This window comes from Streptomyces sp. AC550_RSS872 (assembly GCF_019049285.1).
Taxonomy (GTDB): domain Bacteria; phylum Actinomycetota; class Actinomycetes; order Streptomycetales; family Streptomycetaceae; genus Streptomyces.
In genome coordinates this window covers 55079-110077 of record NZ_JAGMUL010000152.1, presented here as the reverse complement: position 1 = coordinate 110077, position 54999 = coordinate 55079, and the positions used below count along the sequence as shown (strand labels likewise).

The 54999-nt window shown below is 71.6% G+C and carries 55 protein-coding genes and 3 pseudogenes (2 of these 58 only partly in view); 27 read left to right on the top strand and 31 right to left on the bottom strand.

Features of this window, described 5'->3' with window-relative positions:
- Window positions 1-336: pseudogene (locus KUM44_RS37860) on the top strand (lysophospholipid acyltransferase family protein) (its annotated part extends 255 nt beyond the left edge of the window); the annotation flags it as partial.
- Window positions 337-588: 252 nt separating this feature from the next.
- On the opposite strand, the gene KUM44_RS46300 reads toward KUM44_RS37860, so the two are convergent.
- Together KUM44_RS46300 and KUM44_RS37855 are read right to left on the bottom strand one after the other, a co-directional pair.
- Window positions 589-1326: a hypothetical protein gene (locus KUM44_RS46300; protein WP_254390695.1), complete on the bottom strand. Its 738-nt coding sequence runs from the start codon at window positions 1324-1326 to the stop codon at window positions 589-591.
- A 177-nt stretch (window positions 1327-1503) separates the two neighbouring features.
- Window positions 1504-3840 carry an excinuclease ABC subunit UvrA gene (locus KUM44_RS37855; RefSeq protein WP_217214295.1) on the bottom strand — a complete coding sequence of 779 codons (2337 nt, stop codon included), beginning with the start codon at window positions 3838-3840 and terminating at the stop codon, window positions 1504-1506.
- 168 nt (window positions 3841-4008) lie between these two features.
- Here KUM44_RS37855 and KUM44_RS37850 point away from each other — a divergent pair, with 168 nt between their 5' ends.
- Window positions 4009-5325, top strand: a complete 1317-nt coding sequence (locus KUM44_RS37850; protein ID WP_217214294.1) for a phytase — start codon at window positions 4009-4011, stop codon at window positions 5323-5325.
- Between the two features lie 24 nt (window positions 5326-5349).
- On the opposite strand, the gene KUM44_RS37845 is transcribed toward KUM44_RS37850, so the two are convergent.
- The 7 genes from KUM44_RS37845 to KUM44_RS37815 all read right to left on the bottom strand — a co-directional run bounded on the left by KUM44_RS37845 (window position 5350) and on the right by KUM44_RS37815 (window position 11072).
- Window positions 5350-6348: an LLM class flavin-dependent oxidoreductase gene (locus KUM44_RS37845; RefSeq protein WP_217214293.1), complete on the bottom strand. Its 999-nt coding sequence runs from the start codon at window positions 6346-6348 to the stop codon at window positions 5350-5352.
- A 52-nt stretch (window positions 6349-6400) separates the two neighbouring features.
- On the bottom strand, window positions 6401-7585 hold the full coding sequence (locus KUM44_RS37840; protein ID WP_217214292.1) for a GTP-binding protein: 1185 nt from the start codon (window positions 7583-7585) through the stop codon (window positions 6401-6403).
- Between the two features lie 6 nt (window positions 7586-7591).
- Window positions 7592-7762 (bottom strand): 50S ribosomal protein L32, encoded by a 171-nt coding sequence (rpmF, locus tag KUM44_RS37835; RefSeq protein WP_062716000.1) that lies wholly within the window; start codon window positions 7760-7762, stop codon window positions 7592-7594.
- Window positions 7763-7846: 84 nt separating this feature from the next.
- Window positions 7847-8254 (bottom strand): (2Fe-2S) ferredoxin domain-containing protein, encoded by a 408-nt coding sequence (locus KUM44_RS37830; protein WP_217214291.1) that lies wholly within the window; start codon window positions 8252-8254, stop codon window positions 7847-7849.
- Window positions 8255-8268: 14 nt separating this feature from the next.
- Window positions 8269-9891, bottom strand: coding sequence for a cation acetate symporter (locus KUM44_RS37825; RefSeq protein WP_217214290.1), 1623 nt, complete (start codon window positions 9889-9891; stop codon window positions 8269-8271).
- Complete coding sequence (locus tag KUM44_RS37820; RefSeq protein ID WP_217214289.1) at window positions 9885-10334, bottom strand: DUF485 domain-containing protein; 450 nt, start codon at window positions 10332-10334, stop codon at window positions 9885-9887. Before KUM44_RS37820 ends, KUM44_RS37825 begins: the two co-directional genes overlap by 7 nt.
- A 210-nt stretch (window positions 10335-10544) precedes the next feature.
- Window positions 10545-11072, bottom strand: coding sequence for a hypothetical protein (locus KUM44_RS37815; protein WP_254390693.1), 528 nt, complete (start codon window positions 11070-11072; stop codon window positions 10545-10547).
- 16 nt (window positions 11073-11088) lie between these two features.
- Here KUM44_RS37815 and KUM44_RS37810 point away from each other — a divergent pair, with 16 nt between their 5' ends.
- Window positions 11089-11580: a hypothetical protein gene (locus KUM44_RS37810; RefSeq protein ID WP_217214288.1), complete on the top strand. Its 492-nt coding sequence runs from the start codon at window positions 11089-11091 to the stop codon at window positions 11578-11580.
- Window positions 11581-11596: 16 nt separating this feature from the next.
- On the opposite strand, the gene KUM44_RS37805 is transcribed toward KUM44_RS37810, so the two are convergent.
- From KUM44_RS37805 to egtA, 5 genes are all read right to left on the bottom strand, one after another.
- The gene (locus KUM44_RS37805; protein WP_030052884.1) at window positions 11597-11812 is read right to left on the bottom strand and encodes a dodecin; all 216 of its coding nucleotides are present in this window, start codon (window positions 11810-11812) and stop codon (window positions 11597-11599) included.
- Window positions 11813-11878: 66 nt separating this feature from the next.
- Window positions 11879-12841, bottom strand: coding sequence for an L-histidine N(alpha)-methyltransferase (egtD, locus tag KUM44_RS37800; RefSeq protein WP_217214287.1), 963 nt, complete (start codon window positions 12839-12841; stop codon window positions 11879-11881).
- Window positions 12838-13635 (bottom strand): ergothioneine biosynthesis protein EgtC, encoded by a 798-nt coding sequence (gene egtC / locus KUM44_RS37795; RefSeq protein WP_217214286.1) that lies wholly within the window; start codon window positions 13633-13635, stop codon window positions 12838-12840. Before egtC ends, egtD begins: the two co-directional genes overlap by 4 nt.
- Entirely contained in the window at window positions 13635-14954 is a 1320-nt protein-coding gene (gene egtB, locus KUM44_RS37790) for an ergothioneine biosynthesis protein EgtB (protein WP_217214285.1), read from the bottom strand. Before egtB ends, egtC begins: the two co-directional genes overlap by 1 nt.
- Window positions 14951-16255 carry an ergothioneine biosynthesis glutamate--cysteine ligase EgtA gene (gene egtA / locus KUM44_RS37785; protein ID WP_217214284.1) on the bottom strand — a complete coding sequence of 435 codons (1305 nt, stop codon included), beginning with the start codon at window positions 16253-16255 and terminating at the stop codon, window positions 14951-14953. Before egtA ends, egtB begins: the two co-directional genes overlap by 4 nt.
- Window positions 16256-16552: 297 nt before the next feature.
- Between egtA and KUM44_RS37780 the strand changes: the two genes are divergently transcribed.
- Window positions 16553-17392 (top strand): TIGR02452 family protein, encoded by an 840-nt coding sequence (locus KUM44_RS37780; RefSeq protein WP_217214283.1) that lies wholly within the window; start codon window positions 16553-16555, stop codon window positions 17390-17392.
- Here KUM44_RS37780 and KUM44_RS37775 read toward each other — a convergent pair.
- Window positions 17377-17823, bottom strand: coding sequence for a type II toxin-antitoxin system PemK/MazF family toxin (locus tag KUM44_RS37775; RefSeq protein WP_217214282.1), 447 nt, complete (start codon window positions 17821-17823; stop codon window positions 17377-17379). The genes KUM44_RS37780 and KUM44_RS37775 overlap by 16 nt on opposite strands.
- Window positions 17824-17947: 124 nt before the next feature.
- On the bottom strand, window positions 17948-19372 hold the full coding sequence (locus tag KUM44_RS37770) for an amidase (RefSeq protein ID WP_217214281.1): 1425 nt from the start codon (window positions 19370-19372) through the stop codon (window positions 17948-17950).
- Window positions 19373-19539: 167 nt separating this feature from the next.
- Here KUM44_RS37770 and KUM44_RS37765 point away from each other — a divergent pair, with 167 nt between their 5' ends.
- The 4 genes from KUM44_RS37765 to KUM44_RS37750 all read left to right on the top strand — a co-directional run bounded on the left by KUM44_RS37765 (window position 19540) and on the right by KUM44_RS37750 (window position 24557).
- A complete protein-coding gene (locus KUM44_RS37765) occupies window positions 19540-19785 on the top strand; it encodes an AbfB domain-containing protein (RefSeq protein WP_308402816.1) in 246 nt (81 codons plus the stop codon).
- A 159-nt stretch (window positions 19786-19944) separates the two neighbouring features.
- Window positions 19945-21561: a CdaR family transcriptional regulator gene (locus tag KUM44_RS37760; protein ID WP_254390692.1), complete on the top strand. Its 1617-nt coding sequence runs from the start codon at window positions 19945-19947 to the stop codon at window positions 21559-21561.
- A 226-nt stretch (window positions 21562-21787) separates the two neighbouring features.
- A complete protein-coding gene (locus KUM44_RS37755) occupies window positions 21788-23248 on the top strand; it encodes an amino acid permease (protein ID WP_217214279.1) in 1461 nt (486 codons plus the stop codon).
- A gap of 400 nt (window positions 23249-23648) precedes the next feature.
- The gene (locus KUM44_RS37750) at window positions 23649-24557 is read left to right on the top strand and encodes a sigma-70 family RNA polymerase sigma factor (protein WP_217214278.1); all 909 of its coding nucleotides are present in this window, start codon (window positions 23649-23651) and stop codon (window positions 24555-24557) included.
- On the opposite strand, the gene KUM44_RS37745 is transcribed toward KUM44_RS37750, so the two are convergent.
- Window positions 24548-25423 (bottom strand): RNA polymerase subunit sigma, encoded by an 876-nt coding sequence (locus tag KUM44_RS37745; RefSeq protein WP_217214277.1) that lies wholly within the window; start codon window positions 25421-25423, stop codon window positions 24548-24550. The genes KUM44_RS37750 and KUM44_RS37745 overlap by 10 nt on opposite strands.
- A 267-nt stretch (window positions 25424-25690) precedes the next feature.
- Here KUM44_RS37745 and KUM44_RS37740 point away from each other — a divergent pair.
- The 3 genes and pseudogenes from KUM44_RS37740 to KUM44_RS37730 form a co-directional block, all read left to right on the top strand.
- A pseudogene (locus tag KUM44_RS37740) lies at window positions 25691-25855 on the top strand (sigma factor); the annotation flags it as partial.
- Between the two features lie 40 nt (window positions 25856-25895).
- Window positions 25896-26045 carry a hypothetical protein gene (locus KUM44_RS37735; RefSeq protein ID WP_217214358.1) on the top strand — a complete coding sequence of 50 codons (150 nt, stop codon included), beginning with the start codon at window positions 25896-25898 and terminating at the stop codon, window positions 26043-26045.
- On the top strand, window positions 26042-26422 hold the full coding sequence (locus KUM44_RS37730) for a hypothetical protein (protein WP_217214353.1): 381 nt from the start codon (window positions 26042-26044) through the stop codon (window positions 26420-26422). Before KUM44_RS37735 ends, KUM44_RS37730 begins: the two co-directional genes overlap by 4 nt.
- A gap of 50 nt (window positions 26423-26472) precedes the next feature.
- Here the strand turns inward: KUM44_RS37730 and KUM44_RS37725 are convergent, their stop codons facing one another.
- Window positions 26473-29148, bottom strand: coding sequence for an ATP/GTP-binding protein (locus tag KUM44_RS37725; protein WP_217214352.1), 2676 nt, complete (start codon window positions 29146-29148; stop codon window positions 26473-26475).
- Between the two features lie 828 nt (window positions 29149-29976).
- Here KUM44_RS37725 and KUM44_RS37720 point away from each other — a divergent pair.
- Window positions 29977-30426: a hypothetical protein gene (locus tag KUM44_RS37720; protein ID WP_217214276.1), complete on the top strand. Its 450-nt coding sequence runs from the start codon at window positions 29977-29979 to the stop codon at window positions 30424-30426.
- A 104-nt stretch (window positions 30427-30530) separates the two neighbouring features.
- A complete protein-coding gene (locus KUM44_RS37715; RefSeq protein ID WP_217214275.1) occupies window positions 30531-30809 on the top strand; it encodes a hypothetical protein in 279 nt (92 codons plus the stop codon).
- Here KUM44_RS37715 and KUM44_RS46295 read toward each other — a convergent pair.
- Both KUM44_RS46295 and KUM44_RS37710 read right to left on the bottom strand, forming a co-directional pair.
- Window positions 30773-31102 (bottom strand): hypothetical protein, encoded by a 330-nt coding sequence (locus KUM44_RS46295; protein ID WP_254390691.1) that lies wholly within the window; start codon window positions 31100-31102, stop codon window positions 30773-30775. The genes KUM44_RS37715 and KUM44_RS46295 overlap by 37 nt on opposite strands.
- Entirely contained in the window at window positions 31099-32352 is a 1254-nt protein-coding gene (locus KUM44_RS37710) for a zeta toxin family protein (RefSeq protein WP_254390690.1), read from the bottom strand. The genes KUM44_RS46295 and KUM44_RS37710 overlap by 4 nt, the downstream gene beginning before the upstream one ends.
- A 29-nt stretch (window positions 32353-32381) precedes the next feature.
- On the opposite strand from KUM44_RS37710, the gene KUM44_RS37705 reads away from it, so the two are divergent.
- Window positions 32382-32783 (top strand): sigma factor-like helix-turn-helix DNA-binding protein, encoded by a 402-nt coding sequence (locus KUM44_RS37705; protein WP_254390689.1) that lies wholly within the window; start codon window positions 32382-32384, stop codon window positions 32781-32783.
- A gap of 54 nt (window positions 32784-32837) precedes the next feature.
- Here the strand turns inward: KUM44_RS37705 and KUM44_RS37700 are convergent, their stop codons facing one another.
- From KUM44_RS37700 to KUM44_RS37685, 4 genes and pseudogenes are all read right to left on the bottom strand, one after another.
- Window positions 32838-33581, bottom strand: a complete 744-nt coding sequence (locus tag KUM44_RS37700; RefSeq protein WP_217214273.1) for an SDR family oxidoreductase — start codon at window positions 33579-33581, stop codon at window positions 32838-32840.
- Between the two features lie 125 nt (window positions 33582-33706).
- The gene (locus KUM44_RS37695; RefSeq protein WP_217214351.1) at window positions 33707-35407 is read right to left on the bottom strand and encodes an FAD-binding protein; all 1701 of its coding nucleotides are present in this window, start codon (window positions 35405-35407) and stop codon (window positions 33707-33709) included.
- A gap of 277 nt (window positions 35408-35684) precedes the next feature.
- Window positions 35685-35949, bottom strand: a pseudogene (locus KUM44_RS37690) (peroxiredoxin); the annotation flags it as partial.
- Window positions 35950-36043: 94 nt separating this feature from the next.
- Window positions 36044-36940 (bottom strand): RNA polymerase sigma-70 factor, encoded by an 897-nt coding sequence (locus KUM44_RS37685; RefSeq protein WP_217214272.1) that lies wholly within the window; start codon window positions 36938-36940, stop codon window positions 36044-36046.
- A 159-nt stretch (window positions 36941-37099) separates the two neighbouring features.
- Between KUM44_RS37685 and KUM44_RS37680 the strand changes: the two genes are divergently transcribed.
- Entirely contained in the window at window positions 37100-38011 is a 912-nt protein-coding gene (locus KUM44_RS37680; RefSeq protein ID WP_217214271.1) for a UTP--glucose-1-phosphate uridylyltransferase, read from the top strand.
- A 66-nt stretch (window positions 38012-38077) separates the two neighbouring features.
- On the opposite strand, the gene KUM44_RS37675 is transcribed toward KUM44_RS37680, so the two are convergent.
- The 5 genes from KUM44_RS37675 to KUM44_RS37655 are packed head-to-tail and all read right to left on the bottom strand — an operon-like array spanning window position 38078 to window position 42131.
- Window positions 38078-39025 carry a hypothetical protein gene (locus KUM44_RS37675; RefSeq protein WP_217214270.1) on the bottom strand — a complete coding sequence of 316 codons (948 nt, stop codon included), beginning with the start codon at window positions 39023-39025 and terminating at the stop codon, window positions 38078-38080.
- The gene (locus tag KUM44_RS37670) at window positions 39022-39504 is read right to left on the bottom strand and encodes a hypothetical protein (protein WP_217214269.1); all 483 of its coding nucleotides are present in this window, start codon (window positions 39502-39504) and stop codon (window positions 39022-39024) included. The genes KUM44_RS37675 and KUM44_RS37670 overlap by 4 nt, the downstream gene beginning before the upstream one ends.
- Window positions 39505-39507: 3 nt before the next feature.
- The gene (locus tag KUM44_RS37665) at window positions 39508-40734 is read right to left on the bottom strand and encodes a macrolide family glycosyltransferase (RefSeq protein ID WP_217214268.1); all 1227 of its coding nucleotides are present in this window, start codon (window positions 40732-40734) and stop codon (window positions 39508-39510) included.
- A complete protein-coding gene (locus KUM44_RS37660; protein WP_217214267.1) occupies window positions 40731-41642 on the bottom strand; it encodes a patatin-like phospholipase family protein in 912 nt (303 codons plus the stop codon). The genes KUM44_RS37665 and KUM44_RS37660 overlap by 4 nt, the downstream gene beginning before the upstream one ends.
- 15 nt (window positions 41643-41657) lie before the next feature.
- The gene (locus KUM44_RS37655; RefSeq protein WP_217214266.1) at window positions 41658-42131 is read right to left on the bottom strand and encodes a carboxymuconolactone decarboxylase family protein; all 474 of its coding nucleotides are present in this window, start codon (window positions 42129-42131) and stop codon (window positions 41658-41660) included.
- 338 nt (window positions 42132-42469) lie between these two features.
- On the opposite strand from KUM44_RS37655, the gene KUM44_RS37650 reads away from it, so the two are divergent.
- Genes KUM44_RS37650 through KUM44_RS37630 form a run of 5 tightly spaced genes read left to right on the top strand, consistent with a single transcriptional unit; the run spans window position 42470 to window position 46331 of the window.
- Entirely contained in the window at window positions 42470-42655 is a 186-nt protein-coding gene (locus KUM44_RS37650) for a hypothetical protein (protein ID WP_217214265.1), read from the top strand.
- Window positions 42656-42677: 22 nt separating this feature from the next.
- The gene (locus tag KUM44_RS37645) at window positions 42678-43388 is read left to right on the top strand and encodes a hypothetical protein (RefSeq protein ID WP_217214264.1); all 711 of its coding nucleotides are present in this window, start codon (window positions 42678-42680) and stop codon (window positions 43386-43388) included.
- Window positions 43385-44329, top strand: a complete 945-nt coding sequence (locus KUM44_RS37640; RefSeq protein ID WP_217214263.1) for a hypothetical protein — start codon at window positions 43385-43387, stop codon at window positions 44327-44329. The genes KUM44_RS37645 and KUM44_RS37640 overlap by 4 nt, the downstream gene beginning before the upstream one ends.
- The gene (locus KUM44_RS37635) at window positions 44326-45246 is read left to right on the top strand and encodes a hypothetical protein (protein WP_217214262.1); all 921 of its coding nucleotides are present in this window, start codon (window positions 44326-44328) and stop codon (window positions 45244-45246) included. The genes KUM44_RS37640 and KUM44_RS37635 overlap by 4 nt, the downstream gene beginning before the upstream one ends.
- A complete protein-coding gene (locus tag KUM44_RS37630) occupies window positions 45243-46331 on the top strand; it encodes a serine hydrolase (RefSeq protein ID WP_217214261.1) in 1089 nt (362 codons plus the stop codon). The genes KUM44_RS37635 and KUM44_RS37630 overlap by 4 nt, the downstream gene beginning before the upstream one ends.
- 101 nt (window positions 46332-46432) lie before the next feature.
- Here KUM44_RS37630 and KUM44_RS37625 read toward each other — a convergent pair whose 3' ends face one another.
- Window positions 46433-47809: an alpha-lytic protease prodomain-containing protein gene (locus KUM44_RS37625; RefSeq protein ID WP_217214260.1), complete on the bottom strand. Its 1377-nt coding sequence runs from the start codon at window positions 47807-47809 to the stop codon at window positions 46433-46435.
- A 186-nt stretch (window positions 47810-47995) separates the two neighbouring features.
- Here KUM44_RS37625 and KUM44_RS37620 point away from each other — a divergent pair, with 186 nt between their 5' ends.
- From KUM44_RS37620 to KUM44_RS37590, 7 genes are all read left to right on the top strand, one after another.
- Entirely contained in the window at window positions 47996-48445 is a 450-nt protein-coding gene (locus KUM44_RS37620; RefSeq protein WP_217214259.1) for a Fur family transcriptional regulator, read from the top strand.
- A gap of 24 nt (window positions 48446-48469) precedes the next feature.
- Window positions 48470-50683, top strand: coding sequence for a catalase/peroxidase HPI (gene katG / locus KUM44_RS37615; RefSeq protein ID WP_217214258.1), 2214 nt, complete (start codon window positions 48470-48472; stop codon window positions 50681-50683).
- A gap of 249 nt (window positions 50684-50932) precedes the next feature.
- Entirely contained in the window at window positions 50933-52039 is a 1107-nt protein-coding gene (locus tag KUM44_RS37610; RefSeq protein ID WP_217214257.1) for an FAD-dependent oxidoreductase, read from the top strand.
- A 218-nt stretch (window positions 52040-52257) separates the two neighbouring features.
- Window positions 52258-52953 carry a hypothetical protein gene (locus KUM44_RS37605; RefSeq protein WP_217214256.1) on the top strand — a complete coding sequence of 232 codons (696 nt, stop codon included), beginning with the start codon at window positions 52258-52260 and terminating at the stop codon, window positions 52951-52953.
- Entirely contained in the window at window positions 52950-53237 is a 288-nt protein-coding gene (locus tag KUM44_RS37600) for a BON domain-containing protein (protein ID WP_217214255.1), read from the top strand. The genes KUM44_RS37605 and KUM44_RS37600 overlap by 4 nt, the downstream gene beginning before the upstream one ends.
- Window positions 53234-53956, top strand: a complete 723-nt coding sequence (locus tag KUM44_RS37595; protein WP_217214254.1) for a metallophosphoesterase — start codon at window positions 53234-53236, stop codon at window positions 53954-53956. The genes KUM44_RS37600 and KUM44_RS37595 overlap by 4 nt, the downstream gene beginning before the upstream one ends.
- A gap of 123 nt (window positions 53957-54079) precedes the next feature.
- Window positions 54080-54607, top strand: a complete 528-nt coding sequence (locus KUM44_RS37590) for a hypothetical protein (RefSeq protein ID WP_217214349.1) — start codon at window positions 54080-54082, stop codon at window positions 54605-54607.
- 39 nt (window positions 54608-54646) lie between these two features.
- Here KUM44_RS37590 and KUM44_RS37585 read toward each other — a convergent pair whose 3' ends face one another.
- On the bottom strand, window positions 54647-54999 hold the 3' portion of the coding sequence (locus tag KUM44_RS37585) for a hemerythrin domain-containing protein (protein WP_217214253.1). Its footprint extends 211 nt past the window's final position; the window shows 353 of its 564 coding nt (coding positions 212-564); its start codon lies beyond the right edge, outside the window; its stop codon occupies window positions 54647-54649.

Sequence of the window (54999 nt, the reverse complement as noted above, 5' to 3'; positions counted from 1 at the left end):
TGCGGCTGGGTCGTCCGGGCCGCGGGGGTCCGGGTACGGGTCGAGGGCGGAGCCGCGCCCGACGGCGGCCTGCTGCTCGTCGCCAACCACGTCTCCTGGCTGGACATCCCGCTGCTCGCCGCCGTCCGCCCGGCGCGGATGCTCGCCAAGTCGGAGATCCGGGACTGGCCCGTCGCGGGGTGGCTGACCGCCCGCAGCGGCGCCCTGTTCATCGACCGGGACCGGATCCGCGCCCTGCCCGGTACGGTGGCCCGGATCGCCGAGGCGCTGCGGGCCGGGGAGGCGGTCGCGGTGTTCCCCGAGGGCAGCACCTGGTGCGGTCGCGCCCAGGGCCGCTTCCGCCGGGCGGCCTTCCAGGCGGCCCTCGACGCGGACGTCCCCGTCCAGCCGGTCCGCCTGCACTACAGGCTGGCCCAGGGCACGCCCAGCACGGCCGCCGCCTTCGTCGGCGAGGACGCGCTGCTCACCTCGGTGTGGCGGGTGGTGCGGGCACGCGAGCTGGTCGCCGACGTCGAGGTGCGCGACGCCATCGCGCCGGGCCGGCACACCGACCGCCGCAGCCTCGCCCGAGCCGCCGAACGCTCCGTGCTACCGGGGTCGCATCAGCCGCAGATCCTCGCCCCAGCCATCCAGCACCGCCCCGTGCCCCGCCCGGCGGGCCGCGGCCTCCACGCGGGCGAACAGCCGCCGCTGGACCGCCACATCGCCGCTCGCCGAGATGCGGTCCACGTCCCGCAGCAGGGCGGCGCCGTCCCAGCCCGGCAGCGGATGGCGGGCGAGTTCCCAGCGTAGGTACTTGTTGTACGGGCGAGGGCGCCGGTCCAGGGCGAAGAGCAGCTCCAGAAGGTGTCCCACGCTGTCGGTGGCGTCGAGCCGGGCGGCGAGCGGCTCGCCGTCACGGTCGTTCTTGACCGAGCGGTAGAGGGAGTTGGCGTACGCGTCGAGCCATCCGTCTGCCGCCCGGAACGCCTCGTCGGCGCCGAGCCGCGCCTTGGCGGCGATGATCTCCGCGATCCCGCCGTCCAGCCGGTCGAGCACGACCCGCGCCCGGGCGAGGGCGTAACGCTCGAATCCTGGCATTCCGGCCGTCCGGAACTCGGCGAGAGACACGATCACCAGATCCAGCCGGGACGTGCGGTGGCCGGTGAAGCGACGCAGGTCCGTCGCCGCGCCGTCCGCGAGGACGACGTACAGATCGTGGTCCGAGCGCCAGGTGGCCATGCCGTCATGGGCCCGCGAGCCCTTGAGGACCAGGCCGACGACGGCGGGGTCGGCCGTGGCGAGTGCGACGAACGCGTCCCAGGTGAGGGGCTGCTGCGCGGTCATGCGTGATCTCCGTGGGACGGTGACGGGTATGCCTGCCGGGGCGGCCACGGAACGTCCGGGCGCCCGCACGGTCCGCGACGGCACGCGCCGCCGCGCGGAGGATCAACGCACGCGGCGATTCTACGAGCCGCAAGTGCCCGGCTCTCAAGGGCTTTTCAGGGCATCGCGCCCGTCGGATCAGGGCACCGCACGAGCCAGATACGGCGCCGTGGCGCTCCCCTCAGTGCGCGCCACCTCCGCCGGCCGGCCCGCCGCCACGATCCGTCCGCCCGCGTCCCCGCCGCCCGGCCCCAGGTCGATCACCCAGTCCGCGCCCGCGACGACGGACATGTCGTGCTCGACCACGACCACGGTGTGCCCGGCGTCGACGAGCCCGTGCAGCTGGCGCATCAGGACCTCCACGTCGGCCGGGTGGAGGCCGGTCGTCGGCTCGTCGAGGAGGTACAGGGTGTGGCCGCGACGGGCGCGCTGCAACTCGCTCGCCAGCTTGATGCGCTGGGCCTCGCCGCCGGACAGCTCGGTCGCGGGCTGCCCGAGCCGCAGATAGCCGAGGCCGACGTCCAGCAGGGTGGCGAGGCTGCGGGCCACGGCCGGGGTGTCCGCGAAGAACTCCGCGGCCGCCTCCACCGTGAGGTCCAGCACCTGCGCGATGTTCCGTCCCCCGTACGCCACCTGGAGCGTCTCGGGGTTGTAGCGCGCCCCGCCGCAGTCCGGGCACGGGGCGTACGTGCTCGGCAGGAACAACAGCTCGACGCTGACGAACCCCTCGCCCTGGCAGGTCTCGCAGCGACCTCCCGCGACATTGAAGGAGAAGCGCCCGACGCCGTAACCGCGCTCCCGTGCCTCGTCGGTGGCCGCGAACACCTTGCGTACGACGTCGAAGAGGCCGGTGTAGGTCGCGAGGTTGGAACGCGGGGTGCGGCCGATCGGCCTCTGGTCGACCGAGACCAGCCGCCCGACCCCTTCCAGGTCCTCGGTGATCTCGCCGATGAGCGTGGACTTGCCCGAGCCGGAGACACCGGTGACGGCTGTGAACGCGCCGAGCGGGAACTCGGCGGTCACCCCGCGCAGGTTGTGCCGGGTGATGGGGCCGACCTTCAACTGGCCGTGCGGGGCGCGCACTTGGCGTACGGCGGCGGGGGAGTCGTCGAACAGGAAGCGCGCGGTGGCCGACTCCGCGACCCTCGCCAGCTCCGCCACCGGCCCGCTGTGCAGCACCTCCCCGCCGTGCTCACCCGCACGCGGCCCCACGTCGACCAGCCAGTCGGCGCCGCGCATGACGTCGAGGTGGTGCTCGACGACGAACACCGTGTTCCCGGCCGCCTTCAGCCGCGCCAGCACCGTCAGCAGCGCCTCGGTGTCCGCCGGGTGCAGTCCCGCGGACGGCTCGTCGAGGACGTACACGACACCGAAGAGTCCGGACCGCAGCTGGGTCGCGAGCCGCAGGCGCTGTAGTTCGCCCGCCGAGAGCGTGGGCGTGGCCCGGTCGAGGCTGAGGTAGCCGAGGCCGAGCTCGACGACCGGTGCGATACGGGACTTGAGGTCCTCGGTGAGCACACGGGCCGTCTCCGACGAGGCTTCGCCGTCCAGGGTGCCCGCCAGCTCGGCGAGCGGCAGCGCGGCCAGCGCGGCGATCGTCCGGCCGGCGAAGGTCACCGCCAGCGCCTCGGGCCGCAGCCTGCTGCCGCCGCACGCCGGGCAGGGCGCGGTGGCGAGGAACCGCTCCGCCCTCGCCCGGAGCGTCGGGCTCTTGGAGTCGGAGAATGTCTTCATGACGTACCGGTGGGCGCTCATGTACGTGCCCTGGTACGGCCGTTGGATGCGGTCGGCGTCGCGCACCGGGTGGACGGTGACGACCGGCTGCTCTTCGGTGAAGAGGATCCACTCGCGCTGCTCGGCGGGCAGTTCGCGCCAGGGCCGGTCGACGTCGTGGCCGAGCGCGTCGAGGATGTCCCGCAGGTTCTTGCCCTGCCAGGCGCCCGGCCACGCGGCGATCGCGCCCTCCCGGATCGACAGCGCCGGATCGGGGACCAGCAACTCCTCGGTCGTACGGTGCACTTGCCCGAGCCCGTGGCACTTCGGGCACGCCCCCGCCGCGGTGTTCGGCGAGAAGGCGTCCGAGTCGAGTCGCTCGGCGCCGGGCGGGTAGTCGCCCGCCCGGGAGTACAGCATCCGAAGGGAGTTGGACAGATTGGTGACCGTGCCGACGGACGAGCGGGACGTCGGCGCCGATCGGCGCTGCTGGAGGGACACGGCGGGCGGAAGTCCGCTGATCTCGCCCACCTTCGGCGCGCCGACCTGGTGGATCAGCCTGCGCGCGTACGGCGCGACGGACTCGAAGTAGCGGCGCTGGGCCTCGGCGTAGATGGTGCCGAAGGCGAGCGACGACTTCCCGGACCCGGACACCCCCGTGAACACGGCCAGCGCATCCCGCGGAATGTCGACATCCACGCCCTTGAGGTTGTGCTCGCGGGCGCCACGGACACGGACGTAGGGGTCGTGCGGGGAGTGCATGGCGCAAGGGCTCCGGGACATAGGCGGCACGGGCGTGGGCAAACCCCGCGATTCTATGCGAACGGGACGCACGTCCGTACGAGCCATCTGAAGTTCACGAGACGGTCGGCTCACCCACACCGGCCGCCCATAGCGTCTCACCAGTCTCTTTTCCTACCGAGGAGCATCGTGAGCGCTTCAGCTCTGAGCAGTCTCACCGCCGCGCTGCTGATGGTCACGGGCGCCGCCGCCCCGCAGCCGGTCTCCGTGTCCGCACGCGTCGAGACGCCTGCCGTGTACGACGACGAGGCGGGCGGGAACGCCGACGCCGACGACCCGGCCGTCTGGGTCGACCCCCGCGACCCGGGCCGCAGCCTCGTGATCGCCACGCTCAAGGAGGCGGGCCTCGACGTCTACGGCCTCGACGGCACGCGCTTGCAGCACATCGCCGCGCCCGCCGCGCCCGGCGAAAACGCCGCGGCGGGCCGCTTCAACAACGTCGATGTCGTGTACGGCTTCGAACTGGACGGCAGGAAGACCGACCTGGCGCTGGTCAGCGACCGCGGCCGGGACCGGGTACGGGCCTACGCCATCGACCCGGCCGCGGTGGCGGCGGGCAGGCCTCCGCTGAAGGACGTGACGGCGGCGAACGCCGCACCGGTCTTCTCCGCGAGCGAGACCGAGGTGGACGACCAGCGCACCGCCTACGGCCTGGCCGCCTTCAGCGACGACGACAACGCGTACGTGGCGGTGTCGCGCCGCTCCGAGACGCGGGTACGGCTGCTGCAACTGGAGGATCGAGGCGGCCGCGTCGGCTACAAGACCGAGGACACCCTCGATCTGCCCGGTTCCTTCACCCTGCCGAACGGCAAGAGCTGGACGCCGTGCGCCGACCCCGGCGACCACGCGCAGGTCGAGGGCATGGTCGTCGACCAGGAGGAGCACGTCCTGTACGCGGCCCAGGAGGACGTCGGGCTGTGGCGGATCGACCTGGACGACGAGGAGTTCGGCCGGCCCGAGCTGATCGACCGGGTGCGGGAGTACGGCACGCCGTGGACGTACGACGCCGAGGAAGAGGAGTGCGTCATCGACACGGCGGGCGACCCCGGCTTCGGCGGTGAGCACCTGAGCGCCGACGCCGAGGGCACCACGATCTACCACGCCGCCGACGGCAAGGGCTACCTGCTCGCCTCCAGCCAGGGCGACAACACCTTCGCCGTGTACGAGCGCCAGGGCTCCAACGCCTACCTCGGCTCCTTCGCCGTCACCGACAGTGCCGCCACCGACGGGGTGCAGCACTCCGACGGTGCCACCGTGGTCAACGTCCCGCTCGGCCGGTCCTTCCCCAAGGGCCTGCTCGTCACCCACGACGGCGAGGCCACGCCGGCGGACGGCGACCGGGAGGGCACCAACTTCAAGTTCACGGGCTGGGAGTCGGTGGCCGGGGCCTTCCCGAAGCCGCTGACGATCGACACCGGGTCCTTCGACCCGCGCGAGTCGGACTGACCCGCAGCCGACGGCTCGCCCGGATCAGACGCCTGCGATCCGGGCGAGCCTGCGGTACGAGTCCAGCAGCGCCGCACGGTCGTACGTACTGGTCGTGACCAGCACCTCCTGCGCCCCCGTTTCCTTCAGCACCGTCTCCAGCTCGTGCGCCACCTGCTCCTCGGTGCCCGCGATGTGCCCGGTGAGGCCGCCCTCGTAGAAGCCGCGTTCCCGGTCGGTCATGGTGAGTGTCTCGACGCGCTCGGCGGGCGGCAGCGGCGGGAAGGTTCCGTGCGTGCGCGAGTGGGCCATCGACCAGGCCTCCGGCACGAGCAGCCGGCGGGCCTCCTCGGGTGTGGCGGCCACCGCGACGGAGCCGGAGATCACGACGTACGGCTCGCGCGCCCAGGGGGAGGGCCGGAAGTGCCGGCGGTAGTGATCGATCCCGCGCTGCATCTTCTCCCTGTTCCGGAGATCACCGATGACCATCGGCAGCCCGGCGCGGGCGGCGATGTCCGCTCCCTCGCCCATGGCCAGCACGAACGGCGGTACCGCCAGCCCCTCGGCGGGACGCGCGTGCACCCCCGTGGGCGAGGTGCCCCGGAACCAGCCGAGCAGCTCCTGGATCTGCGCCGCGAAGTCCTCCGCGTCCCCCTTGTCCCGCCCGAGCGCCCGGCGCACCCCGTCGGTGAAGCCGACCGAACGCCCCAGCCCCATGTCGATACGACCCGGGAACAGGGACTCCAGCACCCCGAACTGCTCGGCCACGACCAGCGGTTGGTGGTTGGGCAGCATCACGCCGCCGGTCCCGACCCGGATGGTGCGGGTCGCGGACGCGACTGCGGCGGCCAGTACGGTCGGCGCGGAACCCGCGACGCCAGGGACGCCGTGGTGTTCCGAGACCCAGAGGCGGTGGTAGCCCAGCTGCTCCAGCTCCCGGGCCAGGGTCACCGTGTCGCGCAGCGCCTCGGCGTTCGTATGGCCCTCCCGGGTGCGGGAGCGGTCGAGGACGGAGAAGCGGGCCGAGGCGATCACGGAGCTCATACAGGGTTCAACACCGGGGAGCCCGCAGGATTCCTCAGGTGCCCCGGGGAACTCAGTGAGCGGGCACCTGGAGCGGGGCCGCCGCCTGCTCGTGGTCGCAGGCGTCGTCGATGCCGTAGGTGTCCCAGGACGGGAACGGGTCGTCGCCCGCGAGGCCCTCGCCGTCCGCCATCAGGCACCGCGCCAGGGCGGCCCGGAGTGCCGGCGCCCGCAGGTGCGTGCCGATGAAGACCAGCTCCTGGGCGTACGGCGTGTCGGCGTCCCGTGCGGCGCTGGGCTCGAAGCGGGCGACGGAACCGGCCTGCGACCACAGCCCTGTCACGTTCGGGCGGCTGGCCAGGGTGAAGAACCCCTTGGAGCGCAGCACCTTCCCGTACGTGCCGCTGTCGAGCTCCTCCGTGACGAAGGTCCACAGCCGCCCGGGGTGGAAGGGCGCCTCGGCGCGGAACACCGTGGACGAGATGCCGTACTCCTCGGTCTCCGGCACGTGGTCGCCGTTCAGCTCCCGCACCCAGCCCGGCGCCTGCTGGGCCCGCTCCAGGTCGAACAGCCGCGTGCCGAGCACATCGTGGAGCGCCACCCGTCCCTGCACGGCGTCGACGATCCGCGCGGCGGGGTTGAGCCGGCCGAGCGCGGCCCGCAGCCGGTCCGCCGTCACGGCGTCCACCAGGTCGAGCTTGTTGAGCACGATGACGTCCGCGAACTCGACCTGGTCGACGAGGAGATCGCTGACGGTGCGCTCGTCCTCCTCGTACTGGTCGAGGCCGCGCTCGACGAGCTCGTCGCCGCTGTCCAGCTCGGTAAGGAAATTGGCGGCGTCGACGACCGTGACCATGGTGTCCAGGAGGGCGAGGTCACCGAGGGTGGCGCCGTCGTCGCGGGCGAAGGCGAAGGTGGCCGCGACCGGCATGGGTTCGGAGATGCCGGACGACTCGATGAGGAGATGGTCGAAGCGGCCTTCACGCGCGAGCCGGTCGACCTCCTCCAGCAGGTCGTCGCGCAGGGTGCAGCAGATGCAGCCGTTGGTCATCTCGACCAGGCGCTCCTCGGTCCGCGACAGCGCGGCCTCGCCGCCGCGCACGAGCGCGGCGTCGATGTTGACCTCGCTCATGTCGTTGACGATGACCGCCACACGCAGTCCCTCGCGGTTGCCGAGGACATGGTTGAGCAGGGTCGTCTTGCCGGCCCCGAGGAAGCCGGACAGGACGGTGACGGGCAGGCGGCGGTCGTAGGGCATCTGCGGTCAGCCCTCGGGGCGCAGCAGCCCGCGCTCATACGCCTTCACCAGGTGCTGCGGCACGAGGTGGCTGACGCCGTCGACGGTGACAGGCACGAGCTGCGGTGTGCTCGCCTTCCACTGGGCGCGGCGGTGGCGGGTGTTGCTGCGGGACATCTTCCGCTTGGGGACAGCCATGACGGACCTCCTCGGTGGGTGAACACCGAGGACGCTACATGAAAACGGATCCCATTAACAATTGCCCGTTCTCCGGCCGCGAAGTCAGCGGCGGGAGCGCACCCGGGCGTCCCGCGGCGGCTGGATGAACTGGAGCTCAAGGGTGACGGGCGGCTGGGCGAGGCCCGGTCCGCCCGCCGCCGCCCACCGCACGATCTCCTCCGTGGAGTCGTCTTCCATCGCGAACCCCACCCAGGTGGCCCGGCCGCCGGCCCGGCGTCCCGCGGCCGACGGCTGGACGACGATCACGTTGGCCTGGTCGCAGGGGCCGAGGCAGTCGGTGGTACGGACCTGGAAACCTTGCTCCGCCCCGGCGGTGCGCAGCCGCTCCAGCTGCCAGGCGTGGTCGGTGCCGGGGTGCTTGCGGGGGTCACCGCAGCAACAGCCCCGGCAGACGACGACGGTGCACGGGCGCTCACGGGCGGCGCCGATCAGGAACGTACGAGTAGACATGACGAAAGCATGTCCTACTCGTTGGTGCCCTCGTTGGCGCCCACCAGCATCCGGACCTCGAACTCCTCGTAGGCGGCGTCTTCCTGGGGCGCCCGGCCCTGCCGCTCGCTCAGCACCGTGCCGAGCCAGCCGAGGAAGAAGCCCGCCGGGATGGAGACGATGCCGGGGTTCTGGAGCGGGAACCAGGCGAAGTCGGCGTCCGGGTAGAACGAGGCCGACGTGGAGGAGACCACGGGGGAGAACAGCACCAGCAGGACCGAGCAGACCAGGCCGCCCCAGAGGCTGAGCAGTGCTCCCTCGCCGGTGAAGCGGCGCCAGAAGAGGGTGTACATGATCGTCGGCAGGATCGCGGACGCCGCGATGGCGAAGGCGAGGAAGGCGAGCGTCGCGGTGTTGGCGCCCCAGGAGATCAGCGCCAGCATCATGGCGAGGACGCCGATGACGGCGGCGGACAGCCGGGCCACCATCAGTTCCTCGGTCTCGCTCGCGCGGCCCTTGCGGATCACCTCGCCGTACAGGTCGTGGGCGAGGGACGAGGCGGCGGCGAGGGTGAGGCCGGCCGCGACGGCGAGCAGGGTGACGAAGGCGAGGCAGGACAGCAGGGCGGTGAGGATGCCGCCGCCGAGCGCGTTGGCGAGAAGCAGGACGGCGGAGTCGCCCTTGTGGTCCGTCTCCGCGATGGTCTCGCGGCCGACGACGGCCGTGGCGCCGAGGCCCAGGATGCCGGCCGCGAGGCAGACCAGGCCGACCAGGCCGACCGCCCACACGAGGGAGGAGCGCAGGACGTCGACCTTGCGGGGGGCGAGCAGGCGCATCAGGACGTGGGGGAGTGCGGCCAGGCCCAGGACGATCGCCAGTTCCAGGCTGAAGAAGTCGAGCTTGCTGGTGGTGCTGACGCCGTAGCGCAGTCCGGGTTCGAGGAACTGGGTGCCGGTGCCGCTGTGGTTCGCGGCGGCGGAGAGCAGGGCGCCCGGGTTCCAGTCGTAGTGGTGCAGCACCATGATCGCGGTGACCGTCACGCCCGCGATGAGCATCACGGCCTTGATGATCTGGATGACCGTGGCGCCGGGCGCGCCGCCGATGGCGGCGTAGACGATGACGATGGTGCCGATCACGATCACGCACAGGGTGCGGGTCGCGGCGCTGGGCTCACCGGTGAACTGGGTCAACAGGGCCATGCTGCCGACGAGTTGGGCCACCAGATACAGGGTGGTGATGGCGAGGGTGCACACGGACAGGGCGAGTCTGGCCGGCCGTTGCAGCCGGGTCAGGCGCAGGGCGAGGGTGTCGCCGAGGGTGTACTTGCCCGCGCGGCGCAGGGGTTCGGCGACGAGGAGCAGCACCATCATCCAGGCGACGACCGTGCCGCCGAGGTACAGCAGCCCGTCGTACCCGGTCAGGGCGACCAGTCCGGTGCTGCCCAGCAGGGTCGCGGCCGACAGGTAGTCGCCGCACATGGCGAGGCCGTTGCGCAGCGGGGACATGGTGCGGTTGCCGAGGTAGAACTCGCTGATCTCGTCGCGCTGAGGGGCCGTCAGCAGCGCCATGAACAGGGTGACCACGACCACGGACAGGAACAGCACGAACGTCAGGTTCAGGCTGAACCTGTCGACTATGCCTTCGGACACGGTCACCACGTGCGGAACCCCCTGGAACTGCCCGGCCGGAAGGCCTGACCGGCCTCGGCGTTCGGCGCGGCGGTGCGGAGCGAGTTGGCTTCGTGCTGGTGCAGCCGTGATTCCAGGCCGCGGGCCAGCGGGTCGACCCGCGTGCGCATGTGGCGGACGTAGCACCAGGCGGTCACGCCCATCACGACGAACTGCCCGAGTCCCAGGGCGAGGCCGAGCGTGAGGTTCCCGAGCAGACGCTGGTTCATCAGGCCGGGAAAGGAGTGTGACACCAGGACGTACAGGAGGAAGCCGCCTGCCGAGAGGAGCGTCGCGCGGACCCCGAAGCGGCGTTGGGTGCGGCGCAAGGAGTGAAATTCGGGGTCTTCGGATATGCGCCGCGAGGGCGCGGGTTCGCTATTCGGCGGGCTGTATGTGAGCGAATTGTCGTGCCATGGTGAAAAATCGGGCACAGGCGCACCTTCTTTGCTGCGTCATGCCGAACACACTTGTGAGTGCGGGCCGGTGGGGGGACGGATGCGGTGACGGCGAAAGCCGGAAGCCGGAGTATGTCAGCGGGCTCTTTGAATAATCAACCGTAGGGGTGAATTACCGTGCTCCGGGAAATGGTCCGGACCATCTTTTCCGGCCGGGCTGTCTCAAACGAGACGAGCGCGGGACCGTCAAGGCGCCCGGGTCGGTGCTGAGCACCGACGCCGCGTTCCAAGTCCCGCCCTGGTTCCAGGAGTTGCCGTCGGCCGTCGTCCCCGGGCCGACGGCCGCCGCACGGTACCGGCGTTGACCCAGGTCGTGTTGGGGGTGAGGGTCTGCACGCCGGGATTGCCGTTGTCCGTGACGCCGTACGCGATCGTGTTCTCGATCAGAATCGGCGAGGCGAACTTCCACGCGTCGAACCCGACGTCCACGCTGTTCGACAATCGGGCGCCCCGCACCACATTGCCGGTTCCGCTGCCCTCCTTGACGGCCAGTCCGTCGGCGCTCTCGCCGTTCTCGCGCGGGTCGCGGTTGCCGTAACCGTCCAGGTTCAGGATCTGGTCACCGCTGTAGGAACCCTGGAGCTGGAAACCGGATTCGTAGTCGTCGTGGGCTGGTCCAGGGTGCCCGGCGCCGAGTCGCTCCCGTCGGTCGCCACTACCCCACAGCAGTGGCCGCCCGGCGTGCGGGGGTTGCCGGGGTGCGGGGTCGGACACGGCCTAGGGTGAAGGTGTGACCGACGACAGCACACGCCCGCTCGCCGTGTTCGACCTGGACAACACCCTCGCCGACACGGCGCACCGGCAGCACTTCCTCGAAGGCAAGCCACGTGACTGGAACGGCTTCTTCGCGGCCGCGCCGCAGGACCCGCCTCTCGCGGAGGGCATCGCGCTGGTGCTGGAGAGCGCGAAGGAGTGCGAGATCCGCTATCTGACCGGGCGGCCCGAGCGCTGTCGGCGGGACACACTGGAGTGGCTCACCGCGCAGGGGCTGCCGGAGGGGCGTGTGTACATGCGGCGCAACGACGACCGACGGCCCGCCCGGCGCACCAAGCTGGAGATCCTGCGCCGCCTCGCCCGCACCCGGGAGATCCGGGTCCTGGTGGACGACGACGAACTGGTCTGCGAGGACGCCGAACGGGCCGGTTTCACCGTCGTACGGGCCCGCTGGACCGCCCCGTCCGCCGCGCTGAAGGAGGCGCAGGAGCGGGAGGGGCGGACCTGAGGGCCGTACCGGCGTGCTAGCCGGCGTCGTCCAGGCGGAAGCCGACCTTCATGGTCACCTGCCAGTGCGCGATCTGCCCCTCTTCGAGCTGGCCGCGCACCTCGGTCACCTCGAACCAGTCCAGGTTGCGCAGGGTCTGTGAAGCGCGCTCGATACCGTTGCGGATGGCCTGGTCCACGCCCTCCGGCGAGGTGCCGACGATATCGGTGACCCGGTAGGTGTGGTTCGACATGTGGGTGCTCCTCTCACACGCGTCACTCCACGGTGCCCCAAGGCGGGGCAACGCGCGAGCCGTCCGTCACCGCGCCACGCTCAGTGACAGCGCGAACCGGCCCCCACCGTCCGTCCACCAGTGCGCCGGCTCCAGCCCGGCCGCCGACAGTTCCGCGCGGACACCGTCCCTGCGGAACTTCGCCGACACCTCGGTACGCATCTCCTCGCCCGCCGCGAAGTGGACGGCGAGATCGAGCGCGGGCACCTTCACCGTCTGCGCCGTACGCGAGCGCAGCCGCATCTCGATCCACTCGTTGTCCGTGTCCCAGAGCGCCACGTGCTCGAACGCGCCCGGATCGAAGTCGGCGCCCAACTCGCGGTTGATCACGGTCAGTACGTTCTTGTTGAACGCTGCCGTCACCCCCGCCGCGTCGTCGTACGCCTCCACCAGGACCCGCTCCTCCTTCACCAGGTCCGTGCCGAGCAGCAGCGCGTCACCGGGGGAGAGCAGGGCGCGGACGGAGGCGAGGAACGCGGCGCGCTCGGCCGGCAGCAGATTGCCGAGCGTGCCGCCGAGGAACGCCACCAGCCGGGGACCCGGCGTGTCCGGCAGGACCAGCCCACCGGTGAAGTCGGCGATCAGGGCGTGCACGTCCAGCTCGGGCCGTTCCCCGATCAGCGCCTGTCCAGCCTGGGTGAGCGCGCTCTCGCTGACGTCGACGGGGACGTACGTGTGCAGCCCGGTCAGCGCGTCGATGACGTACCGCGTCTTCTCCGAGGAGCCGGAGCCCAGCTCGACCAGGGTGCGGGCGCCGGTGGCCGCGGCGATCTCGCCGGCCCGGCCGACGAGGATCTCGCGCTCGGCACGCGTCGGGTAGTACTCGGGCAACTCGGTGATCTTCTCGAAGAGTTCGCTGCCCTGCGCGTCGTAGAACCACTTCGGCGGCAGCGTCTTCGGCGTGCTCGTCAGGCCCATGAGGACGTCGGCGCGCAGTGCGGCGTCGGTGGCGTCCTCGGGCAGGGTGCGGGTGACAAGGAACGGACTCACGTGCGGGGCTCCTCCGGTCGTGCAGGTGCGGGTGGCAGGGCGTCGCTGGGGTCCTTCAGCGGGGTGAGCAGCACATCGGTGCCGCTTGCCGCGAGGAGGGTGTGGTCGGGGATCTCCTGCCAGTGCGGATCGTCGTCGTAGGGCTCGGAGGCCACGACGGTGCCGCCGCCGGGCCGGGCCAGATACCAGAGCGTGTCGCCCCAGGCGGTCGCGGTGATCGTCTCGCCGTTGGTGAGCAGCAGGTTCAGCCGGGAGCCGGGAGCCGCCTCGGCGACCTCCAGAACAGTGTCGGCCAGGGCCTGGCCCTCGTCGTCGCCGCCGCGCAGCCGCGCGAGGACCAGCGCCCAGACGAGCGCCGAGTCGTTGCGGGCCTCCATCGACAGCACATCCACCGCGGGAAGCGTCGGCACGAGCGGCGCGAGCGAGTCCGGCCAGCCCTTCACGGCGCCGTTGTGGCTGAACAGCCAGGGCCCCGCGGCGAACGGCGCCGCCGCGGCCTCGGCGTCGGCGCCCGACAGCGTCGCGTCCCGTACGGCGGCGAGCAGCGCGGTGGACCGCACCACCCGGGCCAGATCGGCGAAGGACAGATCCGCCCAGACGGGCCCGGCCCGGCGGTACCGCGCCGGCACCGGGTCCCCCTCGGCGTACCAACCGACCCCGAACCCATCGGCGTTGACGGTCCCGTGCCGCTGGCGCCGAGGAGCCCACGACTGGCGGTACAGGGCGTGCGGGGGCTCCACGAGGAGCTTGCCGAGCGGCTCCCCGGGGCCCACATAAGCCACATGACGGCACATCAGGCCTCCCCCGCGGAGCGGGCCGTGCGGAAGCCGGAGAAGATCTGCCGACGTATCGGATAGTCCCAGTTGCGGAAGGTGCCCCGGCACGCCACCGCGTCCACGGCGAACGAACCGCCGCGCAGCACCTTGTGCTCGGGTCCGAAGAACACCTCCGAGTACTCCTTGTACGGGAACGCCTGGAACCCGGGGTACGGCAGGAAGTCGCTCGCCGTCCACTCCCACACGTCGCCGATCAACTGCCGTACACCGAGCGGTGATTCGCCCTCCGGATAGCTGCCTGCCGGGGCCGGCCGCAGATGCCGCTGACCGAGGTTGGCGTGCTCCGGCGCGGGCTCGGCGTCGCCCCACGGGTAGCGCATCGAGCGGTCACCGGCCGGGTCGTGGCGGGCGGCCTTCTCCCACTCGGCCTCGGTGGGCAGCCGGCGCCCGGCCCAGCGGGCGTAGGCGTCGGCCTCGTACCAGCACACGTGCAGCACGGGCTCGTCCGGCGGTACGACCTCGGTGACGCCGAAGCGGCGGCGCAGCCACTGCCTGCCGTCCCGGCGCCAGAACAGCGGGGCGTGGATCGAGTGCTGCCGGATGTGCGCCCAGCCCTCCGGCGTCCACCAGCGGTCGTCGTCGTAGCCGCCGTCCTCGATGAACGCCTGGTACGCGGCGTTCGTCACCGGGGTCGTGTCGATGTGGAACGGCGGTACCTCGCGCACGTGCGCCGGACGTTCGTTGTCCAGCGCCCACGGCTCGGTCGAGGTGCCCATCGTGAACGGGCCGCCGGGGACCAGCACTTCCGACGGTCCCGTGAGCAGGGGCGCCGGCTCCGGGTCGGGGGCGTGCAGGGCTTGTGGGCCCTTGCGGAGCTGATGGGTGATCAGCATCGTCTCGTCGTGCTGCTGCTCGTGCTGGGCGATCATCCCGAAGGCGAAGCCCGCCTCGGTCAGCCGCGTCCCGTGGAACGCGGTGCTCTCCAGCAGGTCCAGGACCCGGCCGCGTACCTCGGACGCGTAGTGCCGGGCCTCGGCCGGCGGCAGCAGCGGCAGCGAGGGGCGCTCGGCACGCGGGTGCTCGAAGGCGTCGTAGAGCCCGTCGATCTCGGGACGCATCGCCTCCCGCCCCGCGACCGCCCGCAGCAGCCACTGCTCCTCCTGGTTGCCGATGTGCGCGAGGTCCCACACCAGCGGGGACATCAGCGGCGAGTGCTGGGCGGTCAGGTCGGGGTCCTCGACGCAAGAGGTCAGCAGGGTGGTGCGGGCACGGGCGGTGGTCAGGGTGGTCAGAGCCCGCTCGCGGAGCGTCTCGGCGTCGTGGGCGGGGTCGGTCATGTCCGGTCGTCCTTCCCGTGCAGGGTGCGGTCCGTGCCGTAGAGCTCGTCCAGCAGGTCGTCGGCCGGGCAGCGACCCCGGCCGACATAGCGGTCCCGGTACGCCGCCACCGCGTCCGTCACCTCGGTCGTGGCCCCCAGCCGGGGCAGCGCCTCCAGCGCCGCCGCGAAGCAGGTGTCCGCCACGTCGCGCAGCTCGGGGTCGGTGAGGCCCGAGCGGGCCGCGTCGATCCACAGCGGATTGTGCGGCGCGGGCACCGACAGCGCGCGCTCGGCCAGCGGCTTCACGGCTCGGTACGCGGTCTCGGCGGCCTCCGGGTCGTCGAAGAGCGCGGTCGTCACGGCCAGCGGCACGATCCAGCCGTCCTCGCCGGGCTGTGCGTCGATCATGCGCAGCTCCAGATGGCCACGGGGTCTGACCGGCGGGAACAGCGTCGTGAGGTGGTAGTCGAGATCCTCCTGCGTAGGCGGTCTCGGCACCCCCGACCGGGTCCACTCCCGGAACGTCAGCCCGTCCGGGACGTCCCACGGGCCGCCGTCCCGCCGTACGCACATCACCGGCGCGTCCAGCACATGCCGCGCCCAGGTGGCCCGCGGGTCACCGTTCAGCGGGGGTGCGCCCGCGCGGCCCGCGCCGATCTCCATCCAGAGCAGCTGCCGGGTGGAGAGCCAGCCCGTGGGCTCCCGCCCGGCCAGCGGGGAGTTGGCGAAGGCGGCGACCAGGACCGCGCCCAGCTGGTGCGCCAGCCACCAGCGCCGTCCGTGCCCGAGCGGGCCGGGCTCCTCGTGTCCGGCGTCCAGGCACACCTGCACGGAGGCCGAGGTGCACATCATGGCGCGGCCGGCCGGGCCCGCCCGGTCCAGGCAGGCCTCCATGGCGTCGTAGCGAGGCTGCCGCAGGAACCGGCGGGGCGAGTGCCAGGGATCATTGCCGAGGCCGACCAGACCGAGACCGTGCTCGCGCAGTACCGCGCGGGCGGCGTCCAGGTCGGCGGAGACGGTACCGATGCACTCCATCAGCGAGGTGGCGGGCGGCGAGCTCAGTTCCAGCTGGCCGCCGGGCTCGACGGTGAGCGCCGACCTCAGGGGCACGGTCCGTAGTGCGGCGTAGGCCGCTTCGAGTCGTTCGGGTGTCACGGGGAGCTGCGGGCCGCGCAGCTCGTGGACGAGCCATTCCACTTCGACCCCGAGGGTGCGGGGCGGGCCGGTCTTGAAGCAGATGCCCCTGACCAGGGCCTCCACCTCGGCTTCGGTGACTGCGGTGCGAGGCTGCTCCTTACAGTCACTCACCGAATCTGACATGTCGGGATCCTCCTGAGAGTCCGCGATGCCGCCCGGCCCGGATCTTGTGGGCGGGCCGGCACACTCGTCCCACCCAAGACCCTCGCGTCGCTTCGCACAAGGGTGCGTACCGGCACGTTCCGGGTCGGTAACCTCCCCTCTCCGGGCGTTGGCAGGGGATTTCCCGGCCGTTCGCGCTCTGCCGCGGGGCCGGGAAACTCCGTTGCACCGCAGCACCAGCATCACCCAGGATCGGTGCATGAGCACGACGGGGGAGATCGCGCGGAGCGCGTTCGTGGCGCGCACGGGGGTGGCGCCATGAGCGCGCGTCTGCGCGGTGTCGCACAGCAGACGGAGCAGATCGTCGCGGCGGGGGCATACCGCGCGTCCGACGGGCGCGAGGTGTCGATCGCGGCGGCCGTCGAGGCCGCCCGGCAGGGCACGCGGATGTACGGGCCGGACCCGGTGCCGGTGCAGCGGACCTCCGATGCCGAGACGTTCTTCGAGGTCACCGGCGAGAGCAGCCTGGAGGCGGCCCGCCGGCTCGCCGACGACACAGCCGTGCTGAACTTCGCCTCGGCCCGCAATCCGGGCGGCGGTTTCCTGAACGGCGCCCAGGCCCAGGAGGAGGCCCTGTGCCGCGCCTCGGCGCTGTACACCTGCCTGCTCGAAGCCCGCGCGTTCTACGACCACCACCGCGCCCACCGCGATCCGTTCTACACGGACCGCGTCATCCACTCACCCGGCGTGCCCGTCTTCCGCGACGACCGAGGCCGCCTGCTGGACGAGCCTTACCGGGCCGGGTTCCTGACCGCCGCCGCGCCCAACGCGGGTGTCGTACGGCGTACGGCCCCGCAGCGCACGGCCGAGCTGCCGCACGCGCTGGCCGCACGGGCCGAGCGCGTGCTGGAGACGGCCGTGGCGCACGGGTACCGCCGACTGGTGCTGGGAGCCTGGGGCTGCGGAGTGTTCCAGAACGATCCGGCCCAGGTGGCGGGCGCGTTCCGGGCGCTGCTCGCGCCCGGCGGGCGGTTCGCCGGGGCCTTCGAGCACGTGGTGTTCGGCATCCTGGACCGCAGGCCGGACAGCCCGGTGCGGGCCGCGTTCGCGCAGGCCTTCCCGGAGTCTCCCCGGCTTCGGCGTCAGGTCCAGCCGTAGCGCTCGTGCAGCCGGCGCCTGACCAGGTTGAACCGCCCCCGGTCCAGGGCACAGGCCTCACGGCGCATGCCCTGCTCGTGCAGGCGCAGGATGCGGTCCACGTCCACCCAGGAGTCGCGGCCCGTCCGGTCCCACGGCCCGCTGCCGATGGCCACCCACTCACGGTTCCCGTCGTGCCGCTTGCTGGACAACTGCACGGCCAGGAAGGTGCCGCCGGGCTCGCGGGCGACGACGAGCACCGGGCGGTCCTTTCCTCTGCCGTCGTTCTCCTCGAAGGGAACCCAGGTCCAGACGATCTCCCCGGGGTCGGGGTCGCCGTCGTGCGCGGGCGAGTACTCGGTACGGACCTTGCCGACCGCGCGGGGGTCGGCCTCGGTGGTGGCGGTGGGGCCGTGGCGACCCGGGACGTGTCCGTCGGTAAGCGTGCTCACGGGGGCACCTTAGGGGCTGCCCCCGTGAGCCACGCGTGAGGGGGCACCGAAGAGGCCCGGAGCTTCACTTCTCCAACGTCACAGAGCAGGGCCTGCCTGCCTGCCCGCCGTTGGCCGCGCCGGCTCAGACGACGGGGGCCGGTACGGTCTCGCCCTGCTGCGGCGGCCACAGTTCGTACCAGCGCAGATCCGCCTCCAGCTGTGCGGCCAGCGAGATCAGCAGCGGCTCGCTGTTCGCCGGGCCGAGCAGCTGGGCGCCGACGGGCAGCCCGTCCACGAACCCGGCGGGGACGTTGACGCCGGGCCAGCCCAGCACGTTCCAGGGCCAGGCGTAGGGGCAGGCGGCGATCATCGCGCGGTCGGTGGCGAAACCGCCGAGTTCGAGCATCGCGCCGACTCGGGGCGGGGGAGCGGCCGTTGTGGGCGCGAGGATCACGTCGTAGGACTCGTAGAAGGCGCCGATACGCCGGTGCAGCACCGCCTCCGCACGCCGGGCCGCCCGCAGCGGGGCCCCGCCGAGGAACCGGCCCAGCCGCGCGGCGCTCCGGGTGCGCGGGTCGAGCAGGGCGGGGAAGGGCGCGTCGCCGGCCCACTCGGCGATACCGACGGTCGCGCGCGGGACGAAGGTCAGCCCGATCTGGCCGTACGGCGGATCGGCCTCCTCGACGAAGTGCCCCAACGCGCCCAGTTTCTCGGCGAGTCGGACCACCCTGGCCCGCACCTCCGGCTGGAGACGGGCGGGCACGGCGGTGAACGGCGGCTTGAGGGAGAGTGCGATGCGCAGTCGTCCGGGATCGCGGCCCACGGCCTCGGAGGCGTTGACCGCCGGCGGGCGGTGCGGGTCGAGATCGTGGTTGCCGGCCGCCGCGTCCAGCAGGAGGGCCGCGTCGGCCACCGTACGGGCGAGGGTGCCGTTGACGGTGATGCCCTGGAAGGACTCCCCGCGCGGCCAGGTGGAGATGCGCCCGCGCTGGGGCTTGATGCCGATCAGATGGGTCCACGAGGCGGGGATCCGCACCGAACCGGCGCCGTCCGAGCCCAGCGCGGCCGGCACCAGACCAGCGGCGACTGCGGCCGCCGAGCCGCCGGACGAGCCGCCCGGCGTATGGTCCGGGTGCCATGGATTGCGGGTCGCGCCGAAGGCGGGGCCCTCGGTGAACGGCCACTGTCCCAGCTCGCAGGTGTTGGTCTTGCCGACGATCACGGCACCGGCCGCGCGCAGCCTCCGTACCGCCTCGCCGTCCTCGGCGACCGGAGGGAACTCACCGCAGCAGCCGAACGCGGTCGGCTCGCCCGCCACGTCCATGTCGTCCTTCACCGCGACCGGCACGCCCAGCAGCGGCCTGCGTGCCCCGGCGGCGAGCTCCGCGTCGGCGGCCTTCGCCTCGGCGAGGGCGGCCTCGGCCCGGATCACCCGGAAGGCGTTGAGGGACCCTTGGGTCGCCTCGATCCGCGCCAGTGCCTCCGCGACGAGCCCCCGCGACGTCACCTCCCCGGCAGCCAGCGCTCGGGCGGACTCGGCGAGGCCTGCGGCACGGTCGGATGTCATACGGAGCACCTCCGGGACGACATTGTCTACCGAACGGTAACCTCCTGGGTGCGGCGGCGGAACGGTTTCGCCCGGTGCGGCTCCGAGGTTCACCGCAGGTTTCTCCCAGGATCTCCCGCACGGGCAACTGGGCGGGCTGGGGCAGCCACCGCGAAGGTCCCGCGCCGGTGCAGCCCGACAACGGCGGCCGGCGGATCTTCTACGACGGCTACGGGACCTGCTGCTACGGCGGCAGCCACGACACCTCCGGCACGCGACTCCTCCGGCAGGTACCTGCGCCACCAGGGCTTCCGTACAACTCCCCCGGGTACTACCTGCGGCACTGCAACTACGAGCTGCGGGTGGAACGGGCCGGCGGGAGGGATCTCTTCAGGCAGGACAGCTCGTTCACACCGGTGGCAGTCTGGGCCTGACCTGCGCACCTGCTGATTCCCCGGAAGCGCGGCCCACTCTGCGAACGGCTCCTGCCGGTGCCTCCGCCGCGCTGTGGCAGACCGAGCCTCTCCGCGGGCCGATAGCATCAAGGTCCTGCGTGGTTCCCGACAGAGGCGATCTTCATGGATCCGGCCGCGATGCCTTCCCCCGCAGCGAGCATCAGCCTGCGCCAGCTGCTGATGGCCCTGGGCGACTCGCTGGTGGAGGTGCAGTCCGCCCCCGCCGGGCTCGACGTCGAGATCCGGGGCGTCGCCCTGCTCGACCCGGAGGACCCGCCGAGCTCCCTGCCGGGCGAACTGGTCCTCGTCATCGGTGCCCGTGGCCGAGCTGCTCTTCCCGCGCTGCGGGCGGCCGCCCGTGACGGAGCCGCCGCCGTCATGGTCAAGCTGGATGGGCCCGGTCAGGGCGCGGCCCTCTCCGAGACCGCCGCCGAGGCCGGCGTGGCCCTGCTGTCACTGCGCGCTGAAGGACGCTGGGAGCAGGTGAACGCGCTGGCCCGCGCTGCCCTCGACGACGTACCTCCGGGATACCCCGGTGCAGGGGCGGAGGAGGGCGACCTGTTCTCCCTCGCCCAGACCACCGCCGTCCTCACCAACGGCATCGTCAGCATCGAGGACGCCGCCAACCGGGTGCTGGCCTACTCCCGCTCCACCGACGCCGACGAGATCGACGACCTGCGGCGGCGGTCCATTCTCGGTTGGCAGGGACCGGAGGCGTATCTGGCAAAGCTGCGCGAGTGGGGCGTTTTCCAGCACCTGCACTCCAGTGACCAGGTGATCGGTATCGACAGCCACCCGAAGCTGGGGATCCGGGGCCGCCTCGCGGTGGCGATCCGGTCCGGGGACCGGCAGCTGGGCACCATCTGGGTGCAGGAGGGCTCGACGCCCCTGTCCGAACACTCGGAGCAGGCACTTCTGGGTGCCGCCCGGGTCGCCGCGCACCACCTGGTACGCCGCCGCCGGGAGCTGTCCGAGAACGTGACGCTGACCCGGACCCTGCTGGCCGGGCTGCTGGAAGGGAGCACCGGGCCGCAGCCGCTCGCCACACACCTGGGGTTCGACGCCACCCTGCCGGCAGCCGTCCTGGGGTTCTCGTACGAGACTGCCGAGGGCGTCGCCGCGCCGGAGCTGACGCGCACCGAGGTCACCAACCTGATCTCGGTGCACATCGCGGCCCGGCACCGCAGTGCGTTGGTGACCCAGCTCGATCCCCGTATCTACGTGCTCCTGCCGCAGCTGCCCGGCAGTATCGACACGGACACGCTGCGCGGCTGGGGCGAGGAGATCACCGATGCCGCACGCCGCCACCTGGGCCTGCCGCTGCGCGGCTCTGTCGGCTGTGTGGTGTCCGGGCTCGGGGACGTCCCCGAGTCGCGCCGGGAGTCCGACCGCATCCTCGACGCGATGCTGGGAGCCGGCCTTCCCGCCGCAGTTGCCTCGTTGCCGGACATCCAGGCGGAAGTGCTGGTCAGCGAGATACTGACGCTGCTCTCCGCCCACCCCGAGATACGGGATCCACGGCTGACCGCCCTGGTGGCGCACGACAGTCGGCACCAGGGGCGGATGGCCGAGTCCCTGCTGGCGTATCTGAATGCCTTCGGTGACGTCCGGGAAGCCGCGACTCAGCTGCATGTGCACCCCAACACGCTGCGCTACCGCCTTCGCCGGGCCGAGGAGCTGACGGGTCTCGATCTGAGCCGTCCCGACCAGCGCCTGCTGGCCATGCTCCAGCTGCGGCTTCCGCCGACCACCTGACGCCGCCTGCGCATTGTCCGGTCGTACAGGCATTGCGGGCGAGTTTGTTCAGCATTCACAAACACGTCGGCCCATGGCCCCTCATAAGCTTGCGCAAATCCATTTCCCCACGTGACACGGCTCACCCTCCCACGAGGAGGCGGAGCGCGACGCTCCATGCCGTGACCGCTTTCCCGGGGCCACCACTCCCCGCCAGGCCCTCCCAACCACTCAAATGGATGTCGACATGACTACACGTCCCCCTGGTTCTCTGGCACCTGACACTGCCCCGCCCGCAGATGGCCCGCCTCCGGGGCAGGAAGGTCTGCGGGCCGGTCTCAAGAACCGCCATCTGTCGATGATCGCCATCGGCGGGGTCATCGGTGCCGGTCTCTTCGTGGGTTCGGCCTCCGGTATCGCCGCAGCCGGACCCGGCATCCTCGTGTCATACGTACTGGTCGGCGCGCTGGTCGTCTTCGTGATGCGCATGCTCGGCGAGATGGCCGCCGCGAATCCGTCCTCCGGCTCCTTCTCCGCGTATGCGGACCGGGCGCTGGGCCGCTGGGCCGGGTTCTCGATCGGCTGGCTGTACTGGTTCTTCTGGGTCGTCGTGCTCGCCGTGGAGGCGACCGCGGGTGCCGTGATCCTGGAAGGGTGGGTGCCGGCCGTACCGCAATGGGCCTGGGCGCTGATCGTGATGGTGGTACTCACGGCCACGAACCTGGCCTCGGTCGGCTCCTTCGGCGAGTTCGAGTTCTGGTTCGCGGGCATCAAGGTCGTCGCGATCTCGGGCTTCATCGTCCTCGGCGGCCTGGCGATCTTCGGTGTGCTGCCCGGCTCCGACCACGCCGCGACCGGCTTCGACAATCTCACCGAGCACGGCGGCTTCCTGCCGAACGGTTCCGGAGCGATCCTCACCGGCATCCTTCTGGTCGTCTTCTCCTTCATGGGCAGCGAGATCGTCACCCTTGCCGCCGGGGAGTCCCCGGATGCCCGGCGGGCGGTCGCCAAGGCCACCAGGAGCGTCATCTGGCGGGTCGGGGTCTTCTACGTCGGTTCGATCCTGGTCGTGGTCTCGCTCTTGCCGTGGAACGACCCCGCGATCAAGAAGGATGGCTCGTACGTGGCGGCGCTCGACTCGATCGGCATCCCTCACGCCGGGCAGATCATGAACTTCATCGTGCTGACCGCCGTGCTGTCCTGTCTCAACTCGGGCCTCTACACCGCTTCTCGCATGGCCTTCTCCCTCGGCCAGCGGGGCGACGCGCCGCGGTCCTTCGTCCGTACGAACACCCGCGGCGTACCGCAGACCGCGATCCTGGCCTCGGTGGCCTTCGGCTTCGTCGCCGTCGCCTTCAACTATCTGTGGCCGGAGACCGTCTTCCAGTTCCTGCTGAACTCCTCCGGCGCCGTCGCACTCTTCGTGTGGCTGGTCATCTGCTTCTCGCAACTGCGGATGCGGGGGATCATCCTGCGCGAGGACCCGGAGAAACTCGTCGTGCGGATGTGGCTCTTCCCGTATCTGACGTGGGCGACGATCGGGATGATCTCGTTCGTGCTCCTCTACATGCTCACCGACGACAGCGAGGGCGGTGGCCGCAGCCAGGTCCTGCTCTCCGTACTCGTCGCCGTCCTGGTGGTCGCGATCTCACTGGTCCGGGAGCGGAACCGGCGCAACGGAACCCAGGGGTCCGTCGCGCCCAAATAGCCACCGCACACGCAGGGCGTCGGCGCCGTGGTGCAGAGGGCCGATCTCGCGGCCCAGGGAGCCTCTCCCTGGGCCGCCGCCCGTTTCTGAGGGGAGAAAGACGGCCGGCCGCGTCGGTTCGCAGTGCCGGAATGCGCGGCGGGTGAGAGGCAGCAACCGGTCGGGTAAAGCGAGGCGAGCTCGCAGACAGCAGCACCGACTGGCCCGGTGCCAGGTCACCACCGGCCCCGTACCGCGGCGGACAGTCCGCAGCAGCCGCCGGCCCTCGTCGTCACGGCCGCCGGCCGCCCGGGACAGGACCCGCGCGGTGCGTCTTCGGTAACGCCTCCCTGTCACAGATCGGGGAGCCATCCGGTCAAGGAGGTGGACAACCGGAGCAACGGAGACAGCGGGATCATGCATGCATCTTGAGACGTCCGCCACGGAAAGCACTCTGGACGACGCCGTTTCTGTCTTCGTAGGGCTCCGCCGACGGCTCTTCGGCATCGCGTACCGCGTGCTGGGGAGCGCGGTCGAGGCCGAGGACGTGGTGCAGGAAGTCTGGATGCGCTGGCAGAAGACCGACCGCTCGGTGGTGGTCAGCCCGGTGGCGTTCCTGTCGAGCACCACCACCCGGCTGGCCGTCAACGTCGCCCAGTCCGCCCGGGTGCGCCGCGAAACCTACATCGGGCCGTGGCTGCCCGAGCCCGTCGACACGAGCAACGATCCCGAGGTGGGTGCCGAACGGGCCGAGGCGCTGGAGTTCGCGCTGCTCCTCGTGCTGGAGAAGCTGAACCCCACCGAGCGGGCCGCGTACGTCCTGAGGGAGGCGTTCGACTACGCCTACGCCGACATCGCGGACATCCTTCGGCTCAGCGTCGTCAACGTCCGCAAGATCGTGAGCCGGGCCCGCAGACATCTCGCGGCCGACCAGCGGGAGAGCGTGGACACGGCGGCGCATCGACAGCTCCTCGACGCCTTCGTCTCGGCGGCACGGAACGGGGACGTCGCCTCCCTGGAGTCGCTCCTGACGCCGGACGCCGTGAGCCTGTCCGACGGCAACGGCATCCGGGGCGCCGCGCGCGTCCCCGTGCTCGGCCGCGCGCGGGTGGCGAACCTGGCGACGGCCACGCGGCGGTTCTGGAGTGGGGTGGACGTCCGCCATGTCGAGGCCAACGGGCGGGACGGGATACTGCTCTACCGGGACGGCCGGCCGACGACGTTCATGACGGTGGCCGCCTCGCCCGCGGGCATTCACCAGCTGATGTGGGTGTTCAACCCGAGCAAGATCGCCGCGTTCCTCGGCTCGCGCTCTCGCGTTCAGGGCTGAGCGGTGCCGGGGCGGTTCCAGGTGCCTAGCTTGTCGGGGTTGAGGGTGACCCAGACCTGTACGACGTGCGGGCCGGCGACGTCGAGGCTGATGACCGCGGCCACCTGACTGCCGTAGCGCACCACGAGGCCGGTCCGGCCGTTGACCGGATGGGTGTACAGGGTGGTCCGTGGATGCCGGGCCAGCAGGGTCAGCAGGCTTCGGGCCACCTGGCTGTTGCCGTGCACCGGCCTGACCGGCGTGCGCACCTTGCCGCCACCGTCGAAGAACGCCGTCGCGTCGGCTGCCAGAAGGGACGCCAGCAGCGCCTCGTCCTCCGACACACAGGCCCGACGCACCGCGCGGGCCACCTCGTCGTGCCGCTCGGTCGGCGTCGGCCGCGCGCGCCGTGCCCGCAGACTGCGGCGGGCCCGGTCGGCCGGCTCGACGCACTGCGGCTCGGTCCGACTGACGATGCCGGCGATCGCGTTCGGCGACATCCCGAACACGTCGTTGAGGACGAACGCCGCCCGCTCGGCCGGGTACAGGGAGACCAGCGCGTCCAGCAGAACCGCGCTGATCTCCTCCGCCGGCATGCCCTGCCGCACCGCGCCGCCGGTCCCCGCCTGCGCGGCCCGTGCCCGGGCCCGGCCCGGCAGAGCGAGCCGGGACAGAGAGATGCCCCCGGCGACCTTCGCCAGCCAGGACCGCGGCGCCGTGATCCGGGCCCGCTCTGCCTCCGGCAGCTCGAACCACCGTCGATAGGTCGCGTCCACGACGCCCTCGGCCTCACGGCCGCTGCCCAGCATCCAGTACGCGACATCCAGCAGATGCCGCCGTTCATCGAGCAGCTCCGTGATGGGCACCGCGTCGTCCGCACCGGCCATACCGCACCCTCCTTCTCCTACCAGGGAGACCGGACAGGTGCAGACCTTGTGACGCGGCAGCGGCGGCCGGCCACGCGCCGGCCACGCGGACCACGGGGTCGCCTACGGCATCCCAAGGGCGCGGTCGCCCGCCTCACGGCGTGATGTTGGTCCGGGCCGCCTTTCAGGCCGCCGACCCACCGAGCGGAGGAGCCGGTCGTGAACGCGTATCTGGTCGAAGCCGTGCAGGAACCGGACCCGGCGGTCTCGACGGCCGCAGCTCCGGCCATGGGAGTACCTGACGAGGCGACGGTGCTGTTCGTCCAGGCCAGGCCCGGACTGCTCAAGATCGCCAGTCGGATCGTCGGAGACGCCGGGGAGGCGGAGGACGTCCTCCAGAAGGCCTGGCTCCGGTGGCAGCGAACGGACCGCACGGTCGTCCTGAACCCATCGGCGCTGCTCAGGACGACAACCGTCCGGCTGGCCCTCAACCTTGTCCAGTCCGCCTGGAAACGCCGCCGAACGAGCGGAGAAGGCCCGGGCCGCGCTCAAGGAGTGGAACGGCTACGCGCCGACCGCCGCCGAGGAACACGACCTGGACAGCGAGCTGGACCGGCGTCTGGCCCAGGTGACGAGCCGGTGAGCGATGCTGTGCACATCGTCCTGGACGACACCGCGATGGCCGCAGCCGGCCAGGGTAACGTCCTCGCTTCCCGTCTGATCCACCGTGCCCACGCCGAACCGGGCTGGTTCCTGTACGCCCCGGCATGCGCGTTAGTAGAAGCCGATCGCGCCCGGCCCGGCACAGCCGAGCACCTGGCATCCCTTCCCGGCATCACCGTCCTCGATCTGGACCTGGCCGCCGCCCTCGTTATCGCGCGGCAGAACACGTGGGCGGCGGCGCACAGCCACTACACGGCGCAGCCCACCCCGGACCGTCCCGACGGCGCGATCATCGCCACCACCGCGCCGCACCGGTGGGCAGGAGAGCCGGTCCGCGTGCTGGACCTCACCCCCTGACCAGGCCAGCAGAGGAATGCGCCCCCCTGATCCGGTGGGGCCGCGTTGCTTCACCGGGTCGCGCGTAGGTACTCGCGCCGGGCGGTGACGAGTCCGCGCCACCGCGCGCGGGTGGCCTGTTCGCTGTCCAGCCATTGCGGCGGGGCATGGTCGGCAGGTAGTGGGAAGTCGGCCATGAAGTGGGCGATGTCGGTGTAGTAGGCGTAATTGCCGGATTGGGTGAGACGGCGCAGTCGGGCAATGCCCACCTCTAGTTCGTCGTGGGAGCCTCGTACGGCGTGGTGGAAGCACACGGCCAGATCGAGAGTGGTTTCCACGGAAGCGAGTCCAGCGATGCTGATTTCGGAGCGCAGGAGTGCGGCGCGGTCTACCCAGTCACCGCTCTGGCCGGCGTCCCGTACGAGGGCGGCGATCTGGGCGTTGATACGGGAGGCACGGATGTTGACTCCGGCCAGGAGTTGTTCTGCGAGCTGGAGTTCGTTGTCGGCCTGGTCCGGATTGGTGAACGCGAGGGCGAGGGCGCGCATCGCCTGAGCGGTGGCGGCCTCTCCCGCTACCGAGTGCTGTTCCGCTTCGATACGGCCCAGCTGGTAGGCGGCTGCTGCCTGCACCATGTCGCCCTGTACCCACCACACTTCAGCGAAGACCCGGTGGCGCCGGCCCTCCCACCCGAGCGTCTCGGCGACTTCGAGGGCGGTGGGGAAGTCGCCGGCGAGGCGGGCCAGGTGGGCGAGGCCGCGCCGTGCAGCGGGGCCGAGGCGGCCGCCGCCGTCGATGACTTGCTGCATGCCTTGGCGGGAGGCGTCGTTGTGTCCGAGGTCGCGGTGAGCCTTGGCCAGGTAGTAGACGGCCATGTCGTGAAGGTCGGCGGGGAGCAGGCGGGCGGTGATGACGGCGGTGAGCCGGTCGACGGTGTGCTGGCGGTGCTCGTGCTGGCGGCGGGCCAGTGAGCTGAGGGTTTCGACCAGGGCGTCGGAGGGTGTTTGCAGAGAGGCTCCGTCTGTCCCTTGCCGGGCGGGTGGGGCGAGCGGCTCCCAGACAGAGTCGCTGATGTAGGCCCAGGTTGCATCGGCAAGCCAGTCGAGGTCGAGACGGAAATCTCGGGCAATGGCCAGGCCCTGGCGCAGGCAGCCGACCAGAAGCAGCCGACCGGGTCCGGTGCCTTGGGCCCACTGTTCTCCGAGTGCAGCGAAGGCCCGCTGGGCGGCCTGAGCCCAGTCCTGGGGTGACCAGCGGTCGTCCGTCGCGTCGTCCGCGCCGCGGATGGTGGAGCGGATCAGGTCGTGGAGGTGATAGCGCCAGAGGCTGAAGGGGTTCTCCCGGACGAAGGGCCGCTCCACCAGACGAAGAGCGGGCGCCTGCTGGGTCATGCCCGCGGCCCGGGTCGCGAGGTCCAGGTCGAAGGCGTCAAGGAGGCTGACCGATCGCAGGACGTGCCGTTCCTCGGGCGTGAGGTCGGACAGGGTGCGGGAAATCAGGGCCGGGAAATCGTGGTCGAAGTCGGCCGGGACAAGGGGCCGGCCTGTCCGTCGGATCTCCAAAAAACGCATGACCGACAGGTCCAGATACAGCGGCAGGCCGTGCGAGCGGGCGGTGATGACTTGCCGGATGGGCTCAATAATGAGGGGCTGGCTGTTACGGGTGAGGCGGCGGGCGAGGTAGTCGTCGCAGTCCTCGGGGGAGAAGTCGCCGATCGGCACCTGCCGTACGCCGGCCCGGGCGGGGGTGCGGGTGGCTGGCGCGGCGGTGTGGGCGAGGCCGGGCCAGGCGGCGGGGCCGGTGTAGTCGAGCTGGCCCTGCAGGGCGGGGTCGGCCCACTGTAGGCGTGAGCGGCCGGTGATGATCCAGAAGGCGTTGGGCAGCAGCCACACCGTGCGCTGGATCAGGCGCTCCAGGTCGCGGCGGGTGCGGTCGCCGATGTCCTCGAACGTGTCGAGCAGGACGACCGGCACGACCCGCTTTCCGTCGGGGAGTTGGGCGAGCTCCCACGCCAGCAGGTGGGGGTAGAAGGACAAGGCGTCCAGGTCGGGTTCGGCCTCCAGCAAGTCCGCCAGCCGATCGCACCCGGCCAGCGACCGTACGGTCTGGCGGCGTTCGCGCAGCGCGCCGACCAGGGCGCCGGTGAGGGCGCCGACGGCCGAGCCGATGGTGCCGGGCAGCAGGAGCGCCTGGGCGACGTCGGCGAGCGCGGACTGCATCTGCTGCGGCAGTGCCTGCCCGAACCGGGAGCCGAGACCTGCGCGGCGCAGGTACTCCTCCAGCGGTTCGCCGGGGTGGTTGGCCTCCCAGTAGCGGCGCAGCGCCAGGTCGAATGCGGGAAGCGGGCGGCCGATCCGGGTGAGGGCGGCCCGGATGGTCAGCACGATCTGCTCGAAGTCGGTGCCGGCGGAGCGGGCGAGGTCGATGCGTACGGGCAGGATCCGGTCGGCCGGCCATCCCGGCTCACCCCACTGAGAGGGACGCCGTCCGGCGTCGGTGAGCGCCGCCTCCAGCATCCTGGACAGGGTCGTCTTGCCGATGCCGCCCACTCCGTGGAAGACGAGGATGTGGTTGCGGGGAGCCTCGAGGTCCTCGGCGTCGAAGCCGGGGGAGGCGATGTGCTGGAGGTGCTCGGTGAGCGCGGCCGCGACCGTCTCCCACTGCGAGGCGCGGTTCGTGAAGGCCTCCGCGGCCTGCACGCTGCGGTCGTTCGTACTGAACAGGGCCCTGAGATCCCGGCCTGTCACGTCCACCCCCGAAAGATGATCACCAGCAGGGTCAACCTATGCCCGTATGAAGGGGTTTGAGGAGTCCCTGCTGCCGCTGCGGCGGCCACGTTGCGCAGCAGTTATGCACTATCTGGACACATGGAGCCGAACGAAATCTTCCGTCCCATGTGGCATGTACAGTCCAGGATCCGTCGTTGTTGCTCACCAGGTGACGACAGCAATTCGGTATGCCAAGGGAGACTCTGTGCCGTTACCCAGCCCCCGGAGAACCCCGTCCGGGAGAAGACTCGTAACCCGATATTCGCTCGTTGCCGCGCTCGCCGCCACCGCCGCCTTCGCGGGGAGCACCGCATCGGCAGATCCTGCGCCGCCGGGAGCATCGAAGGTCAAACCCGAAGCGACCCTGTCAGTGAAAGACGTCCGCTCGCCCAAACACGTCATCACGTGCGCGCTGTTCGCGAACAAGCCCAACTACAGCGGCGGCAAAATCACCGCCACGGGCGGAATCAGCGGCTGCGTTCCGAATGCTCCGGACGCTTGCGCAAGTGAGGTCGACCTGGAGCTCTACCTCCCAGGGCCGGACCAGTGGACGACTGCTGCCGCGAGCTCCCGGCAGCACAAGTGCCCGCCGCCAGCACGGTCGACCAAGGCAACGCTGAGCTGTGACTCAACTTCGACCACGTACATCTATCGCACGAAGACGCTCGCGACGATCGTCCATGAAGGCACCGACAGCAACACCTCGACCAGCAGGACACTCCACGTGAAGTGCCTCTGACAGAAGCACCTTTGGTGCGGGCAGAATGATGGATGGCCTGCCCGCACCAGCCACGGGAGAGGACCCCGATGACGGCTGATCCGATCACCGCAGCAGACCGACTCGCCGGCGAGTTGATACAGGATCGCCCGACCGACTCCGTCTTCACCCGTCGGCTCGGCCAGCGCCTGCATGCCTGGGACGTCGATCAGGACGCGTTTCTCGCCCAAGTGGAGAGCGTCGTCCTCGCGGCACTGATCGCCACTGCCGCTGAGCCGGCCGCCAGCTCGCCCGGAACCTGGTGCCCGGCCGCGGCTGCCGTTCTGCGGCGGCAGCAGGATGCACAGATGTTCACCGCCCTGCCAGCATCCCTACCGGACCCGGTGAAGGCACGGATGAACCAACTGCGACTGCTGTCCACCGGCCTGACACCTGGCTCAAGCCTCCGATGGCTCAGGCTCTGTGACACCGCCTGCGAGTTCCTGGAACCTGCCGCACTGCGGCAGGAAGGCGGCGAGCCTCCCGCACCGAGCGGGTGAACGGCTCTACGGAGACCGAGAGGGGCCGTCACAGCACCGGGCTGGTCGGGCGAGCCGGGGGAAAATGGCAACTCCCAATCAAGATCAAATACCGAGGGGTTGCCATGACCGGCACACCAGACGAGCCCGACTTCTCCGGCCTGGAAGGCGGCGATGAACAAGCGGCCCAGGACGCCGTCCAGGAAGTGGTGAACTGGTACAACACCCAGATCATCGCCGAGCGCCGCGCACCCGCGCCCGACGAGGAGCGGATCGAGGAGCTGAAGGCCAGCCGCCAGACCGCGCTCGCCGACCAGGCGCAGCTGGCGACCGCCGACCCCGAAGAAGCCGAGCAGATCGCCGCCGTCTATGCGGCGCGGCTGAGGGAGCTCAACGAGTCGTAGCCCGGGGCTCGTCGTGGGATGGGCAGGGGCCAGACGGACGGGTGCGGCCGGTCGATGCGGGCCGGCTGTACCCGAGGCGGCATCAGGGGCCGGGCGAGAGCGGCGATCTCGTCCAGCTCGGCCCGGTGCTGCGGGAGCGCCCGGCGCAGCGCCTGGTGGAGGCGCAGGAACGCGGCAGCCTCCTGTTCGGTGTACGGGCGGAGCCGCTCGGCCGTCAGTGCCCACGACGCTCGTCCGGCGCCGCCGGCCTCATGGCGCACCAGGGCGTGGCCGTCCCGGCGGATCACGGTCACGGTCGCGATCTGCGGGTGCCGCTCAGCGACGTCGACGACGTCGGCGAGCGCCCGGTAGCAGGTGTCGTGCCCGGCGCGGGTGGTGAACCGGCCGGTGCCGCCGCGCTGCGCAGCGCCCGGGCGTAGCGCAGCGCGGTGGCGAGCCGGCTGTCGGCTTCCCGTACGGCCAGGACCACGAGTTCGACCGGATAGCCGGTGGTCGCAAACGGCAGCGCGCTGTCGAAGAACTCCTCCGCGCTGCCGGGGGCGGCCTCGATCAGGACGTCGCCGCGCCGCAGGCGCACGTACTGCTCAGCCTGAGCGAACCACGCCTTGTAGTCGGCTCGGATTGCTGCGCCGGCGCTGTGGGGATTGTCGCGCAGCAGCTGGTAGTAGTCGGGGTGCGAGGCCTTGAAGTCATCGCCGACCAGGCGGGTGGTGCCGGGCCGCATGGCGCGGCGGACCATCCTGGCGGCCAGGAGTTTGCCCGCTCCGGGCTGACCAATGACGTACACGGCGCGTGGGTCGTCCCGGGGAACGATGCGGTTCAGATACGACGGGGCGATCAGCTCGTCGAAGATCCAGCGGTGTTCGTCGGGTGAGAGCCGGTGGTAGTCGACGCCGGGCGCACGTCTGCGGGGCTGGGCGATGCGGCGGACCGGCTCGGACCAGGCGGCCGCGCGCTCGGTGTCCCGCTGCACGGCCAGGCGCCGGTCCTGGCTGACGAGTTCGCCGTGTACGCGCCGGTCCGTGCGGGTCAGCGCGCGGCGGAACGAGGCGGTCTCGGGCGCGGTCCACGGCCGTGACCGCTCTCGCTGCACCGCCCGCGCGGCAGCGGGCCGGCGCCGCCAACTGCCGTCGGGGTTGAGTTCGTTGGCGTGCACCAGAGTGCCGTCGCGTCGTACGACGGTGACGCGGTCGGCGAGCTGTTCGGCCTCGATGACGGCCAGGGTGTTCAGCAGATTCTTCGCGCAGCTGTCGTGGTTCTCCCAGGACACGTACCGGCCGCCGCCGACGGCGGCCTCGGCGAGGAAGCGGTCCACGATGCCCAGCTGGCTCAAGGCCTCCGAAGTGGCCACGGCGGCGACCTCGATCCGGTGGCCGGCCGCGCGGTAGGCGGTGGAGGAGGCGCGGAAGTCGTCCGGGTCGGCGAGCGCCGACTCCACCACGGCGTCGAAGCCCATCTCGCGGACGTGGGCTTCGACGGCGGCCTGCCACCGCGCGGTGTCGGGGCGAACCAGGGCTCCGGCCGTACGGACATCGGCCGCCAAAAGCGTGGGCGTATTGACGGTGCACCGGCTTGTACAGGTCCCGGCCGACCCGCACCGCGGAATCCTGTGCCGGTCCCTGGCTCCCGGAACCGCTGGACCCCGACGCCACCCCGGAAGCGGTGGCCGAGCGGCATGACGCGGTCGAGCGGGCGGTTCGCCTGCTGATGCAGACGCTGACGCCGACGCAACGTGCGGCGTACGTCCTGCGGGAGGGGTTCCGCTACCCGTACGACCGGATCGCCGGACTCCTGGGCATCGGCGTGGCCAACGCGAGGCAGCAGGTCTCGCGCGCCCAGGGACGTCTCACCACGAACCGCGGCCGGCAGCCCGTGGACGCGGTCGCTCACCGACGGCTCGTACAGGCCTTCCTCGCAGCCGCGCAGTCCGGTGACCTCGCGCCCCTGGAAACGGTCCTGTCGCCTTGTCGCTGAGAGCTGTCGTGGCCCCTGCCCATCCCGCGGGCAGGGGCCACTTCGTGCTGCTCACTACTGCTGCGCGAGCCAGTCCGACAGCTTGGTCTTCGCGATCTGCGCGTCCGGCCCCGGCAGGAGCGTGGTCTCCTGCAACACGGCACCGGAGTACGGGGCCTGCGGATCCGTGACGACCGTGCGCGGGTCGTTGTTGGCGGCGAGCGTCTTGCGGATCAGCTCGTCGAGCTGGAACACGTCGGGGCCCGCGACCTCCACCAGACCGTTGACCGGTGAGCCGACCGCGGTGCGGCCGACGGCCGCGGCCACGTCGTCGGAGTACATGGGCTGGAACTTCGCCGGGGCCAGCCGCACGGTGTCGCCGTCGGTCGAGATGTCCGCGATCCCCTTGATGAACTCGAAGAACTGGGTGGCGCGGACGATGGAGTAGGGCATGCCGGACTCCTTGATCAGGTCTTCCTGGGCCTGCTTGGCCCGGAAGTACCCGCTCTCCTGGAGGCGGTCGGTGCCGACCACGGACAGCGCCACGTGGTGTGTCACCCCCGCCTCGGCCTCCGCCTTGAGGAGGTTCGTCGTGGAGGTCCGGAAGAAGTTCATGACGGCGTCGTCCTCCCACGAGGGGGAGTTGGACACGTCGACCACGACCGACGCGCCCTCCAGGACCTCGGCGAGCCCTTCGCCCGTCAGGGTGTTGACGCCGGTGTTGGGCGCGGCCGCGACCGCCTCGTGCCCGTGCTCGTTGAGCTTGCCCACCAGCTTCGAGCCGATGAGCCCGGTTCCACCGATCACTACGACCTTCATGACGGATTCCTCTCGGAGAAGGATTTGGTCTGCACTAGGAGAGACAGGACAGGGGCTCCGCCTGTGACAGGTGCCTCGCGGAAACCCGATGAGCTTTCCCGCAGGCGCCCCACGCTGCCGTCAGGTCATTCGACGAGTTTCCCTTCGGTCGGGACGTCCGCCATCAGCGCGGAAATCTCGTCCGGAACATCCGGGATGCTCTCGCGGGTGACACCGGTCGCCGGGGACCACACGAGATTCACGCGCAGAGCGGGATCGAGGCCGGGGTAGTCGCTGCGGTTGTGGCAGCCGCGGCTCTCGCGGCGCTCCAATGCCGCTTCGAGGGTGGCCCGGGCCGCCAGGGCCGCGGACTTGAGGTCGAAGGCGTGCGCGAGGTCCTGGAAGCCGGCGATGTCCGGGTGGACACCGACGTCCGCCATCCGCTTCTCGATCACCGCGAGCTCCGCCAGCCCCGTACGCAGGCCCTCCTCGTCGCGCACGACGCCGGCGTGCTCGGTCATGGTGTTGCGGATGGCGCGTTGCAGGGCGCGGACGTTCTCCGGCCCGTCCGCCGCGAGCAGGTCGTCGATCTCGGCGCGGGCCTCGGCGACGGCCGACGCCGAGCGGTGCTGCACGGCCAGGGACTGCGTGTAGGCGGCGGCCGCCTGTCCCGTGATACGGCCGAAGACCAGCAGCTCGATGAGGCTGTTCCCGCCGAGGCGGTTGGCCCCGTGCAGCCCGCTCGACGCCTCCCCGATCGCGTACAGCCCCCGCACATCGGTGCTGTGGTCCTCGGGGCGCACCCACACACCGCCCATCGAGTAGTGCGCGGTGGGCGCGATCTCGATCGGTTCGCGGGTGATGTCCAGCATCTGGAGGTCGAGCATCGTCTGGTAGACGCGGGGGAGCCGGTTCATGATCGTCTGCCGGGGCAGATGGGAGACGTCGAGCCACACGCCGCCCTTGGGGGTGCCGCGCCCCTCCTTGATCTCCGTGTAGGAGGCGAGGGCCACCCGGTCACGGGTGGACAGCTCCATGCGGGCGGGGTCGTAGCGGGCCATGAACCGTTCCCCGAGGGCGTTGCGCAGGATGCCGCCCTCGCCGCGTGCGGCCTCGCTGACGAGGGTGCCGGCCGCGTTCTCCGGCTCGATGATCCCGGACGGGTGGAACTGCACCAGCTCGGCGTCCCGCAGCCGGGCCCCGGCCTCCACGGCCAGCCGGAAGGAGTCACCGGTGTTCTCGTCCCGCCGCGAGGACGTACGCCGCCAGATGCGCGTGTGGCCGCCCGCGGCGAGGATGACCGCGTCGGCGTGGATCAGACAGCGCCGCCCGCTCGCGAGGTCGAAGCCGTACGCCCCGAAGACGGCGCCGTTGTGCACCAGCAGCCGGGTGATGTAGACACCGTCGAGCACGGGGATGTCGAGTTGCTGGGCGCGCCGGATGAGCGTGCGCTGGATCTCCAGACCGGTGTAGTCGCCGGCGAAGGCGGTCCGCCGGAACGTGTGCGCGCCGAAGAACCGCTGGGAGATACGGCCGTCCTCCTCGCGTGCGAAGGCCATGCCGTAGCGCTCCAGGTCGTCGATGCCCCGGGCGGCGCCCTGGGTGACGATCTCCACGGTGCGGGGGTCGGCGAGCAGATAGCTCTCCTTGATCGTGTCCGCCGCGTGCTGCTGCCAGCTGTCCTCGGGATCCATCGTGGCCAGGGCCGCGTTGATGCCTCCGGCGGCCAGCGCCGTGTGGGCGTCCTCCTTGGGGCGCTTGCCGACCGCGAGGACGTCGACACCCGCCTCGGCCAGTTCGATGGCCGCGCGCAGACCGGCACCTCCGGTGCCGATCACCAGCACCATGGTGGAAAGACGTTGTTCGGTGAGAGCCACGGTGTACTCCGATCACGGGGTTGTCACTGAGTACGACCGGTTGATCGCCGGATCTGTGACAACGTCCGCTGCTGACGCCCTCTCATCCTGTGGCACGCCCGGCTGCGGCGCAGGGCGGGACGAAGGCGGTCGACGTGGTCGCGCGGTCGGTCCGTCAGGACGTCGGCGTGATCGGCGTCGGTGTCCCCTCCCATGCCATCCGCGCTTACGTGCACAGGGAGTCGGCCTTCTCCAGGAGCGGGGCGGGGTCGAGTTCCTCCTGGCGTGCCACCAGGCTCAGGGCGCCGTGGAAGCAGGCGGCGAAGCCGGCCGCGAACAACTGCTCGGGGTTGGTCCCCCGCCGTCCCCCGCCCAGTTCGGCGGGCACGCGGAGGTCGAGATCGAGGATCCCGTCGGCCGAGCGCGCCCGCCCCGAGGCGCGCCCGTGACCGGCCGGCCCGCCGCTGACCGTGACCCTGGTGGTGTAGACGGGGGGCGAAGGACTCGCCGGTGTAGTCCTTCTCGGTGGACAGTCAGGGAAGCCGGAACGGCTCCCTCATCGGGCGCCTCCCGCCCAGCCGTACGGCCGAGCCGATCACTTTACGGGCCGTGTGACCCCGGACGGACTCAGTCGGTCAGCGACGCCACGTACGGAGCCAGCTTGTCCGGACTCATGACCCACATGATGCGTTCGATACCCCGAGCCGAGACATCGACGCAGAGCAGGGCCACCGGGTTGCCCCCGGCCGTGACGAGGACGGCGGGCCTGCCGTTGGCCTCGACCCAGCGGACCTCCGTCGGAGGCCAGAACCGTGGGGCGAAGGCGGCGAGGTACTTGGCCACGCGCGGCCGCCCGACCACCGGGATCCTGGACGCCCCGCGCATCCCACCGCCGTCGGTGTAGCTGACCACGTCGTCCGTGAGGACGTCCTCCAGCACCGACAGGCTGCCGGTCCGGGCCGCGTCGAGGAACACCTCCAGCAGGCGCCGGTGAACGCCGTCGCCGACCGGCTGCCTTCGCTCCGCCGCCAGGTGCTTCCTGGCGCGGCTCACCAACTGGCGCGTGTGGGCCTCGTTCGTCTCCAGGATGTCCGCGATGCGCTGGTACGGGTAGTCGAAGGCCTCCCGCAGCACGTAGGCGGCCCGTTCCACGGGGTTGAGCTTCTCGAGGAGCAGGAGCACCGCCAGGTCCAGCGCCTCGGCCCGTTCGGCGCCCAGCTGCGGATCCGCACGGGTGTCGACCGGCTCCGGAAGCCAGGGGCCGGTGTACGACTCGCGCCGCATCCTGGCGGACTGGGCGAGGTTGATCGCCAGACGGGAGGTGACGGTCGCCAGGAACGCCGCCGGTTCCTTGATCCCCGCGCGGTCGGTGTTCTGCCACCGCACCCACGCCTCCTGGACGATGTCCTCGGCCTCCACCGCACTGCCCAGGATCCGGTACGCGATGCCGAACAGCTGAGGGCGAGCCGCCATGAACTGCCCTGCTGCCCGGTCGAGGGAGCCCGTGTCGTCCTCGGCGCGCATGAATGTCCTCCAGCCCTGGACGACCAGGCTACAAGCGGGTACGGCGGGATCGCCGCCCGAGGGGCGCAGGGGCCGGAGACCCCCGGCCGCCGGCGTTGGTAGCGTCGACCCTGCGCCGTGGCCGTCGGTGCGGTGTGGACCCCGACCGAGAGAGAACTGATGTCCCCGACCATTCGCAGGGCCGTGATTCCCGCAGCCGGGCTCGGCTCCCGGCTGCTGCCGCTGACGAAGGCGACGCCGAAGGAGATGCTGCCGGTCGGTGACAAGCCGGTCATCGAGCACACCGTGCGCGAGCTGGTGGACTCCGGCATCACCGACATCACCATCGTGGTCTCCGGCGGCAAGAGCCTCATCCAGGACCACTTCCGGCCCAACCCCGCCCTCGTCGACCAGCTGCGGGCCGATGGCAAGACGGCCTACGCCGACGCCGTGGAGGAGGTCGCGGAGCTGGCCCGCAAGGGCCACATCACCTATCTCGACCAGTACGGCCCGTACGGCAACGGCACCCCGGTGCTGAACGCCGCCCGCTCCTTCGGCGACGAGCCGGTCCTGGTGCTGTGGCCCGACGACGTCTTCGTGGCCGAGGTCCCGCGCGCCCAGCAGCTGATCCGCGCCTACGAGCAGACCGGCTGCCCGGTGCTGGCCCTTCTGCCGATGGACCCCACCGAGTCCCAGCGCTACGGCGTGCCCATCGTCAAGGAGGACCTCGGGGACGGCCAGCTGCGTATCACCGGTCTGGTCGAGAAGCCCGAGCCCTCCGCCGCCCCGTCGTCGTACGCGGCGATCGGGGGCTATGTCGTCACCCCCGGCATCATCGACGAACTGCGCGAGCAGACCCGCCGCTGGTACGAGCACCGGACCGGCGAGGTCTATCTGACCGACGCCATCAACGCCTACGCCGCCACCCGCGCCGTGTACGGGCAGGTCATCAAGGGCCGCTGGTACGACACCGGCAACCCGGCCGACTACCTGGTCGCCCAGATGGCGTCCGCCCTCGCCCACCCGGAGTACGGCCCCCTGCTGCGCGGCCTGGTCGCCGGCCTCGACGACGACCAGGCGGCGACCTCATAGCGATCCGCGGCCTCAGGGCGCGCCGAGGCTTCAGGGCGCGCCGAGGCTTCAGGGCGCGCCGAGGCGTCAGGACGCCGGGTGATCGTCGGCCGGGGTGATCGCGGTCGCTCCCTGCCGGGCGCGGATCAGCGCGATCACGGTGCCGGCCGTGCGGTCGAGGTGACTGCGGCCGTCCGGCAGCCGTTCCTCCGGGCTGATGTAGCTGTGCGGGCCGAGATGCGTGGCGGGGTCCAGCCGGTGCACGGTGATCTTCCCGGCGCTGCGGGCACGGTTCCATCCGCTGCGGCGCAGCAGCCGCCAGCGCTGCGGGAAGATCCAGGTGCCGACCCGCTCGATCCGGTCGTACGCGCTGGTGAGCTGGTGCACCTGCTCGGCATGGGTGAGGTCGTTGGCGCCGTTGTGGAACCCGCCGAGCGTGATCACCACGACCGGGCAGCGCAACCGGGTGTGCAGCTCGTGCACCGCTCCCGTGGCGACCTGGGCGCCGCCGCTGTAGCTGAGCAGCACCACGGGGATGCCGCTGTCGGGCCGGTAGCCGGCCAGCTCCAGCTGGGTGGCGATCTGGGAGCCGACGGCCCGGTTGTACAGGGGGCGGTAGCGGTGGTCGGCGGCCACGAAGACCTGCATGACGTTGTGCAGGAACAGCAGCAGCCCGATGTGCCGGCGCAGCCACGCCCACACCGGCCGGTCCGCGAGCGGGTCGGCCAGCGGCGAGTAGGGCTGCACCTGCCCCAGCACCCGTAGCTCCGGCGCCCCGGCGATCACGGCCTTCACCAGCTGACCGCCGTCCCGGGTGTCCCGGACCCGGCGCTTGCCGATGCCGTCGAGATAGACCAGGTAGGCGCCCGGGGGCCGGTCGGCGGCCGCGCCCCGGGCGTAGGGCACGCCCTCGGGGAGCGCGGTGGTGGGGGACCGGAAGCCGGCGCCGTAGGCCAGCACCTCGTAGCGGGCCAGCAGACCTTCGGCGAGCAGGACCGGCCCGAGCACACAGGCCCAGAACAGGAAGTCGTTCATGCGATCGGCTCCGGTGTCCGGGGCGCGCTGATCCTCACGACCAGGCGCCGAACGGCTCCGACGGTGACCCCGAGTCCGACGCCGGCCACGGCCACGCACCCGGCGGCGCCCCACCAGCCGAGCTCGGTCGCGTCCGCCAGCGGCTCGGCCAGGCTCGCCCCGACCCCGACGAAGAGCAGCAGGTGGAGCAGCGGCCCGAGCAGCGGGAACGCGAGGACGGCGGCGAGCACCAGCGGCGCGACCAGGCCCGGTGTCCACTCCAGTGCGTCGCCCTGGGGTGCGGACACCAGCAACTCGGCCAAAGTCCACGCCGTCAGCGGCCACAGCGCCAGCACGGCGGCCTCGACGAGCCCGGCAGCCAGCAGCAGTCCCGGCACGAGCCGCCGTGACATGCCGGGCCGGCGCGCCAGCAGCGGCAGGATGCGCCCGGCGGCCTCGGACAGCCCGGCGAACAGCAGCAGGACGACGACGAGTGACATCGCTCAGCCCCGCCGCGACGGATCGACGGCGACCTCTGCCGGACGGACCGGACCGGCCGCCCGCACGTACCGCTCGAGCTCGTCGGCGGCCCGCCGGTATCCGCCCGCGTCGTGCTGGGCGGCCTTCAGGGTGGCGGCGGCCGTCCGGAAGCCGGGCTCGTGCAGCAGACGCCGGGCGAGGGCACGCACGGAGCCCTTCGCGACGTCCTCGGTCCTGAGGGACAGACCGACGCCGAGCTCGACGACGCGGGCGGCGGTCATCGGCTGGTCGGCGCCCTGCGGGACCACCAGCATCGGAACCCCCGCGTGCATGGCCTCGTTCACACTGTTCATCCCGCCATGGGTGACGAACAGCGCCGCGTGGGCCAGCACTTCGAGTTGCGGGACGAACCGCAGGGGAAGCACGTTCGCCGGCAACGGACCCAGCGCGTCCGGGTCCGTCTGCCCGGTCGAGACGATCACGGTGCCGCCCAGCGGGGCGAGCCCGCCGGCGAACGTCCGCAGCAGCCGCGGGTCGGCGCCGAACACCGTTCCCAGCGAGGCGTACAGCACCGGGTCGCGGAGCCGGCCGGCCTCGAACGACGGGTCGGCCGGCCGGGCGCCGATGCTCGGGCCGACGAAACGGTAGGTCTCGTCGAAGTCATCGACGGCCGGCTGGAACGCCCGTGAGGTGTAGACCAGGTTGAGCGGCCGGCGGATGTTCAGCAGGTCGACCAGGGGCAGGCCCCGCGCGTCGAAGCGGCGGTGCAGCTCCCGGCGGGAGCGGACGTATCCCCGTACGCTGCGAGGCTGAGCCCACGCCCCGGCCAACAGGTCCCACGAAGCGCCGGTGGGGCTGGGGACGTGCCGGCCGAAGGCGAACGTGGTGAACGACGAGGCCGCCGGCACACCGAGCTCACGGGCGGCCACCGCGCCCCACAGACAGGAACTGTCGTGGACGATCAGGTCGGGCCGGTCCCGGCGCAGGTCGTCGAGCACGGTCGGCAGCAGCCGGACGGTGGTGCTCGCGAGCGACTCCAGCAGCGTGACCGGTGTCGGCGGATCGGGGAGCGGCTGCTCGCCCCCGGGGTAGAGCCGCACGGTCGCGCCGGTGGCCTCGATCTCCGCCCGGAACGCGGGCGAGGTGTGGTACGTGACCGTGTGGCCGCGCCGGACGAGCTCGGCCACGACCGGCAGCGTCGGGTTGACGTGCCCGTGCATGCCGATGTTGAGGAACGCGATGGTACTCACAGGCCGGCCTCCAGTACGGAAGGAGAAGTCGACGTCCCGTCCGGACCGGGGGACGTCGCCGAAGGGCCGTCGACCCGGTACAGGCCCGGCCAACTGATGCGCAGCCCGTCCAGGAAGCGCCCCGCCGTCCGGGAGGCGGTGCTGATCATCCGCCGGGAATGACCGAAGTCCCACGGGGCGGGCCAGGCGTCGATGCCGGTGGGGAGCACCACGGTCGGGATGTGCTGGGCCACCTCGTGCAGGTCACGCTCGATCTGATGGCGCAGCAACAGCATTCCGGCGCGAGCGGCTGTCGCACCGGCACTGCGGCGCGGACCATGGGGACGGGGCGGCGAGCTCTCCGGCCCGCTCGCCACCACCACGCTCGCCGCAACGGCCCGCAAGGCGGCCAGGACCGGTACGTACGCGATCACCCCGCCGTCGACGAGCGTGCGGCCCGCACGGTCCACCGGGGGCAGCATCCCGGGAACGGCCGCGCCGGCCGGCAGCGCCGACTCGAGGTCGCCGTGGTCGAGGAGGGCCGCGGCGCCGGTGTCCAGGTTCATGGCCACCGCGGTGAACGGGACCGTCAACTCCTCGATCCGCGACGGCAGTTCGGCCCGGGCGATCAGCCGGTGCAGTCCGCGGTCGGTGAAGGCACTGGCCCGTGAGGTCACGTAGCCGAGCGGGTACACCTCGCGCCGACGCAGCTGGGTCCACACGTGGTCCAGCCATGGCGCGGCGCGGTCGGGGTGGGCGGCCGCGATGGCGCCGTTGAGGACACCCACCGAGGTCCCGATGATCATGTCCGGTCTGAATCCGCGCTCCTCCAGCGCGTATCCGACCCCCACATGCGCCGCTGCGACCACCCCGCCGGCGCCCACGACGACGGCGACGGGACGGGGGAGGGAGTGCAACCCTGTCGCCATGATCCACCTGCCGGGTCAGCCGAACTGGCCGGGCTGGTAGTCCCCGGCGGGCTGCTGGTTGATGACGTTGATGCGGTTGTAGGCGTTGATGACGGCGAGCAGGGAGATCAGCGCCACGAGCTGGTCCTCGTCGAAGTACTTGGCGGCGTTCTGCCAGGCCTCGTCGGTGACACCGCCCGCGGCATCGGCGATACGGGTGCCCTGCTCGGCCACCTCCAGCGCGGCGCGCTCGGCCTCCGTGAAGACCTTGGCCTCCCGCCAGGCCGCGACGAGGTGGAGGCGCTGTGCGGCCTCCCCGGCCTGGGCCGCGTCCTTGGTGTGCATGTCGGTGCAGAAGCCGCAGCCGTTGATCTGGCTCGCGCGTATCTTCACCAGTTCCTGGACCGTTTCCGGCAGCGTGGAGTCCGAGACCAGCTTGCCGGCCGTGTTGATGTGCCTGAGCACCTTGCCTGCCAGGGGGTGGCCGAAGTAGTCGAGACGCGGTTCCACGGTGATCTCCTTGTCTGTGAGCGGGATACACCCAACTGACCGGGCGGACCCGCGATCTGTGACAGGAGGTCGCGTGTGAAGTGGGTCTCAGGAGTGGTGCGCACTCGCCGCAACCCCGAGCCCGATCCAACTGGTCGTTGAAGCAGGGGAGTTGACCGATCACGGCAGTCCGGGTGCCGTACCGCCCCGCGCTGCGGGCGCTGTTCGCGCGGCGTCCAAGGAGTCCGGGAATGATGAAGCAGGTGCCTATGTCGCCTTCTGGTAAAAGATGCGTCTTTTGTGGCCATATGGTGATCTGGGTTGTGGAGGCTATGGCTGACCCCAGAGGAGATGGTGATATGCCTTCCGTTGACAAGGCGATCGAAGAGATCACCCACGTCCGGACCGACCTGGAAGCGGCACTTGACCCCGCCGAGCCCGACGGTGTCTTCCGTGACAGCCGGGAGTGCGCCGCCCTGGCGCTGCTCTCCGCGGACACGAAGCTGCTGCTGTCCCCGCCGACCCCCCGCCCCAAGAAGGGCTAAGCGGACCGAACGGGAGCAGTGAATGGAGCAGTCAGGCACTTCGGCCCTCTTGCAGGGCGCGGTGCAGGACCTTGCGACCGACGTGGTCTCCGCCCTGCGGGGTGGAGACCACGTGCGCATGTCCGGCACAGCCGCGGCGGACGACCCTGAGGGCAGCTTCGCCCTCGCGGCCGTACGCGTGTTGGGAGCAGACCTTCTGCTGCCGCACGTCCTCTTCCCGACTCCGCCCGCCCCGGGAGCACTTACCGCGTTCCGGAACACGGTGGAGGCCTTTCCGCCGCGCGCCGACGCGGCACCCGCCGTCAGGTGGAGCCACTGGGCGATGAGACGCACCCTGGTGCGCCTCGACCCGGCCCTGGCCGGCCCACCCGGCGCGGACGAGCTCACGGAACCCGACGCCGCCTGGCTCGAGGAGGCGACCTGGCAGGTTCTGACCCACCAACTCGCCGTCCTGGCCCCCCTCGCGGTGCCCGGGGACGACTGCGCGGTCGCCCGCGCCGCCCGGCGCAGGCCGGTCGACGTGGCCCGCGGCTTCGTACGGGCGGTGCGCCGCAGGGACTGGCAGCAGGCGGCCGGCGCGGGACGCTGGCTGACCCTGATCGAAGGGGTCCCGCAGACCCTCGGCCTCGAAGCGGGGCTGGACTTCGTGGAACTGATGGGCGGCAACGACCCGAGGGTCGCCCTCCAGGTACAGGCGGCGCGCGTCATGCGGGCGGCCGGAGCCCTCGTATGACGGCCATGGACGTCGGCGGGATCCGGGATGCCGGAATCGCCGCGTTCGCCTGGCTCTCCGCGCACCGTGAGGACTTCGCGCTCGGCGAGGACGCGCTCACCGCGGACGGCCAGGTGGACGCCACCTGGAAACCTCTCGGGGAACTCGCCCAGACCTGTGCGAGCGTTCGTGCGCACAGCCCGCCGTGGGACCCGCTGCACGCGTGTGCCGCGGACCTGCTGCGGTTCGCCTGGCAGCAGACGGGCCGGGGCGAACTGTTCCGCCACCTCCAGCGGTTGGAGCCCTTCGCGACCTACCCGCTGGAGATCTACTCCGTCTTCGCGTCGGCCGGACTGCGGCATCCCGGATACGAGGCGGCCGCCGCGACGACGGCCCGCACGCGGGGCTGGCGGCTCACCGAGCAGGACCCGACCCGCCGGCTGGGGGTGCTGAAGGCCGAGCGGCGCAGCGGCATCCACCGGCCGGAGCAGGACGAACCGACGCTGCGGCGCACCTGGCTGGGCGGCCTGCCGGAACCCTGGACGTTCGAGCGCTCCTCGGGGTACGCACTCACCCACGTCGTCTTCCACCTCACCGACTGGGGCCGCACCCCCGAGGGCGTCCCCGCCGACCTGGCCGCCTATCTGGCGCACTGGTTGCCGCCCTGGCTCGACACCTGCCTGGACGCCGGGATGTGGGACCTGGGCTGCGAACTGCTGGTCGTGGCCGCGAGCCTGCCGGCCCCGCCCGATCAAGCGACCCTCAAGGACGCCTGGACCCGGATCGCACGGGCGCAGCTCGACTCCGGCGCGCTTCCGCAGCAGGCGGCTTTTCAGGGAGACGCCGGTGCCTGCACGGAGCCGGACTTCCTGCACTGCTACCACTCCACGCTCATGGCCGCCTTCGCGGCGGCCCAGACCGTCACCTGCCTGAGCCGCGCGGCCGAAGGAGTGCCCGGATGACCGACACCCGTCTGATGCACACCGTCGGCGTGCGCGCCCTGGAATGGCTGTGGGCCCATCGCGACGGATTCCGACTGGAACCCGACGTGGACCCGGAAGTGGGCTTCCTGGAGCGCTTCAAACCCGTCGGCGAACTGGCCCTGATCTGCCGGGTGCTGTTCCGTGAGGGCGTGGCCGGGTCACGGCAGGCCGAGCTGGCGCGCAAACTCCTCGACCACACCTGGCGGCACACCCTGGACGGCGGTCGCATGCTGGTCCGCGGCCAGCGCATCGAACCGCTCTCGCCGATCCCGTTCGAGGTGTACCTGCCATACAAGGAACTGGGGTACAGCGAGCCCGAGGTGGAGCGCGCCACCGTCCTCTACCACCGGCTGAACAGCTGGGCCGCCCTCGAACTGGACCCGACGCGGCGCCTCGGACTCTCCGCGTTCCAGCGCCGGTTCGGCCTCACGCCCTCCACGCCCGAGGCGGACATCGTCGGCTCCACCTGGCTGGGCCGCACACCCGAGCCCTGGACGGTCAGCGGGCACATCGCCTACGACGTCACCCACACGGTGTTCCACCTCACGGACTGGGGCGAGCACCCCGACGGCCTGCCGCCCGACATCGCCGACTACCTCGCCATGTGGCTGCCGGTCTGGATCGACGACTGGCTGGACCTGAAGCGCTGGGACCTGCTCGGCGAACTCCTCGTCGTCGACGCCTGTCTGCCCCGGCCCACCCTGGACGAACGGGCCTGGGAGGGCTTCGCCGCCGCACAGCAGGCCGACGGCGCCATGCCCGCCGTGCGCGAGATGCCGCAGGGCGAACCGGACGAACTGTTCGACATGATCTACCACCCGACGCTGGTCGCGGCCTTCGCCTCCGTGCTGGCGACCTCTCGTGCCCTGACCGAGCTGACCCACGTCGCCTCATGAGCGGCCGGTCCCTGCCCTGGCCGGGCGTCGCCGACGACATCGAGCAGACCCGGCCGGACGGCCCGCCCGGCGACGACATCCTGGACGACACGCTGAGGGAGCGTCTGGAGCGTGCCGTCGACGCCGTCGACGCACCCGACGCCGTCTTCGCGGTCTCCCGGCACGGCCGCCGCACACTCCACTGCGGCGGCACCGCCGCGCCCCCGCCCGTCGCCCGACAGGACCTGCGCTACGAGATCGGTTCGGCCACGAAGGCGTTCACCGGACTGCTGCTGGCCCGGCTCATCCAGCGCGGCCTGCTGACCGGGGGCGAGTCGGCCGCCGCCTGCCTGGCACCGGGCCGGCGCGCCGACACGGCCCCCGTGACGCTGGCCCACCTCATCACCCACACGGCCGGACTGCCCGGCCTGCCGGCCGACTTCTACGTACGGGCGCTCCCCGCCTGGCGCACCAACCCCTACGGCCGCTATCCGGCCGACCGGGTCACCGACGCCTTCCTGCGGCACCGCCCGCGGCACCGGCCCGGCACCCGGTGGCACTACTCCAACTTCGGCGTCGCCGTACTCGGCCACGCGCTCGCGGCGGCGACCGGCACGGCCTGGGAGGAACTCCTCGCCGCACAGTTGCTGCGCCCCCTCGGCCTCAGCGGTACGGCCCTGCGCGCGGAGGACCCGAAGACCGACGCCGTCGGGCACGGCAAGGACGGACACACCCCCACCCTCGCCTTCGACACCGGTGGCTTCGAGGCGGCCGGTGCCGTCCGCGCCACCCCGCACGACCTGCTCACCTTCCTCGAAGCCCACCTCGACCCGGCCGGCACCCCGTGTGCCGACGCGCTGCGGGCGGTGCGCACGCCCGTCCTGAGACGCGGCCTGGGGCACCGGCACGTGCACACGATGGCGTGGTTCCGGCACCCCACGGACGGCGGCCCGATGTACTTCCACGGCGGCGCCACCCTCGGCCAGCAGGCCTTCCTGGGCTTCCGGCCCGACACGGGCACGGCCCTGGTCGCGCTGTGCACGCGCCGCTTCCGCGCGCACGACCCGTTCGTCGCGACCGCGTACGCGTTCCTGGCCGAGGAGTAGCGCGGAGGGACGGTAGAGGGTGGGCGGGGCGGGGCGAGGCTGGGAGGACGGTGCGGGGGCAGTGCCCCCGCACCGCACGCCGTACGACTCCTGCGACCCGCCTACACCTTCTGCCACAGCGCCGGAGTGGCGACCGGCGACCACCTGCCCTGCGCCTGGTGCGTCTGGAGGCACTGGTAGCGCACGCCGGCGTGGGTCACCGTGGCGCCGACCTCGTAGACGCGGCCCGCGGACCAGGTGTCGGCGGCCCCGTTGTCCTGCGGAGCGGGAGCGCCCTTCTGGGCGGCGGCGGTCTTCAGGACCAGGCCGAAGTCGTTGAGGATCGGGTTGATCGGCTGGTAGAAGGTGGTACCGCCGTCCGTGCAGTCACCCGAGCCGCCCGAGGTCACGCCCTGGGCCTGGGACCCCGAGAGGTAGGGCCCGCCGGAGTCGCCCGGCTCGGCGCACACCGTCGTCTCGGTGACGCCGTCCACGGTGCCCTGGGAGTAGCTGACACTCGTGTCGTGCTGCTCGACGGTGCCGCAGTGCCAACCGGTGGTGGACCCCGAGCGGCAGATCGACGCCCCGACGAGCGCCTGGACCGAGCCGGTGACCTGCGTGCGCTCGCCGTCCTCGCCCTCCACGTCGGCCGTGGCGGTCCAGTCGCTGTTGACGCCGACCCAGGACATGTCCTTGCCGGGGAACGTGGAGGCCTGGAAGGTGCCCTGCGCGGCCATGTTGGAGCCGGTGGTCGAGTCGCCCTGGTTGCCGCAGTGGCCCGCCGAGGCGAAGCCCTGCTGGTCGCCCTTGGTGACGGAGAAGCCGATGGAGCAGCGGGCGGTGCCCTCGATGTAGTAGGCCTGCCCGCCGACCAGGTCCGCCAGCAGCCGCGGCCGCTGCGCCGACACCCGGATCCCGACGCCCTCGTCCTGGACACCGGCGGTCTTGATGAAGGCGGTGGCGGCCGACCGCTTGGTCGCCTGCACGACGACCCGGTTCGTCGGTACGTCGACGTACCAGACCGGTGTGTCGCGCGTCTTGACCCGGTCGGCTGCCTTGTCCAGCTTCTCCTTGACGGCCCGCAGCTCGCTCAGCGTCCGCTTGACGACCGCGGCCTTCGCGCCCTGGGCGCGGATGGCGGACACGTCGGAGGCGCGCGTGGTCGCGACGGTGAGCTCGGCGGCGGTCGTCCCCCGCAGCCAGGCACCCGCGAAGCGCTCGCCCAGGGAGTTGCGGAGCCGGCCGGCCCGGGCGCCCGCCTCCGCCTCGTTGACCAGCCGTTCGGCCGCCTGCCCAGGCTTCAGCTTGAGGTCACGTTCCAGCGCCCGCAGCACCGCCGCGGACGGCCGGTCGGCACCGAGGGTCTGCGCGGCGGTGGACGCGGGCACCGGCGCGGGGGGCGGCCCGGCCGCCGCGGCCGAGGTGACGCCGCTGAGGACGAGGGCGCCGAAAACGGTCAGGGCGGTGCGGCGGCCAGCCGCGGTATGTCTGCCGAGCATGCGAGGTACCTCCATCGAGTACAGGGGATTGCGACCAATCCAGGCCTTGACAGAAAGGCATGACTCGATGTCGGAAAAGATGATTTTTCGCGCTTTGGGGGGTGCGGAGAGGTGTATGCGAGGCCGTCAAAGCTTCATCATTCGTTTTCTTGAATCATTCGTGTTTAGCAAGGTAGGTTGTCTGCCATGACCGCATCCCAGACTCCGACCCCCGCCGAGGAGCTCCGCGGTGCCGGCCTGCGGGTGACGGCGGCGCGAGTCGCGCTGCTGGAAGCCGTCCGGGCCGGTGACCACCTCGGTGTCGAGGCCATCGCCTCGGGGGTGCGTGATCGCGTAGGTCATGTCTCCCTGCAAGCGGTGTACGAGGGCCTCCACGCACTCAGCGCGGCGGGACTCATCCGCCGTATCGAACCGGCCGGCAGTCCGGCCCGGTTCGAGGGGCGGGTCGGCGACAACCACCACCACATCGTGTGCCGGTCGTGCGGTGTCGTCGCCGACGTCGACTGTGAGGTCGGCGAGGCGCCCTGTCTGACCGCGTCCGACGACCACGGCTTCGCCATCGACGAGGCCGAGGTCATCTACTGGGGCCTGTGCCCCGACTGTTCCACTGCCGGCAGTGCACCCCGAGCACTGTGATCCACCTAGTCCGGAAGGTTTCCCATGGCTGAGAACCCCGATGCGATCGTCACCGACGCGAAGACGGAGGGCACCGGCGGCTGCCCCGTCGCGCACGGTCGCGCCCCCCACCCGACGCAGGGCGGCGGCAACCGTCAGTGGTGGCCGGAGCGGCTCAACCTGAAGATCCTCGCCAAGGACCCCGTGGTCGCGAACCCCCTCGGCGCGGAGTTCGACTACGCCGAGGCGTTCCAGGCCCTGGACCTGGCGGCCGTCAAACGGGACATCGCCGAGGTGCTGACCACCTCGCAGGACTGGTGGCCCGCCGACTTCGGCAACTACGGCCCGCTGATGGTCCGGATGGCCTGGCACAGTGCCGGTACCTACCGCATCAGCGACGGCCGCGGCGGTGGCGGCCGCGGTCAGCAGCGCTTCGCCCCGCTGAACAGCTGGCCGGACAACGGCAACCTCGACAAGGCCCGCCGTCTGCTGTGGCCGGTCAAGAAGAAGTACGGCCAGTCCATCTCCTGGGCCGACCTCATGATCCTCACGGGCAACGTCGCGCTGGAGCAGATGGGCTTCGAGACCTTCGGCTTCGGTGGCGGCCGCGCCGACGTCTGGGAGGCCGACGAGGACGTCTACTGGGGCCCCGAGACCACCTGGCTCGACGACCAGCGCTACACCGGCGACCGTGAGCTGGAGAACCCGCTCGGCGCCGTCCAGATGGGCCTGATCTACGTCAACCCGGAGGGCCCGAACGGCAACCCGGACCCGATCGCCGCGGCCCGCGACATCCGCGAGACGTTCCGCCGGATGGCGATGAACGACGAGGAGACCGTCGCCCTCATCGCCGGTGGCCACACCTTCGGCAAGACCCACGGCGCCGGCCCGGCCGACCACGTGGGCAACGACCCCGAGGCCGCCTCCATGGAGGAGCAGGGCCTGGGCTGGAAGTCCACCTACGGCACGGGCAAGGGCGGCGACGCCATCACCTCCGGCCTCGAGGTGACCTGGACCACCAAGCCCACCCAGTGGAGCAACGACTTCTTCGACATCCTCTTCGGCTACGAGTGGGAGCTCACCCAGAGCCCGGCCGGCGCCAACCAGTGGGTGGCCAAGGACTCCGAGGAGATCATCCCGGACGCGCACGACGCGTCGAAGAAGCGCCGTCCGACCATGCTCACCACGGACCTCTCGCTGCGCTTCGACCCGATCTACGGCCCGATCTCCAAGCGCTTCCACGAGAACCCGGCCGAGTTCGCGGACGCCTTCGCCCGCGCCTGGTACAAGCTGACCCACCGTGACCTGGGCCCGAAGTCCCTGTACCTCGGCCCCGAGGTCCCGGCGGAGACGCTGCTGTGGCAGGACCCGCTGCCGCAGGCCGAGGGCGAGGCCATCGACGCCGCCGACGTGACGGCGCTCAAGGCCAAGCTGCTCGCCTCCGGCCTCACGGTCTCGCAGCTCGTGTCCACCGCGTGGGCGTCGGCGTCGACGTTCCGCGGCAGCGACAAGCGCGGCGGTGCCAACGGCGCCCGTATCCGCCTGGAGCCGCAGCGCGGCTGGGAGGTCAACGACCCGGACGAGCTCGCCCAGGTCCTGCGCGTCCTCGAGGGCGTCCAGGGCGAGTTCAACTCCGGTGCCAAGAAGGTCTCCCTGGCCGACCTGATCGTCATCGGCGGTGCCGCCGCGGTCGAGAAGGCCGCCAAGGACGCCGGCTTCGACGTGACCGTCCCCGTCACGACGGGCCGTGTGGACGCGACCGAGGAGCACACCGACCCGGAGTCCTTCGCCGCGCTGGAGCCGACCGCGGACGGCTTCCGCAACTACCTCGGCAAGGGCAACCGCCTGCCGGCCGAGTACCTGCTGCTCGACCGCGCCAACCTGCTCACCCTGAGCGCCCCCGAGCTGACCGTCCTCGTCGGCGGCCTGCGCGTCCTCGGCGCCAACCAGGGCGGCTCGCAGCACGGTGTCCTCACCGAGACCCCGGGCAAGCTGACCAACGACTTCTTCGTCAACCTGCTCGACCTGGGTACGACCTGGAAGTCCACGTCCGCCGACCAGACCACGTTCGAGGGCCGTGACGCCTCCGGCGAGGTCAAGTGGACCGGCACCCGTGCCGACCTGGTCTTCGGCTCCAACTCCGAGCTGCGCGCCCTCGCCGAGGTCTACGCGAGCGACGACGCGAAGGCGAAGTTCGTGAACGACTTCGTCGCGGCGTGGGCCAAGGTCATGGACCTGGACCGGTTCGACCTCGTCTGATCCGCGTCTGATCCACCCCGCACAGAACGTCCAGGCCGGCCCGCACGGGTCGGCCTGGACGTTTGCCATGTGCCGGCACCCCGCAGCGCGCACCCTTCACAGAACGCACACCGAGCCCCATCAATTCTTTATGTTTCAAGCGCTAGGCTCGCCGAACGGGGAGTGGCCAAGTGTGGCCGAGTGGCCGTCGGCGGCCCGCCCGCCGCGCCACTCGCCCCTCCTTCCTCCCACCAGCACAGGAGACGCGGCGTGCTCGACGGCGACGTAGTGGTGATCGGCGGCGGCTACGCCGGCGTCCGTCTCGCGAAGCGACTGGACACCACGGCACGGGTCACGCTGGTGGACCGCAAGGAGGTCTTCTTCCACCGCATCGCCTCCCTGCGCGCCGGCGTGCGCCGGGAGTGGTCGCACAGCGCCTTCATCCCGTACGACCGCCTGCTGCGCAACGGCCGCGTGGCCGTCGGCAAGGCCGTCCGCATCGACACCACCGAGCGCCAGGTCGTGCTCGCGACGGGGGAGCGGCTCCCCTACGACGTCCTGGTGATCGCGACCGGCGCCGACTACCCCGAACCCGCCCGCTTCACCGGCACCACCGCCGAGGAAGCCGCGAAGGCCTTCGCCACGCACCAGCAGCACATCGCCGCCGCCGAACACGTCCTGATTGTCGGTGGCGGCCCCTCCGGAGTCGAGCTCAGCGCCGAGATCCGTCTCGCCCGGCCGGACGCCCGGGTCACGCTCGCCCACTCCGGGCCCGAACTTCTGCACGCCACGGGCAGCGTGCGGGCCGGCCGCAAGGCGCGCGGCTGGCTGGAGGCGCACGGCGTCGACGTGCGGCTGGACGCCTTCATGTCCCCCGGCAACGACTTCGGCACCTATCGCGACGCCCGCGGCAACGTCATCGAGGCCGACCGCTCCTTCTGGGCGACCGGCACCACACCCAACACGCTCTGGCTGCGGCTGGCCGGGCACGGCGACTGGCTGAACGCATCCGGCCACGTCAAGGTCGACCGGGCCCTGCGGGTCCAGGGATGGCTGGACGTGTTCGCGGTCGGCGACGTCAACGACGCCACCGAGGTCAAGATCACCCCGGCCGCGCTCGCCCAGGCCGACCTGGCCGCCCACAACATCCGCGCCTACCTGAACAGCGCCGGGAAGCACCGCAAGGAGCCACGCTTCTACCGGCCGATCCACCGCACCCCGCTCATCGTCCCGTTCGGCTCCGCCGACGGGGTGACGATGCTGCCGGTGCCGGGCGGCGAGACCGCGGTCCTCGGCGGCCGTACCACCACCCTGGCCAAGGCCAAGACCCTCATGACGCCCTACATGAGGCGCCAGCTCGGCTACACGGCGGCGTAGGCGCTCCGCTGGGTGGGCCGCGGCACGTCGTCTTTCGTCTGCGGCGCCGTCGTGGCTTGGCGCCCCCACGCGGCGGAGCCGCATTTCGATACGGCCCCGCGCCCCTTCAGAGCGCGCCGAAGCGCAGCCGAGTCGAAACCGGCCGCGCCGGGTACTCGGTGCGTCTGCCGAGCCCGCCCGGGCTCGCACCGGATCTCCGTGCGGCGAACGGAGTCGTGATGACGCAGAACCGGGAGAGCGCGCCGCCCGCCGGGCGAACTGGATTTCCCGAGCTGCGCCCGGTCGGGGACAGCCCGGTCGAGCCGACCTCGCGGGAACCGCGCCCGCTGAACAGCCAGGAACTGCCCCGGGACCGCAGTCAGGCGATCCTCGAGGCGGCCAAGCAGGTCGGCGCGCTGCTGAAACGCAAGGGGCACACCTTCGCGCTGGCCGGCAGCGTGGCCGTGTACGCCCATGGCGGGAGCGGTCACCTTCAGCACGACGCCGACTTCTGCGTGCTCCGCTCCGACGCCGAGGCTGTGTCGGACACGCTGGCCGAAGCCGGTCTCACGGTCCGTACGCCACCGGAGGACTGGCTGATCAAGACGACCTGCTTCGGCCAGGACGTCGACCTCCTCTTCGAGATGGCCCACCGCCCGGTCACCACCGACCTCCTGGCCCGGGCACCGGAGATCCCGGTCGACTCGGTGCTCATGCCCGTACTCGCGCCGACCGATCTCATCCGCGGGCTGATCCAGGCGTTCTCCGAGCACTACTGCGACTTCGGGCCGGTGCTCGCCGCGGCCCGCGCCCTGCGCGAGAAGGTCGACTGGGAGGACGTACGACGCTCCTGCGGGGACGAGCCGATGCCCGCCGCGTTCTTCTTCCTCCTGGAGCGGCTGAACGTGATCTCCGCACGGGAGGAGCACCGATGAGCCGCCACGGCACCCGGCCCGCCCGGAGCGCGGGCGGTGCACAGAACCTCGACTACCTCGTGGCCCATCTCACCGACCACCTGGCCGCCGGCCCGCTCGGTGAGCTGGGGGTGCGCATCGAGATCCGCGGCGAGGCGGTCCTGCTGACCGGCACGGTGCCGTCCGCACAGTGCCGCGACGACGTCCTGCACAGCGCCCGCGCGGAGCTGCTGGGACACCCGGTCCACTGCGACATCGTGGTCGCGGACAACGCCGCGCCCGACCATGCCGAGGAGGTCGAATGATCCGGATCGCGGCCGTCGGGGACATCCACATGGGTCCCGAGAGCCAGGGCGTGCTCCGTCCCTCGTTCGAGACCCTGCACGAGAGCGCCGACGTCCTGCTGCTCGCCGGGGACCTCACCCGGCACGGCACTCCCGAGGAGGCCCAGGTCGTCGCACGGGAGATCAAGGACCTCGCGGTTCCCGTGGTCGCGGTCCTCGGCAACCACGACCACCACGCCGACTGCGCAGAGGAGGTCACCGCCGTGCTCCAGGACGCGGGCGCGCGGGTCCTCGAAGGCCAGGCCACCGTCGTGGACAACGGCGGCGCGCGCATCGGCGTGGCCGGCACCAAGGGCTTCGGCGGCGGGTTCGTGGGCCGGTGCGCCGGCGAGTTCGGCGAGCCGATCATGAGGGAGTTCGTCCGGTACTCGCGGCACCGCGCCGACACCCTGCGGGCCTCCCTGGAGGAACTCCGGGACCAGGACTGCGACGTACGCGTCGCCCTCACCCACTTCTCCCCGGTGCCCGACACCCTGGCCGGCGAACCACCCGAGATCTACCCCTTCCTCGGCAGCTACCTGCTCGCCGAGGCGATCGACACGGCGGGCGCCGACCTCGCCGTCCACGGCCACGCCCACCTCGGCACGGAGCACGGCATGACCAGCGGCGGCGTGAAGGTCCGCAACGTCGCCCAGCCGGTCATCGGGCGGGCGTTCCACGTCTACCACCTGGCGCGCTGAACCCGCCCTCCCGGTGTGGGCGAAGCCACGTCGCTCGCGGCGCCGCAGGCATGTCGGCCGGACGGGGTGCCGGGCTACCGTTTGAGGGATTCCGTGCCCGCAAGTACCTCGGACGGCCCCGCAGTGCTCGCAGATCTCTCCCCACTCATCGCGGCGACCACCCAATGGCTGACGCGTTCCTACCCGGCGTGCGGCGGCGCCCTCGCCGCCGCGCTGGGCGAGGTGCAGGCCCGGCAGGCCGTCACGGTCGCGGCGTGGCTGCGCTACCCGACGCCGACGGACGCCGCACTGGTCGGGATGGCCGGACCCGGTGGCTCGGCCGCGCTGGACTGGATCACCGGCGCGGACGCGACCGCCCATGACGAGAGGGACGACTTCGCCTGGCGCACCTGGGTGGACGAGGTCGTGGCCAGCTGGGCGGCCTGTCTGCTCACCGACGACGAGCTGGCCGGGCTGGCGGTCGCCGCGGTCGCCGACGGCGGGCATGCGACCGGCGTGCCGGTGCAGTTCCGCCGCCTGGTGTCTCCCGACGCCCGGGACCGCCAGGCAGCGGCCCTCCTGCGCCACCCGGACCTCCTCGCCCCCGTGGCCGGCCTGCACCGCCCCGCACTGCACGAGCGCCTCGACCCGGGCCGGGCGCTCATCGCCTGAGCCCTGCCCGGCGCCGGGCCCCGGGGATGTACGCGAGGGTCAGTCCTTCTTGCCGCGTCCGGTCAGCGTGTCCCGCAGACGGTCGACGAGGCCGGCGCCCGGAGCCAGCAGCTTGTTGGCCGGCGGCTTGTCCGGGGCGGACGGGTGCGGGCGGGTCGGCGCCAGCTTCTTCGCCTGACGCACCTTGTCACCCAGGGCGTCGAGCGCCTCCGGAGGGCAGGCCGCGCGCAGATTGGGGAAGAGGTTCTGCTCCTCGTCGGCGATGTGCGAGCGGACTTCCGTCATCAGCATCCCGATCAGCCGGTCGAACTCGGCATCCCCGGCGTCGCACCCCTCCAGGTCCTTCATGATCTGCTCGGCCTTGGAGTGATCCTCGATCTCCCGGTCGGCGA

What these genes read in the sequence shown, in the direction of transcription:
- egtA (WP_217214284.1), bottom strand. Translation starts at nt 16,255, where the DNA reads ATGTCAGATTCGGTGAGTGACTGTAAGGAGCAGCCTCGCACCGCAGTC.
- KUM44_RS37855 (WP_217214295.1), bottom strand. Translation starts at nt 3,840, where the DNA reads ATGCACTCCCCGCACGACCCCTACGTCCGTGTCCGTGGCGCCCGCGAG.
- KUM44_RS37595 (WP_217214254.1), top strand. Translation starts at nt 53,234, where the DNA reads ATGATCCGGATCGCGGCCGTCGGGGACATCCACATGGGTCCCGAGAGC.
- KUM44_RS37625 (WP_217214260.1), bottom strand. Translation starts at nt 47,809, where the DNA reads ATGCTCGGCAGACATACCGCGGCTGGCCGCCGCACCGCCCTGACCGTT.
- KUM44_RS37805 (WP_030052884.1), bottom strand. Translation starts at nt 11,812, where the DNA reads ATGTCGAACCACACCTACCGGGTCACCGATATCGTCGGCACCTCGCCG.
- KUM44_RS37845 (WP_217214293.1), bottom strand. Translation starts at nt 6,348, where the DNA reads ATGAGCTCCGTGATCGCCTCGGCCCGCTTCTCCGTCCTCGACCGCTCC.
- KUM44_RS37685 (WP_217214272.1), bottom strand. Translation starts at nt 36,940, where the DNA reads ATGCGCGCCGAGGACGACACGGGCTCCCTCGACCGGGCAGCAGGGCAG.
- KUM44_RS37675 (WP_217214270.1), bottom strand. Translation starts at nt 39,025, where the DNA reads ATGAACGACTTCCTGTTCTGGGCCTGTGTGCTCGGGCCGGTCCTGCTC.
- KUM44_RS37750 (WP_217214278.1), top strand. Translation starts at nt 23,649, where the DNA reads ATGCATCTTGAGACGTCCGCCACGGAAAGCACTCTGGACGACGCCGTT.
- egtC (WP_217214286.1), bottom strand. Translation starts at nt 13,635, where the DNA reads ATGTGCCGTCATGTGGCTTATGTGGGCCCCGGGGAGCCGCTCGGCAAG.
- KUM44_RS37680 (WP_217214271.1), top strand. Translation starts at nt 37,100, where the DNA reads ATGTCCCCGACCATTCGCAGGGCCGTGATTCCCGCAGCCGGGCTCGGC.
- KUM44_RS37635 (WP_217214262.1), top strand. Translation starts at nt 44,326, where the DNA reads ATGACCGACACCCGTCTGATGCACACCGTCGGCGTGCGCGCCCTGGAA.
- KUM44_RS37830 (WP_217214291.1), bottom strand. Translation starts at nt 8,254, where the DNA reads ATGTCTACTCGTACGTTCCTGATCGGCGCCGCCCGTGAGCGCCCGTGC.
- KUM44_RS37640 (WP_217214263.1), top strand. Translation starts at nt 43,385, where the DNA reads ATGACGGCCATGGACGTCGGCGGGATCCGGGATGCCGGAATCGCCGCG.
- KUM44_RS37840 (WP_217214292.1), bottom strand. Translation starts at nt 7,585, where the DNA reads ATGCCCTACGACCGCCGCCTGCCCGTCACCGTCCTGTCCGGCTTCCTC.
- KUM44_RS37720 (WP_217214276.1), top strand. Translation starts at nt 29,977, where the DNA reads ATGACGGCTGATCCGATCACCGCAGCAGACCGACTCGCCGGCGAGTTG.
- KUM44_RS46300 (WP_254390695.1), bottom strand. Translation starts at nt 1,326, where the DNA reads ATGACCGCGCAGCAGCCCCTCACCTGGGACGCGTTCGTCGCACTCGCC.
- katG (WP_217214258.1), top strand. Translation starts at nt 48,470, where the DNA reads ATGGCTGAGAACCCCGATGCGATCGTCACCGACGCGAAGACGGAGGGC.
- KUM44_RS37755 (WP_217214279.1), top strand. Translation starts at nt 21,788, where the DNA reads ATGACTACACGTCCCCCTGGTTCTCTGGCACCTGACACTGCCCCGCCC.
- KUM44_RS37605 (WP_217214256.1), top strand. Translation starts at nt 52,258, where the DNA reads ATGACGCAGAACCGGGAGAGCGCGCCGCCCGCCGGGCGAACTGGATTT.
- KUM44_RS37695 (WP_217214351.1), bottom strand. Translation starts at nt 35,407, where the DNA reads ATGGTGCTGGTGATCGGCACCGGAGGTGCCGGTCTGCGCGCGGCCATC.
- KUM44_RS37650 (WP_217214265.1), top strand. Translation starts at nt 42,470, where the DNA reads ATGCCTTCCGTTGACAAGGCGATCGAAGAGATCACCCACGTCCGGACC.
- KUM44_RS37660 (WP_217214267.1), bottom strand. Translation starts at nt 41,642, where the DNA reads ATGGCGACAGGGTTGCACTCCCTCCCCCGTCCCGTCGCCGTCGTCGTG.
- egtB (WP_217214285.1), bottom strand. Translation starts at nt 14,954, where the DNA reads ATGACCGACCCCGCCCACGACGCCGAGACGCTCCGCGAGCGGGCTCTG.
- KUM44_RS37620 (WP_217214259.1), top strand. Translation starts at nt 47,996, where the DNA reads ATGACCGCATCCCAGACTCCGACCCCCGCCGAGGAGCTCCGCGGTGCC.
- KUM44_RS37760 (WP_254390692.1), top strand. Translation starts at nt 19,945, where the DNA reads ATGCCTTCCCCCGCAGCGAGCATCAGCCTGCGCCAGCTGCTGATGGCC.
- KUM44_RS37700 (WP_217214273.1), bottom strand. Translation starts at nt 33,581, where the DNA reads ATGAAGGTCGTAGTGATCGGTGGAACCGGGCTCATCGGCTCGAAGCTG.
- KUM44_RS37670 (WP_217214269.1), bottom strand. Translation starts at nt 39,504, where the DNA reads ATGTCACTCGTCGTCGTCCTGCTGCTGTTCGCCGGGCTGTCCGAGGCC.
- KUM44_RS37745 (WP_217214277.1), bottom strand. Translation starts at nt 25,423, where the DNA reads ATGGCCGGTGCGGACGACGCGGTGCCCATCACGGAGCTGCTCGATGAA.
- KUM44_RS37600 (WP_217214255.1), top strand. Translation starts at nt 52,950, where the DNA reads ATGAGCCGCCACGGCACCCGGCCCGCCCGGAGCGCGGGCGGTGCACAG.
- rpmF (WP_062716000.1), bottom strand. Translation starts at nt 7,762, where the DNA reads ATGGCTGTCCCCAAGCGGAAGATGTCCCGCAGCAACACCCGCCACCGC.
- KUM44_RS37780 (WP_217214283.1), top strand. Translation starts at nt 16,553, where the DNA reads ATGAGCGCGCGTCTGCGCGGTGTCGCACAGCAGACGGAGCAGATCGTC.
- KUM44_RS37715 (WP_217214275.1), top strand. Translation starts at nt 30,531, where the DNA reads ATGACCGGCACACCAGACGAGCCCGACTTCTCCGGCCTGGAAGGCGGC.
- KUM44_RS37770 (WP_217214281.1), bottom strand. Translation starts at nt 19,372, where the DNA reads ATGACATCCGACCGTGCCGCAGGCCTCGCCGAGTCCGCCCGAGCGCTG.
- KUM44_RS37630 (WP_217214261.1), top strand. Translation starts at nt 45,243, where the DNA reads ATGAGCGGCCGGTCCCTGCCCTGGCCGGGCGTCGCCGACGACATCGAG.
- KUM44_RS37645 (WP_217214264.1), top strand. Translation starts at nt 42,678, where the DNA reads ATGGAGCAGTCAGGCACTTCGGCCCTCTTGCAGGGCGCGGTGCAGGAC.